General features: G+C 70.9%; 37 protein-coding genes and 3 pseudogenes (1 of these 40 only partly in view). 24 read left to right on the forward strand and 16 right to left on the reverse strand.

From position 1 onward, the window contains the following. Together RMT89_RS20570 and RMT89_RS20575 are read right to left on the reverse strand one after the other, a co-directional pair. Positions 1–24, reverse strand: partial view of a helix-turn-helix domain-containing protein gene (locus RMT89_RS20570; RefSeq protein WP_315885241.1) — the start only. The gene continues 288 nt to the left of window position 1, outside the view; 24 of the gene's 312 nt are visible here — the first part of the coding sequence; its start codon is at positions 22–24; its stop codon lies off the left edge, out of view. A 44-nt stretch (positions 25–68) separates the two neighbouring features. Next, positions 69–320 (reverse strand): hypothetical protein, encoded by a 252-nt coding sequence (locus RMT89_RS20575; protein WP_315885203.1) that lies wholly within the window; start codon positions 318–320, stop codon positions 69–71. Positions 321–445: 125 nt separating this feature from the next. Between RMT89_RS20575 and RMT89_RS20580 the strand changes: the two genes are divergently transcribed. The 17 genes from RMT89_RS20580 (at position 446) to RMT89_RS20660 (ending at position 17838) form a co-directional block, all read left to right on the forward strand. Next, on the forward strand, positions 446–1486 hold the full coding sequence (locus tag RMT89_RS20580; RefSeq protein WP_315885204.1) for a lytic transglycosylase domain-containing protein: 1041 nt from the start codon (positions 446–448) through the stop codon (positions 1484–1486). A 53-nt stretch (positions 1487–1539) separates the two neighbouring features. Further along, the gene (locus tag RMT89_RS20585) at positions 1540–2568 is read left to right on the forward strand and encodes a sigma-70 family RNA polymerase sigma factor (protein WP_315885205.1); all 1029 of its coding nucleotides are present in this window, start codon (positions 1540–1542) and stop codon (positions 2566–2568) included. A gap of 198 nt (positions 2569–2766) precedes the next feature. Continuing rightward, a complete protein-coding gene (locus RMT89_RS20590) occupies positions 2767–3681 on the forward strand; it encodes an ABC transporter ATP-binding protein (RefSeq protein ID WP_315885206.1) in 915 nt (304 codons plus the stop codon). Continuing rightward, on the forward strand, positions 3678–4448 hold the full coding sequence (locus RMT89_RS20595; RefSeq protein WP_315885207.1) for an ABC transporter permease: 771 nt from the start codon (positions 3678–3680) through the stop codon (positions 4446–4448). The genes RMT89_RS20590 and RMT89_RS20595 overlap by 4 nt, the downstream gene beginning before the upstream one ends. Positions 4449–4451: 3 nt before the next feature. Further along, positions 4452–5255 carry an ABC transporter permease gene (locus tag RMT89_RS20600; protein ID WP_315885208.1) on the forward strand — a complete coding sequence of 268 codons (804 nt, stop codon included), beginning with the start codon at positions 4452–4454 and terminating at the stop codon, positions 5253–5255. After that, entirely contained in the window at positions 5252–6472 is a 1221-nt protein-coding gene (locus tag RMT89_RS20605) for an MCE family protein (protein ID WP_399498443.1), read from the forward strand. The genes RMT89_RS20600 and RMT89_RS20605 overlap by 4 nt, the downstream gene beginning before the upstream one ends. Beyond that, complete coding sequence (locus RMT89_RS20610) at positions 6469–7506, forward strand: MlaD family protein (RefSeq protein ID WP_315885209.1); 1038 nt, start codon at positions 6469–6471, stop codon at positions 7504–7506. The genes RMT89_RS20605 and RMT89_RS20610 overlap by 4 nt, the downstream gene beginning before the upstream one ends. Then, positions 7503–8570: an MCE family protein gene (locus RMT89_RS20615; protein WP_399498444.1), complete on the forward strand. Its 1068-nt coding sequence runs from the start codon at positions 7503–7505 to the stop codon at positions 8568–8570. Before RMT89_RS20610 ends, RMT89_RS20615 begins: the two co-directional genes overlap by 4 nt. Beyond that, positions 8567–9670 (forward strand): MCE family protein, encoded by a 1104-nt coding sequence (locus RMT89_RS20620; protein WP_315885210.1) that lies wholly within the window; start codon positions 8567–8569, stop codon positions 9668–9670. Before RMT89_RS20615 ends, RMT89_RS20620 begins: the two co-directional genes overlap by 4 nt. Next, positions 9667–10923 carry an MCE family protein gene (locus RMT89_RS20625; protein ID WP_315885211.1) on the forward strand — a complete coding sequence of 419 codons (1257 nt, stop codon included), beginning with the start codon at positions 9667–9669 and terminating at the stop codon, positions 10921–10923. The genes RMT89_RS20620 and RMT89_RS20625 overlap by 4 nt, the downstream gene beginning before the upstream one ends. After that, positions 10920–12194 carry an MlaD family protein gene (locus tag RMT89_RS20630; protein ID WP_315885212.1) on the forward strand — a complete coding sequence of 425 codons (1275 nt, stop codon included), beginning with the start codon at positions 10920–10922 and terminating at the stop codon, positions 12192–12194. The genes RMT89_RS20625 and RMT89_RS20630 overlap by 4 nt, the downstream gene beginning before the upstream one ends. After that, on the forward strand, positions 12167–12718 hold the full coding sequence (locus tag RMT89_RS20635; protein ID WP_399498445.1) for a hypothetical protein: 552 nt from the start codon (positions 12167–12169) through the stop codon (positions 12716–12718). The genes RMT89_RS20630 and RMT89_RS20635 overlap by 28 nt, the downstream gene beginning before the upstream one ends. 34 nt (positions 12719–12752) lie before the next feature. After that, the gene (locus RMT89_RS20640; protein ID WP_315885214.1) at positions 12753–13502 is read left to right on the forward strand and encodes a hypothetical protein; all 750 of its coding nucleotides are present in this window, start codon (positions 12753–12755) and stop codon (positions 13500–13502) included. 163 nt (positions 13503–13665) lie between these two features. Then, the gene (locus RMT89_RS20645; RefSeq protein ID WP_315885215.1) at positions 13666–14505 is read left to right on the forward strand and encodes a TIM barrel protein; all 840 of its coding nucleotides are present in this window, start codon (positions 13666–13668) and stop codon (positions 14503–14505) included. Positions 14506–14531: 26 nt separating this feature from the next. Then, on the forward strand, positions 14532–15425 hold the full coding sequence (locus tag RMT89_RS20650; protein WP_315885216.1) for a 2-hydroxy-3-oxopropionate reductase: 894 nt from the start codon (positions 14532–14534) through the stop codon (positions 15423–15425). 191 nt (positions 15426–15616) lie between these two features. Then, positions 15617–17074, forward strand: coding sequence for a catalase (locus RMT89_RS20655; RefSeq protein ID WP_315885217.1), 1458 nt, complete (start codon positions 15617–15619; stop codon positions 17072–17074). Between the two features lie 518 nt (positions 17075–17592). Beyond that, positions 17593–17838 carry a hypothetical protein gene (locus RMT89_RS20660; protein ID WP_315885218.1) on the forward strand — a complete coding sequence of 82 codons (246 nt, stop codon included), beginning with the start codon at positions 17593–17595 and terminating at the stop codon, positions 17836–17838. 305 nt (positions 17839–18143) lie between these two features. On the opposite strand, the gene gcl is transcribed toward RMT89_RS20660, so the two are convergent. Continuing rightward, positions 18144–19928, reverse strand: a complete 1785-nt coding sequence (gcl, locus tag RMT89_RS20665) for a glyoxylate carboligase (RefSeq protein ID WP_315885219.1) — start codon at positions 19926–19928, stop codon at positions 18144–18146. A gap of 158 nt (positions 19929–20086) precedes the next feature. Here gcl and RMT89_RS20670 point away from each other — a divergent pair, with 158 nt between their 5' ends. Continuing rightward, on the forward strand, positions 20087–20785 hold the full coding sequence (locus tag RMT89_RS20670; RefSeq protein ID WP_315885220.1) for a hypothetical protein: 699 nt from the start codon (positions 20087–20089) through the stop codon (positions 20783–20785). Positions 20786–20843: 58 nt separating this feature from the next. Here the strand turns inward: RMT89_RS20670 and RMT89_RS20675 are convergent, their stop codons facing one another. The 5 genes and pseudogenes from RMT89_RS20675 to RMT89_RS20695 form a co-directional block, all read right to left on the reverse strand. Further along, positions 20844–21938, reverse strand: coding sequence for a lytic polysaccharide monooxygenase (locus RMT89_RS20675; protein ID WP_315885221.1), 1095 nt, complete (start codon positions 21936–21938; stop codon positions 20844–20846). A 103-nt stretch (positions 21939–22041) separates the two neighbouring features. Next, positions 22042–24699, reverse strand: a complete 2658-nt coding sequence (locus RMT89_RS20680; RefSeq protein ID WP_315885222.1) for a glycoside hydrolase family 3 N-terminal domain-containing protein — start codon at positions 24697–24699, stop codon at positions 22042–22044. Between the two features lie 115 nt (positions 24700–24814). After that, positions 24815–25945, reverse strand: coding sequence for a GH12 family glycosyl hydrolase domain-containing protein (locus RMT89_RS20685; RefSeq protein ID WP_315885223.1), 1131 nt, complete (start codon positions 25943–25945; stop codon positions 24815–24817). Positions 25946–26210: 265 nt separating this feature from the next. Continuing rightward, entirely contained in the window at positions 26211–27233 is a 1023-nt protein-coding gene (locus tag RMT89_RS20690) for a LacI family DNA-binding transcriptional regulator (protein ID WP_315885224.1), read from the reverse strand. A gap of 65 nt (positions 27234–27298) precedes the next feature. Then, positions 27299–28207 (reverse strand): annotated as a pseudogene (locus tag RMT89_RS20695) (AMP-binding protein); the annotation flags it as partial. Between RMT89_RS20695 and RMT89_RS20700 the strand changes: the two are divergent. Beyond that, positions 28194–28664 (forward strand): annotated as a pseudogene (locus RMT89_RS20700) (ribonucleoside-triphosphate reductase, adenosylcobalamin-dependent); the annotation flags it as partial. The pseudogenes RMT89_RS20695 and RMT89_RS20700 overlap by 14 nt on opposite strands. Before the next feature lie 616 nt (positions 28665–29280). Here RMT89_RS20700 and RMT89_RS20705 read toward each other — a convergent pair. From RMT89_RS20705 to RMT89_RS20735, 7 genes and pseudogenes are all read right to left on the reverse strand, one after another. Further along, entirely contained in the window at positions 29281–30447 is a 1167-nt protein-coding gene (locus RMT89_RS20705; RefSeq protein ID WP_315885225.1) for a methyltransferase domain-containing protein, read from the reverse strand. A gap of 11 nt (positions 30448–30458) precedes the next feature. Continuing rightward, positions 30459–30593 carry a hypothetical protein gene (locus RMT89_RS20710; RefSeq protein ID WP_315885226.1) on the reverse strand — a complete coding sequence of 45 codons (135 nt, stop codon included), beginning with the start codon at positions 30591–30593 and terminating at the stop codon, positions 30459–30461. A 240-nt stretch (positions 30594–30833) separates the two neighbouring features. Next, positions 30834–31073, reverse strand: a complete 240-nt coding sequence (locus tag RMT89_RS20715; RefSeq protein WP_315885227.1) for a hypothetical protein — start codon at positions 31071–31073, stop codon at positions 30834–30836. Then, entirely contained in the window at positions 31070–31303 is a 234-nt protein-coding gene (locus RMT89_RS20720) for a hypothetical protein (RefSeq protein WP_315885228.1), read from the reverse strand. The genes RMT89_RS20715 and RMT89_RS20720 overlap by 4 nt, the downstream gene beginning before the upstream one ends. 94 nt (positions 31304–31397) lie before the next feature. Continuing rightward, on the reverse strand, positions 31398–32633 hold the full coding sequence (locus tag RMT89_RS20725) for a helix-turn-helix transcriptional regulator (protein ID WP_315885229.1): 1236 nt from the start codon (positions 32631–32633) through the stop codon (positions 31398–31400). A gap of 79 nt (positions 32634–32712) precedes the next feature. Continuing rightward, positions 32713–33409, reverse strand: a pseudogene (locus RMT89_RS20730) (AMP-binding protein); the annotation flags it as partial. Next, positions 33406–35070: an AMP-binding protein gene (locus RMT89_RS20735; RefSeq protein WP_315885231.1), complete on the reverse strand. Its 1665-nt coding sequence runs from the start codon at positions 35068–35070 to the stop codon at positions 33406–33408. The pseudogene RMT89_RS20730 and the gene RMT89_RS20735, both read right to left, overlap by 4 nt. A 114-nt stretch (positions 35071–35184) precedes the next feature. Between RMT89_RS20735 and RMT89_RS20740 the strand changes: the two genes are divergently transcribed. The 3 genes from RMT89_RS20740 (at position 35185) to RMT89_RS20750 (ending at position 40713) form a co-directional block, all read left to right on the forward strand. Next, complete coding sequence (locus RMT89_RS20740) at positions 35185–36015, forward strand: helix-turn-helix transcriptional regulator (protein WP_315885232.1); 831 nt, start codon at positions 35185–35187, stop codon at positions 36013–36015. A gap of 395 nt (positions 36016–36410) precedes the next feature. Continuing rightward, on the forward strand, positions 36411–39701 hold the full coding sequence (locus RMT89_RS20745; protein WP_315885233.1) for an AAA family ATPase: 3291 nt from the start codon (positions 36411–36413) through the stop codon (positions 39699–39701). A 217-nt stretch (positions 39702–39918) separates the two neighbouring features. Continuing rightward, entirely contained in the window at positions 39919–40713 is a 795-nt protein-coding gene (locus RMT89_RS20750) for a serine protease (RefSeq protein ID WP_315885234.1), read from the forward strand. Positions 40714–40802: 89 nt separating this feature from the next. Here the strand turns inward: RMT89_RS20750 and RMT89_RS20755 are convergent, their stop codons facing one another. Next, positions 40803–41909 (reverse strand): winged helix DNA-binding domain-containing protein, encoded by a 1107-nt coding sequence (locus RMT89_RS20755; RefSeq protein WP_315885235.1) that lies wholly within the window; start codon positions 41907–41909, stop codon positions 40803–40805. Positions 41910–42101: 192 nt separating this feature from the next. Between RMT89_RS20755 and RMT89_RS20760 the strand changes: the two genes are divergently transcribed. Then, positions 42102–42608, forward strand: a complete 507-nt coding sequence (locus RMT89_RS20760; protein ID WP_315885236.1) for a hypothetical protein — start codon at positions 42102–42104, stop codon at positions 42606–42608. Next, entirely contained in the window at positions 42566–43696 is a 1131-nt protein-coding gene (locus RMT89_RS20765) for a magnesium and cobalt transport protein CorA (protein WP_315885237.1), read from the forward strand. Before RMT89_RS20760 ends, RMT89_RS20765 begins: the two co-directional genes overlap by 43 nt. The last annotated feature ends 91 nt before the right edge of the window (positions 43697–43787 follow it).

Raw genomic sequence — 43787 nt, forward strand, 5'->3', positions numbered from 1 at the left:
CGGCGGGACCATCTCGCCGCCCATGGCGTCGACCAGCGGCTTCACGGCCGCGATGAAGGGCTCCTCGTTCACCGCTCCCCCTCCCCGATCACATTGACCTGGAGCGAGACGCGGGTGGCGCCCGACTCCAAGGTCTTGCGCAGCAGCGCGTCCACGGCGGTGAGGACGGCGTCGGCGCTGCCCTCCGCGGTGTTCCCGAACGGGCCGACGTCCACCGCGTCCAGCTCGGCCGCCTCGATGACCTCGCGGGCCACCAGGGCGTGCGCGGGAGCCTCGTCGAGGTCGAAGGGTTCGGTCGTGAATTCCACTCTCAGTCGCACGCGCTCAACCTAACGCCCCGGGTGGATTTCCGGGCAGCCCGCGCGGTCACCGGATCTCCGCGACGGACCCGCCTCCCCACCACGTAGAGCAGACGACGAGAGCGCGACAGGGAGGGGATCACGACATGGCAGGGCACTGGGGCAGAGGGTTCAGGGGTACGGCGGTCGCGGCGGCGGCGATGGCGGCGCTGACCGCGTCCCAGGCGCCGGGGGCCGGTGAGGCGCGGGCCGCCGTACCCGCCGGGCGGGAGCCCGGCGTGTCCGGGGACGGCCCGTACCGGACCGGTCTGCCGCCGTTGCGAGCCGCCCGGGAGCGGCAGGCGGCGGAGTCACCGGGGGGCGGCGCTCTGCCGGCGAGCGTGTTCGCCGCCTACCGCCGGGCCGGGGCGCGCCTCCAAGGCTCCGCGCCCGGCTGCCGGCTGCGGTGGCAGCTGCTGGCCGCGATCGGCCAGGTGGAGTCCGGTCAGGCGGGCGGCGGACGGCTGACTTCGGACGGTACGACCCTGACCCCGATCCTCGGCCCACGTCTTGACGGCGTCCGCTTCGCGCTGATCCGGGACAGCGACGGCGGGGCGTACGACGGGGACACCGGGTACGACCGCGCGGTGGGCCCGATGCAGTTCATCCCCTCGACCTGGGCGGTCTGGGGCGCGGACGGCAACGGCGACGGGCGGGCCGACCCGCACAACGTCTTCGACGCCGCGCTCGCCGCCGGACGCTACCTGTGCGCGGGCGGACGGGATCTGTCCGTGCCGGGCGACCTGGACGCGGCGATCCTCGGCTACAACCGCTCGACGGCGTATCTGCGGACGGTCCGGGCCTGGTTCGCGTACTTCCTGGAAGGGCACCGGGTGGTGCCCGACATCTCGGCGGCGGGCGGTACGAGCCCGGAACCCGAGGGCTCCGAGCCGGCACGGCGCGATCCGTCCCCCACGCCGAGTGCCCGCCCGACGGACGCCGGATCCCGTACGCCGTCCCCGTCCCCGTCCGCGTCCCCGGCAGACCCGCGGCCGACGCGCAGCACACCGGCCGCCGAGCCGTCGCCGGGTCCCTCGCTCCCCCTGCCCGATCCCGGAGTCGTCCTGTCCGGCGACGACGTGCTGCCCGGCAACGATGACGAGTCGATGCTCGCCACCCCCTCCACAACCGGCGCTACCGGGCGGTAATGTCGCCCCCCGCCGGGCGCACGTGACCGGCGGGTGAGCGCGAAGGGGCCCTCATGGCGATGGACATGCCCGCGGAGATACAGGCGGCCCACGACCGGTGGGAGCGCATGTGGAGCCACCGTGAGCAGCTGCTCAAGGTGGCCCGCCGCAGGTCGATGTCCCTGGAGGACGCCGAGGACGCCGTGCACGAGGCGATGCTGCGCGCGGCGGAGCGCCCCGACCTGGACGACGAGCGGCTCGCCGCCTGGCTGACGACGGTGACGATACGGCTGTGCGTCGACCGGTACCGGCAGGTCAACCGCGAGGCCGAGGTGCGCACCAGCCCCACGCTGGTGGCACCGGGACCGGTGCCGGTCGAGGAGGCCGTGTGCGACCGGGCGGAGGCCCGCTGGCTGGCCGTACGCAGCGGGGAGCTGCCCGCGCGCCAGGCCGAGGCGCTGCGGCTGAAGTCGCAGGACCTGGATGTGGGCCAGGTCGCCGTGGAGATGGGCCTGAGCTACCGGACGGTCGAGTCGCTGCTGGCCCGGGCCCGCCGGACGCTGCGCAACTCGCTGGCCGGCACGCTCGGGCTCGCCCTGTTCCTGTGGGGCCGGGGCAGGCCGCGCGGGGCGTCGCAGGCGCAGGCCGTGGTGCTGGCGTCGACGGCGGCGACCCTGGCGGTGGCGGGGTTCGTCCTGCCGTACGCCGACGCCGGGGGCGGGCCCGGCACGGCGCCCCGGACCTCCGTCTCCCCGGTCCCGGAGGCGTGGCAGCGGCCGGACACCGAGGGCCGCGGGGCCTCCCCCGACGCGCGCCGGCGGCCGGCCACCTCGACGTCCGCCGCCCCGACGGCGCCCCGGAGACCGGCCGACCGTCCGCTGCTGCCGCTGTCGGTGCCGTCGTTGCCGGAGGTTCCCCTGTCCTCCGCCCCGGAGCTGCCTGCGCCCGAGGTGCCGACGGTGCCCGACGTCCCCGAGCTGCCCGGCATCCCCGCGGCCCCGGACACAAGCGACCTCCCGCGCACCGCGCCGGGCCTTGCGGAGCTCCCGGACACATCCACGACGCCGGATACCCCGGCAGCACCCGTGAGCTCCCTGCCGTAAGGCCCGGCCGGACGCCGATGGCCAGGGGACAGCCCCGCGGCGTGGGGCACCCGGATCGGAGTTGCCCACGCCGGCGCCCCTGCCGTAACGCTCTCGCCACCCGTCCGCAAAAAAAAGTCGCCTCCGCCGCGACGGACGCCCCGCCCCTCCCCGTAGAGCAGATGTCAGAGCTGCTCCAGGGGCTGAAGGGTGGACCGGATGGGTGTCGAGATCTGTGTGGAAGGGCTGACCAAGTCCTTCGGTCACCAGGTCATCTGGCAGGACGTCTCGCTGACGCTGCCCGCCGGGGAGGTCTCGGTGATGCTCGGCCCGTCGGGCACGGGCAAGTCGGTGTTCCTCAAGACGCTCGTCGGACTGCTCAAGCCAGAGCGCGGCTCGATCACGATCCAGGGCCGGGACATCACCGAGCTCCGCGAGCACGACCTGTACGAGGTGCGGAAGCTGTTCGGGGTGCTGTTCCAGGACGGCGCGCTGTTCGGCTCGATGAACCTGTACGACAACATCGCCTTCCCGCTGCGCGAGCACACCCGTAAGCCGGAGAGCGAGATCCGGCGGATCGTCCTCGAGAAGATGGACATGGTCGGTCTGATCGGGGCCGAGGAGAAGCTGCCCGGGGAGATCTCCGGCGGTATGCGCAAACGGGCCGGACTCGCGCGGGCGCTGGTGCTCGATCCGGAGATCATCCTGTTCGACGAGCCGGACTCGGGACTCGACCCGGTGCGCGTCGCGTATCTCAACCAGCTGATCGTCGACCTCAACGCCCAGATCGACGCGACCTTCCTCATCGTCACGCACGACATCGCCTCCGCCCGCCAGGTCCCGGACAACATCGGGCTGCTGTTCCGCCGTGAGCTGGTGATGTTCGGGCCCAGGGACCAGCTGCTGACCAGCGAGGAGCCGGTCGTACGGCAGTTCCTGAACGGCCGGGTGCAGGGGCCGATCGGCATGGCGGAGGAGAAGGACGCCGCCCAGGTCGAGCAGGAGCTGGCCGAGATCGGCGAGAGCACGGACCCCGAGCACCTCACACCCCGGCTGCTGCCCAGCCCCGGCATTCCCCGGCCGCCCCGCTGGCAGGCCATCGCGCGGCGGGAGGAGGAGGTGGCGCACGCATGAGCATCGATCCCGTCGGCGCGCTGCGCCACTCCGGCAGCCTCTTCGCGATGGCCCTGGACGTCGTACGGACCGTCCCCAAACGGCCCTTTCAGGTACGGGAGTTCATCCAGCAGGCCTGGTTCATCGCCAGCGTCACCATCCTGCCGACCGCCCTCGTCTCCATCCCCTTCGGCGCGGTCATCGCCCTCCAGATCGGCAGCCTCACCCGGCAGCTCGGCGCCCAGTCCTTCTCCGGCGCTGCCTCCGTGCTCGCGGTGCTGCGGGAGGCCTCGCCGATCGTGACCGCGCTGCTGATCGCGGGCGCCGGCGGTACGGCGATCTGCGCGGACCTCGGGGCGCGGAAGATCCGCGAGGAGATCGACGCGATGCAGGTGCTGGGCATCGACCCGATCCACCGTCTTGTCGTGCCGCGCGTGCTGGCCTCGATGCTGGTGGCGGTGCTGCTCAACGGCCTGGTGTCGGTGGTCGGGGTGGCGGGCGGCTACTTCTTCAACGTCGTCCTCCAGGACGGCACTCCGGGCGCGTATCTGGCCTCCTTCACCACCCTCGCCCAGCTCTCCGACCTGTGGGCGGCCGAGGTCAAGGCACTGGTCTTCGGCGCGATCGCCGCGATCGTCGCCTCGTACAAGGGACTTACGGCGAAGGGCGGCCCGAAGGGTGTGGGCGACGCGGTGAACCAGTCGGTGGTGATCACCTTCATGTTGCTGTTCGTGACGAACTTCGTGATGACCGCGGTGTACTTCCAGGTCGTCCCGCAGAGGGGCTGAAGCATGGCACTGCTGAGGAGTCTGGAAGCGCTGGGCGCTCAACTCGCCTTCTACGGCCGCTCGCTGGCCTGGACCGGCCGCACCGTGCGCCGCTACAAGAAGGAGAGCCTGCGGCTGCTCGCCGAGGTCAGCTTCGGCCGGGGCGCGCTCGCCGTCGTGGGCGGCACGGTCGGCGTCATCGCCTTCCTGTCGTTCTTCACCGGCACCGAGGTGGGTCTCCAGGGCTACGCCGCGCTCAACCAGCTCGGCACCTCCAACTTCGTGGCGTTCCTGTCGGCGTACTTCAACACCCGGGAGATCGCCCCGCTGGTGGCCGGGCTGGCGCTGTCCGCGACGGTCGGCGCCGGGTTCACCGCGCAGCTCGGCGCGATGCGCATCAGCGAGGAGACCGACGCCCTGGAGGTCATGGGCGTGCCCTCGCTGCCGTTCCTGGTGACGACCCGGATGATCGCCGGGTTCGTCGCCGTGATCCCGCTGTACGTGGTGGGGCTGCTGTCCTGGTACTTCGCCGCCCGCACCATCACCACCGGCTACTACGGGCAGTCGGCGGGCACCTACGACCACTACTTCCAGCAGTACCTGCCCCCGGTCGACGTGCTCTGGTCCTTCGGCAAGGTGCTGGTCTTCGCCGTCGTGATCATCCTGGTGCACTGCTTCCACGGCTACTACGCGAGCGGCGGTCCGGCGGGCGTCGGCGTCGCGGTGGGCCGGGCCGTGCGGACCTCGATCGTGGCGATCAACGTCCTCGACTTCTTCCTGTCGCTCGCGATCTGGGGCGCCAGCACGACCGTACGGATAGCGGGGTGAGCCGGGTGAGAGTGGTGAGGCTGCGGTTGTACGGTGTCGTCTTCATCGCCGTACTCGCCCTGCTGCTGTCGCTGTCCGTCGCCGTCTACCGGCAGGCGTTCACGCCGGTCGTGCGGATCACGCTGGAGGCCGACAGCCTGGGCAACCAGCTCGACCGGCGGGCCGACGTCAAGCTGCGCGGGCTGCTGGTCGGCGAGGTGCGCTCGGTGCGTGCGGACGGGACGAAGGCGACGCTCGACATCGCGCTCAAGCCGGAGCACGTGTCGTCCATCCCCGCCGATGTGCACGCGCGGCTGTTGCCCAAGACGCTGTTCGGCGAGAAGTACGTCGATCTGGTCGTGCCCGCGCGCTCTTCCGCCCGGCCGATCCGCGCCGGAGACGTCATCACCCAGGACCGCACCCGCGTCGGCATCGAACTCCAGCAGCTGATGAACGACCTGCTGCCGCTGCTGCGGACCGTCAGACCCGGCGAGCTCAACGCCACGCTGTCCGCCTTCGCCACGGCCCTGGAAGGGCGCGGCGACCGGATCGGCGCCAACCTCACGCGCGTGGAGGCCTACTTGCGCAAGCTCAACCCGCATCTGCCGGCCCTGAAGGAGGACATCGCGCGGTTCGCGGACGTCGCCGAGGTGTACGGCGACGCGGCGCCCGACCTGATGCGGATCCTGCGTAACACGCTGACCACCAGCCGCACGCTCGTGGAGAAGCGGGACCAGCTCGCCGCCGCGCTCGGCGCGACCTCGACCGCCGCGGACACGGCGGACGGCTTCCTCGACCGGACCGGTGACCGGCTGATCACCCTGGGCCGGGTCTCCCGTCCGACGCTCGATCTCTTCGCCCGCTACTCGCCGGAGTACCCCTGCCTCCTCGAAGGCCTGGTCCGGCAGGAGAAGGCCTCTCAGGAGGCGTTCCGGGGCGGGAGGATGCGGATCACCCTGGAGGTCGTACGGCAGCGGCCGGCGTACGAACCCGGTGAGGAGCCGTACTACGGCGAGCGGTCGGGGCCGGACTGCCGCGGCCTGCCGCACCCGAGCGTGCCCGCCCCGCACACCAAGCTCGATGACGGTACGTCGGAGATGTCCGGCACTCGCGCCGAACAACGTGCCGTCGGCTCCCTCGTGGCCCCCGTGCTGGGGGTGCCCGCCGACGAGGTGCCGCCGGTCGCCACGTTGCTGTTCGGGCCGATGGCCCGTGGGACGGCGGTGAGCGTCGCGTGAAGACAACAGCAGCCCGGCGGACCGCCGCCCCGCTCATCAAGTTCAGCCTCTTCGCGCTGGTGACGATCCTGGCGACGGCCCTGCTCGCGGCGACCATCGTCAATATCTCCTTCACCCCCACGCACACCTATCGCGCCGTGTTCAGCGATGTCACCGGCCTGGAGGAGGGCGACGACATCCGGGTCGCCGGGGTGCGGGTCGGCGAGGTCGAGGGCATCCGGATCAAGGACCGGACCCGCGCCGAGGTCACCTTCACGGTCACCGAGGACCGCCCGCTGCTCACCGGCACGGGCGCGGTCGTCCGCTACCGCAACCTCGTCGGACAGCGGTACGTCGCCCTGACCGAGGGCGCGGGCGACGGCACCCGGCTGCGGCCCGGCGCGACGATCCCGCTGTCGCGGACGCAGCCCGCGCTGGACCTGAACGCGCTGCTGAACGGCTTCAAGCCGCTGTTCGCCGCGCTCAGCCCCAAGGACGTCAACCAGCTCGCCACCGAGATCATCAAGACCCTTCAGGGCGAGGGCGGCACCGTCAACAGCCTGCTCGCGCACACGGCTTCGCTCACCACGACGCTGGCCGACCGGGACGAGCTGATCGGCTCCGTCATCGACAACCTCAACACCGTGCTGAAGACGCTCGACAAGCGCGGCGCCCGCTTCTCCGGGCTGCTCAAGCAGTTGCGGCGGGTGATCTCGGGGCTGTCCGCCGACCGCGAGCCGTTCGGCGAGTCGCTGGTGAGCATCGGGGACCTGACGGAGGCGACCTCGGGTCTGGTGCGGGACGCGCGTCCACCGCTGAAGGACGACATCGCCGAGCTGACCGATCTCACCGGAACCCTCAATGACAACGAGAAGACCGTGGAGGGCGTGCTGAAGCGGCTGCCGAACAAACTCAACGAGCTGACGGGGACGGCGTCCTACGGCTCGTGGTTCAACTTCTACCTCTGCGACTTCGACGGGCGGATCGTGCTGCCGAAGACGCGCGAGGTCATCACTCCCGAGATGCGGGTGGCGAGGGCGAGGTGCGCCGGATGATCCCGCGAAGGAAACCCAGGCCCCAGCCGCTGGTCAAGGTGCGCATCGACCCGCCGAGGCTGCCGCGCGTCCGGCTCCCGCACCTGCCTCCCTTCCGCGAGGGCAACCCCGTGGTGATCGGCGCGGCCGGCCTGACCACCCTCGCGCTGCTGGCCGTGGCCGCGTTCAACGCCGACTCCCTTCCGGTGATCGGCGACGGCGAGACCTACAGCGCGGCCTTCGCGGAGGCGGGCGGTCTCAAGCCCGGCGACGAGGTGCGGATCGCCGGGGTGAAGGTCGGCAAGGTCGAGGAGGTCGACCTTGACGGCGACCACGTCAAGGTCACCTTCAAGATCAAGGGCGAGCCGGAGTTCGGCACCGCCACCGGAGCCTCGATCCGGGTCAAGACGATCCTCGGCGCCAAGTACCTCGCGCTGCACCCCAAGGGCCCCGGGCAGTTGAAGGCCGGCAGCGAGATCCCGCTGACGCGGACCGTCCCCGCCTACGACGTCGTGCAGGCCTTCAGCGATCTGACGACCACCACGGAGGAGGTGGACACCGACCGGCTGGCGACGGCCCTGGACACCATCTCCACCACCTTCCAGGACTCCCCCGCCGAGGTACGGGCGTCCATCAAGGGCCTGTCGAAGATCTCCCGGACGGTGGCCACGCGGGACAAGGCGCTGGGCGAACTCCTCGACCACGCCAACGGCGTGAGCGGCGTCCTGGCCGAGCGCACCGAGGACTTCACCGCCCTGGTCAAGGACGGCGACGACCTGTTCAAGGAGATCACCAAGCGGCGCAAGGCCATCCACAAGCTGCTCAAGACCTCCGCCGCGCTCGGTATCGAGCTCTCCGGGCTGGTCGAGGACAACGCCAAGGAGCTGGGCCCCGCGCTCAAGGGCCTGAACCAGGTGGTCGAGATGCTCGAACGCAACCAGTCGAGCCTGGACCGCAGCGTCAAGCTGCTCGCCCCCTACGTCCGTGTCTTCTCCAACACCCTCGGCAACGGCCGCTGGTTCGACTCCTACGTCCAGAACCTGGTCGCCGCCCCGGTGGTGCCCAGGACGGGAGGCTCCCGATGAAGAGGCGGCTGGCCCTGCTCCTCACCCTGACCCTCGTCGCCGCGGCCGCCTTCGTGCTGTGGCCGCGGCCCGAGAAGGTGCGCGTCACCGCGTACTTCCCGCGCACCGTCGGCATCTACCCCGGCTCGGACGTGCGTGTCCTCGGCGTCCGCATCGGCGAGGTGAAGGCGATCACGCCGGAGGGCGGACGGGTGCGGGTGGAGCTGGAGTACGACGAGGGACGCAGAGTGCCGGCCGACGCACAGGCGGCGATCATCAACTCGTCGGTGGTCAGCGACCGTTACGTGCAGTTGCTGCCCGTGTACCGGAACGGTCCGGTGCTCCGGGACGGCGCCGTGATCCCGGAGTCGCGCACGGCCGTGCCGGTCGAGCTGGACCGGGTCTTCGACAGCCTGCGCACCACGGCCGAGGCGCTCGGCCCCGAGGGCGCCAACAAGGAGGGCTCGCTGTCCCGGCTGCTCGGGGTGAGCGCGGACAACCTGGAGGGGCAGGGCGGGAACATCCACCAGACCGTGAAGGACCTCTCGGAGGCGGTCACCACGCTGTCCGACGGCCGTGGGGACCTGTTCGGCACGGTGCGCAACCTCCAGGTGTTCACGGCGGCGCTGGCGGCGGACGACAAGAGCGTGCGGTCGTTCAACACCAGCCTTGCCGAGGTCGCCGAGCAGCTCGCCGGGGAGCGGGAGGATCTCGCGGCGGCGCTGCGCAACCTCGGCACCGCGCTCGGCGATGTGTCCGCGTTCGTGAAGAAGAACAAGAAGTCGCTGACCTCGAACGTGAAGGGCCTCAGCAAGGTGACCAAGGTGCTCGTCACCCAACGCGCCGCCCTGGAAGAGCTGCTGGAGGTCGCCCCCACGGGTCTGTCGAATCTCCAGAACGCCTACAACCCTTCCTCCGGCACCCTCGACACCCGCAACAACGCGCAGACACCGCAGGATCCGGCCGCGTTGCTGTGCTCCGTGCTGAAGACCACCGGCGAGAGGGCCGACTGCGCGGAGTTGGAGAGGCTCTTCGACTCGCTGCCCGAGGTACCGACCGCGCCCGCCGCGCCGGCCACCGTCGACCGGACCCTCGGCGGAATCCTGGAGGGCCGCGCATGATCCGCAAGGCAGGTGTGCTCGCCTGGGCGGCCGTCGGTTCGCTGCTGCTGTCCGGCTGCGAGTTCAACGGCTGGTACGACGTCGGGCTGCCGGGAGGAGCGGCCTCGGACGGCGACGCGTACCGCGTCACCGTCGAGTTCCGCGATGTCCTCGATCTGGTGCCGCAGTCGGCCGTGAAGGCCGACAACGTGACCGTGGGCGCGGTCGAGAAGGTCGAGCTGGACGGTTGGCACGCGCGCGTACGGCTGCGGGTCGCCGACTCGGTGAAGCTGCCCGCCAACGCGGTCGCCGAGCTGAGGCAGACCAGCATGCTCGGCGAGAAGTACGTGGCGCTGTCCGCCCCGCCCGGCACCGATCCCGTGGGCCGGCTCGGCGACGGCGACCGCATCCCGTTGAGCCGCAGCGGCCGTGACCCGGAGATCGAGGAGGTGTTCTCCGCCCTGTCCGCGCTGCTCAACGGCGGCGGGGTGGCCCAGCTCAAGACGATCACCGTGGAGCTCAACAAGGCCCTGGACGGCCGCGAGAGCCGGGTCAAGTCCCTGCTCAAGGAGCTGGACACCTTCCTCGGCGGCCTGGACGACCAGCGCGAGGACATCGTCCGCGCGATCAAGGCCGTCGACCGGTTCGCGGGGCGGCTCGGAAAGGAGAAGAAGACGATCGCCAAGGCCGTCGAGACGATGCCGCCCGCCCTCAAGGTCCTCGCGGACCAGCGGCGTGACCTGACGAGGATGCTCACCGCCCTGTCCAAGCTGGGCAGGACCGGCACGAAGGTCGTCAAGGCGTCCCGGGACGACACGGTCGCCAACCTGAAGCGACTGCGGCCGATCCTGCGGCAGCTGAACAAGGCGGGCGACGATCTGCCCAACTCCCTGGAACTGCTGACCACCTACCCCTTCCCGCGCAACGCGGTCGACGCCATCAAGGGCGACTACGTCAACCTCGCCGTCACCGCGGACCTCGATCTGTCGAGCCTCTACGGCAACCTGGCGGAGGAGCCGAAGGACGACGGCGGCACCCCGAAGTCACCCGGCCTTCCGGATCCTCCCGATGCCCCGGACGTCCCCGAGCTGCCGAGCGTGCCGACGCCCGGTCTGCCCGCCACGCCCGACACCCCCGCCACCCCCTCCGCACCGTCCGGCGGCGACCTGCTGTGCCCGCCGGTGTGCACCGCCGCCCACGGCATCCCCCAGGACCTCCCCGCGGGGATCGACCTCGCGCTCGCGGAGCTGATGCTGAAGGGGATACAGCCGTGATCACACGTACGGTCAAGGCCCAACTGCTCGCCTTCGCCACCGTCACCGCCGTCGGGGTGTCCTATGTCGGCGCCGAGTACACGGGCCTGGTGGACGCTGTCCTCGGCCGCGGCTACACCGTGCGCGCCGACTTCGCGGACTCCGGCGGCATCTTCGAGGGCGCCGAGGTCACCTACCGCGGGGTGCCCGTGGGACGGGTCGGCGCGCTGACGCTGACCGGCGCGGGCGGGGTCTCCGTCTCCCTCGACATCGAGGACGGGGCGCCGCGTATCCCGGCGGACACCCTCGCCGTGGTGGCCAACCGATCGGCGGTGGGCGAGCAGTACGTCGACCTCCAGCCGCGCGCCTCCCACGGCCCGTACCTGCTTCAGGGCAGCACGATCCCCCGGGACCGCACGCGCGTGCCGCTGCCCACGACCGACCTGGTCCTCAGCCTCGACCGGCTGGTGAACTCGGTCGGCAAGGACGACCTGCGCGTCACCGTCGACGAGCTCGGCAAGGCCTTCTCCGGCACCGGACCGCATCTGAGCAAGCTGATCGACTCGGGCAACGCGCTCGTCGAGTCGGCGTCCGAGTCGCTGCCCGAGACGATCTCGCTGATCGAGGACTCGCGAAGGGTGCTCAGGACGCAGGCCGACCAGGGGTCGTCCATCAAGGCGTTCTCACGCGATCTCGCCCTGCTCACCGCGGAGTTGAAGTCGAGCGACGGAGACCTGCGCAAGCTCATCGGCAACGCGCGACCGGCCGCCGTCGAGCTCAACTCGCTGCTGAAGTCGGTCGAGCCACGGCTCTCGGTGCTGCTCGCCAACCTGATCAGCGGCGGGCAGGTCACGCTCGCGCGGCTGCCCGGCGTGGAGCAGGCCCTGGTCACCTTCCCGGTGGTGGTCTCGGGCAGTTACACCGTGATCCCCGGCGACGGCACCACCCACTTCGGTCTGGTGCTGAACGCCGACGACCCGCCGCCCTGCACCCGGGGCTACGGCACGGCCCGCCGCGACCCGGCGGACACCAGCACCCGGGAGGCGAACACCGACGCGCGCTGCACCGCCCCCCGGGGCAGTGGCACCTCGGTGCGCGGCGCGCAGAACGCCCCCGGCGCCTCCTCCGGCGGCGGGGCCGACCAGGCGGCGTACGTCACGCCGTACGACCCGGAGACCGGCGCGCTCGCCGGCCCGGACGGAACGCCCGTCGAGATCGGCTCGACGGGCGGCCAGCAGACCGTCTTCGGAAAGGAGTCGTGGCAATGGCTGCTCGTCGGACCGATGGCATGAGCGGGCTCGTGGTCCGCGCGACCCGGGGCCTGATCGCCCGAGCCCGGAGCTCCCGGGCCCTGTCGGCGGGGCTCGTCGTGGCGACCGTCCTGTGCACCGCGTCGGCGCTCTGGCTGAGCAGCCGGCTGTACGACCAGCGTGAGGCGGAACAGCGCCGGCAGGACATCCTGGCGGCGGCCCGGCAGTCGGCGCTGAACTTCACCTCGCTCGACTACCGGCGCTACGACCGCGACAGCGCCAACGTGCTCAAGGGCGCCACCGGCGACTTCAAGAAGGAGTTCGCCGCGCAGACCGAGCAGCTGACCGATCTCGTCGGCCGGAACAGATCGGTCTCCGAGGGCCAGGTCCTCGAGGCGGGCATCGTCCGCTCCGACGAGCGCTCGGCCCGCGTGCTCGTGGTCGCCGACAGCAAGGTGACCAACACGGCCGTGCCCCAGGGGGAGGCACGCACCTACCGGCTGCAGCTCGACCTCGTCCACGAGGGCGGCCGCTGGCTGACCTCCGATGTCGAGTTCGTCGGCTGATCCCCTGCCGTATCGCCCAGTGAGGAGCAATACCGTGGCGAAGACCACCACCCGGGCCCTCGGCTCCGGTTCCCCGGCCCGGCGCACGATGACGGCGGCGGCCCGCGCCGCGGCCAAGCGCGCGGAACGCACGGAGCGGGACCCGGCGGCCGCCGTGGCCGAGACGAGGCCGCTCGCCGGACGCACCGTGGTCATCGAGCCCCCGGAGGGCTGGGACGATCCGCCGGAGCCGGCGCCGGAGGACTTCGAGGAGGACTCCCCGGCGGCGGCCGTACGGGGCTCCCGCAGGGGGCTGCTCACCGCGGTCCTGTGCGTGCTGGTGGTGGCGGGACTGGTCGCCGTCGCCGTGCTCGGCATGGACTACCGGGACGGTGTGCGGGCCGAGCGGGCACGCGCGCAGGCCCTCGCGGCCGCGCGGAAGGCGGCGCCCGTGGTGCTCTCGTACGACCACCGGCGCCTCGACCGGGACTTCGCCGCGGCGCGCGCCCACCTCACCGGGACGTTCCGCGACGAGTACGGCAGGACCACGCGGGCCGTGGTCGGGCCGACGGCGAGGAAGTACGAGGGGGTGGTGAAGGCGACGGTCGCGGAGCCGGCCGGAGGCGGCACGCCTGCCGCCTCGGTCGTGTCGGCCTCGGCGGACAAGGCCGTGGTCCTGCTCTTCGTCAACCAGGTGACCCGGAGCAGCCGGGTCACCGGCGCCCGGGTGGACCTGAACCGGGTGCGGATGACGATGACCCGCACGTCCGAGGGCTGGAAGGTGAGCGCCGTCGACGCCCTCTGAGCCGCCCCTCCCCCGAGCGCCCCCGCGTCCCCCGCGCGGGGGCGCTTTTTTGTCGGTCGGTCTTGACAGCCGCCGCAGCCCACAGGCAATCTTCCATTAAGCAGAAACGAACTTCCGTAATACGGAATCTCGATCGATCGAACGGAAGGGAGCGCCGGCCCCGATGCCAGGTTTTGGATTGAGCACAGCCGCAGAGCAGCGCTTCAACGTCAACCTGTCGATCCTCTTCACGGAACTCCCGCTCCTGGAGCGCCCCGCGGCAGCCGCCGCGGCCGGCTTCACCGCGGTCGAGCTGTGGTGGCCCTGGATCGACTCCCCGACCCCCGAGCAGTCCGAGCTCGACGCCCTGAAGAAGGCGATCGAGGACGCGGGCGTCCAGCTCACGGGCCTGAACTTCTACGCGGGACAGCTTCCGGGCCCGGACCGCGGCGCCCTGTCGGTGCCGGGCGAGGAGTCGGAGCGGTTCCGCGCCAACATCGACGTGGCCGCCGACTTCGCGCGGTCCCTCGGCTGCAAGGCGCTCAACGCGCTCTACGGCAACCGCGTCGAGGGCGTGGACCCGGCCGAGCAGGACGCGCTGGCGCTGGAGAACCTCGTCCTCGCGGCCCGGGCCGCCGACCGGATCGGCGCGATCCTGCTGATCGAGGCGCTGAACCGGCCCGAGTCGCCGCGGTACCCGCTGGTGTCGGCGCCGGCCGCGGTCGGCATCGTCGACAAGGTCAACGACGCGACGGGCCTGGGCAACGCGAAGTTCCTCATGGACCTCTACCACCTGTCGATGAACGGCGAGGACCTGCCGGCGGTGATCGAGCGGTACGCCGCGAAGACCGGCCATGTGCAGATCGCCGACAACCCCGGCCGCGGCGCCCCGGGCACGGGCTCGCTGCCCCTCGAAGACCTCCTCGACCAGCTGAAGAAGGCGGGTTACGACGGCTGGGTCGGCCTTGAGTACAAGCCGGGCGACCGCCCGAGCGCCGAGGCATTCGACTGGCTGTCCCGCTGACCCCCCTGACCGAAAGGCACCCCACCATGAGCAACACCCTCCCCAAGATCGCCTGGATCGGCCTCGGCATCATGGGCTCCCCCATGTCCGAGAACCTGATCAAGGCCGGTTACGAAGTCACCGGGTTCACGCTGGAGCAGGACAAGCTGGAGCGGCTGGCGAAGGCCGGGGGCACCGCCGCCGCCTCCATCGCCGAGGCCGTGAAGGACGCCGACATCGTCATCACGATGGTGCCCGCCTCCCCGCAGGTCGAGGCCATCGCCTACGGCCCGGACGGCATCCTGGAGAACGCGAAGTCCGGCGCCCTGCTGGTCGACATGTCCTCCATCACCCCGCAGACCTCCGTCGACCTGGCGAAGGCCGCCAAGGACAAGGGCATCCGCGTCCTGGACGCCCCGGTGTCCGGCGGTGAGGCCGGTGCCATCGAGGCCGTACTGTCGATCATGGTCGGTGGCGAGCAGGCCGACTTCGACGAGGCCAAGCCGGCGCTGGAGGCCCTCGGCAAGACCATCGTGCTGTGCGGTCCGCACGGCTCGGGCCAGACCGTGAAGGCCGCCAACCAGCTGATCGTCGCCGTGAACATCCAGGCGTGCGCCGAGGCCGTGGTCTTCCTGGAGAAGTCGGGAGTGGACCTGAAGGCCGCGCTGGACGTCCTCAACGGCGGCCTGGCCGGCTCCACCGTGCTGACGCGCAAGAAGGACAACTTCCTCCAGCGCGACTTCAAGCCGGGCTTCCGTATCGATCTGCACCACAAGGACATGGGCATCGTCACCGACGCCGCCCGCAATGTCGGCGCGGCCCTGCCCGTCGGTGCCGTGGTCGCCCAGCTCGTCGCGTCCCTGCGTGCGCAGGGCGACGGCGGCCTGGACCACTCGGCGCTGCTGCGCGCGGTCGAGCGCCTCTCCGGCGCGCAGGTCTGACGCCCCCCGAGACCTCCGGGCGGCGCCGCCGCTGACACCTGTCCTGTCGCGCCCAAGCGGCGGCGCCGCCCGGAATCCACTGCAACAAGACGTTGAGTATCTTCAACAAACTGTTGACGCCCAGTTCGCCCCCTCTTAGGCTCCACAAAGCGGAAACAGTTTTCCGCTGACACCCGCACGGAAGGTCCACGATGTCGAAGCGCGTGCTCACCACCGAGTCCGGCGCCCCGGTCGCCGACAACCAGAACTCCGCCTCCGCCGGCGTCGGCGGTCCGCTCCTCCTCCAGGACCAGCACCTCCTGGAGAAGCTCGCCCGGTTCAACCGTGAGCGCATCCCGGAGCGCGTGGTGCACGCCCGTGGCAGCGGCGCGTACGGCTACTTCGAGGTGACCGACGACGTCACCGGCTTCACCCACGCCGACTTCCTGAACACCGTCGGCAAGCGCACCGAGGTCTTCCTGCGCTTCTCGACCGTGGCCGACAGCCTCGGCGGCGCGGACGCGGTCCGTGACCCCCGGGGCTTCGCGGTCAAGTTCTATACGGAAGAGGGCAATTACGACCTCGTCGGGAACAACACCCCGGTGTTCTTCATCAAGGACCCGATCAAGTTCCCGGACTTCATCCACTCGCAGAAGCGCGACCCGTTCACCGGCAAGCAGGAGCCGGACAACGTCTGGGACTTCTGGGCGCACGCCCCCGAGGCCACCCACCAGGTGACCTGGTTGATGGGCGACCGCGGCATCCCGGCGTCGTACCGCCATATGAACGGCTACGGCTCGCACACCTACCAGTGGACGAACGCCGAGGGCGAGGCCTTCTTCGTCAAGTACCACTTCAAGACCAACCAGGGCATCCGCTGCCTGTCCTCCGAGCAGGCCGCGGAGCAGGCGGGCAAGGATCCCAACTCGCACCAGACGGATCTGCTCCAGGCCATCGAGCGGGGCGTCAACCCGTCCTGGACCCTCTACGTCCAGGTGATGCCGGCGGCCGAGGCGGCCGACTACCGCTTCAACCCGTTTGACCTGACCAAGGTGTGGCCGCACAAGGACTACCCGCTGCAGCGTGTGGGCCGCCTGGTCCTGGACCGCAACCCCGACAACGTCTTCGCCGAGGTCGAGCAGGCCGCGTTCTCCCCGAACAACTTCGTTCCGGGCATCGGCCCCTCCCCCGACAAGATGCTCCAGGGCCGTCTGTTCGCCTACGCGGACGCGCACCGCTACCGCCTGGGCGTCAACCACACCCAGCTCGCGGTGAACGCCCCGAAGGCGACGACCGCGCAGAACTACGGCCGCGACGGCCTCATGGCGTCCAACTCGCAGGGCCGGTACGCCAAGAACTACGAGCCGAACTCCTACGACGGCCCGGCCGAGACCGGCCGCCCGCTGTCCGCCCCACTGGCGGTGACCGGGTACACCGGCACCCACGAGGCGCCGCAGCACACCAAGGACGACGACTTCTTCCAGGCCGGCGAGCTGTACCGGCTGATGTCCGCCGAGGAGAAGTCCCGGCTGATCGCGAACATCGCCGGCGGTCTGTCCCAGGTCTCCCGCGACGACGTGATCGAGAAGAACCTGGCCCACTTCCACGCCGCCGACCCCGAGTACGGCAAGCGCGTGGAGGAGGCGGTCCGCGCCCTGCGCGAGGACTGAGAAGGCTCCCTGGCCGCGTCCGCCTTGCTGAGAGACCCGGATGAGGGGTGGTCGATCAGCGTCGGGCGCGGGCCGGGGTGAGGACCGCGGCGGTGTGCGAGCCAGTGCGGTGGTGAAGGACCCGAGCCCCCTTCTCGACCTGAGGGAAGGGCGCTTCAGGCTCCGTCGCGACCGCCGCGGTCCCGGTAGAGGCCCCGCGAAGCGCCGGATACGGACGGTCCCGTATCCGGCGCTTCGCGGCGTTCCCGGGGTGCGGAACCGCCCTGAGGGCCTGTCTGACAAATCCCCGCCTGCCCGGCGACGCCTGGCACGCACTCCCCCAGAGGGGGGGACCCCAGCCGCGTTGCCGAACCGCCCACGTCGCTCCGCCACGAGGGCCCTCCGGCGCCTTGCGATCGCACGCTCCCCCACGCTCGAACACGCTCGCGCGGGGGCACCCCCATCGCCGCCGCCCGGCCCGCCCTACGGGCGGATGACGGGGATTTGTCAGACAGGCCCTCACGCAGGAGCCTGAAGACATGGCACAACCGACGCAGCAACCGCACATCGTGGTCCACTCCCCGGCCCTGGACGGCTCCCGGCGGGTCACCGCGGGGGACGAGACGCTGGGCATCGCCTCGCATGTCGACGACGTCGCGGAGTTCCTGCGACTGGCCGACCTGTACGTCACCGATGTCGCGGAGAGCGACCTCATCGAATGGCAGGGCGGCGGCCCCGACGAGTGGCCGGGTCTCTCGGAGCACCACGAGACACACGGGACGTGAACCGCCTACGCCGCCGTCCGTAGTCCGGCTACGCAACCCTCAAATCAACCTCTGAACCCGCGCCCGGGGGCTTCAACTCCCCCCGGGCGCGGGCACATTCTCGGAACACGAGGCCCGCCGGCACGGGGGCAGCGGGCCTCGGCGGGTCGGGGACCGGTCAGGGGTGTCCGGGCGGCCCGGGCAACGGGGGCGGCTTGAGGCCCACCGATACGGGGGTGTGCGGCGGGCCTCAAGCCGGGCACGACGAAGAGGGGCAGCCCACCTCGCGGGTGGGCTGCCCCTGACTGTCCGGCGGATCCGGCGGATCAGACCTTCAGCGTCTTGATCGACGTCGGCGCATGGCCGGGCTCGGTCGCGATCTCCTCGAACTCCACGACATTGCTGATGTCGTTGGTGGTCGACATCGAGATGTTGGTGACGCGCTCCAGGATCGCCTCGACGACGACCGGCACCTGGAACTCGGCGGCGAGCTTCTTGGCCTGCTCGAAGGCGGCGCCGAGCTCGGCCGGGTCGGTGACCCGGATCGCCTTGCAGCCGAGGCCCTCGGCGACCTTGACGTGGTCGACGCCGTAGACGCCCAGCTCGGGCGAGTTGATGTTCTCGAACTCCAGCTTGACCTGGAAGTCGATGTCGAAGGCCCGCTGCGCCTGGCGGATCAGCCCCAGGTAGGAGTTGTTCACCAGGACATGGACGTACGGGATCCTGTGCTGCGCCCCGACCGCCAGCTCCTCGATCATGAACTGGAAGTCGTAGTCGCCGGAGAGCGCGACCACGGACGCCTCCGGGTCGGCCTTCGCCACGCCCAGCGCGGCCGGGATCGTCCAGCCGAGCGGGCCGGCCTGGCCGCAGTTGATCCAGTGCCGCGGCTTGAAGACATGCAGCATCTGGGCGCCGGCGATCTGCGAGAGGCCGATGGTGGAGACGTACCGGGTCTCCGGGCCGAAGGCCTTGTTCATCTCCTCGTAGACGCGCTGCGGCTTGATCGGGATGTCGTCGAAGTGCGTACGGCGCTGGAGGGTCGCCTTCTTCTCCTGCGCGGACGCGGCCCACGCCGAGCGGTCGGGCAGCTTGCCGGCCGCCTTCACCTCCCGTGCCACCTCGACGAAGAGCTCCAGGGCGGCCTTGGCGTCGGAGGCGATGCCGTAGTCCGGGGCGAAGATCTTGCCGATCTGGGTGGGCTCGACGTCGACGTGGACGAACGTCCGCCCGGCCGTGTAGACGTCCAGCTTGCCGGTGTGGCGGTTGGCCCAGCGGTTGCCGATGCCGAGGACGAAGTCGGACTCCAGGAAGGTCGCGTTGCCGTAGCGGTGCGAGGTCTGCAGGCCCACCATGCCGGCGTTCAGCTCGTGGTCGTCGGGCAGGACGCCCCAGCCCATCAGGGTCGGGACGACGGGGGTGCCGGTCAGCTCGGCGAACTCGACGAGCAGTTCGGCCGCGTCGGCGTTGATGACACCGCCGCCCGCGACGATCAGCGGCCGCTCGGAGGCGTTCAGCATCCCGATCGCCTTCTCGATCTGGGCGCGGGACGCGGCCGGCTTGTAGACCGGCAGCGGCTCGTACGTCTCCGGATCGAACTCGATCTCGGTGAGCTGGACGTCGATCGGCAGGTCGATCAGGACCGGCCCGGGACGGCCGGAGCGCATCAAGTGGAAGGCCTGCTGGAACACGCCGGGGACCTGCGCGGCCTCCAGGACGGTCACCGCCATTTTCGTGACCGGCTTGGCGATCGAGGCGATGTCGACGGCCTGGAAGTCCTCTTTGTGGATCACGGCGGTCGGAGCCTGTCCGGTGATGCACAGGATCGGGATCGAGTCACCGATGGCCGAGTACAGCCCGGTGATCATGTCGGTGCCGGCCGGGCCCGAGGTACCGATGCACACGCCGATGTTGCCCGGGTGGGTACGGGTGTAGCCCTCGGCCATGTGCGAGGCACCCTCGACATGCCGGGCGAGGATGTGCTGGATGCCACCGGACGCCTTGAGCGCCGCGTAGAACGGGTTGATCGCCGCGCCCGGCACACCGAACGCGTTGCTGACGCCCTCGCGCTTGAGGATCTCAACTGCCGCTCGGGCAGCGGTCATTCGAGCCATCGAGTACTCCTGCTTCGGCTGTCGGATTCGCATCCCCGTCGCGCCCCGCGGTTAAGCTCTTCCGTATTGCGGAAAGTATTTTCTACTATCTGGAAGCAATGTAAGTGGGGGGACGAAGCCCGTCAAGAGACGGACAAGCGGGGGCCCGCTGCAGCACCATGGGGGACATGCCCCAGAGCGTGGCGGTGTGCTGCCCGGCCTGCAGACGTGAGCACCAGTACGCGGCTCCGTCCTATCCGTGCGTCTGCGGTGCCCCCGTAGCACCGCGGCTGGACCTGCGCGGCACACCGTCGGCCGTCATACATCGCGTCTGGGCCGAGGAATGGGTCACCCTGCGGTGCGCCTCCTGCGGACGCAAGAGCCAGTGGCCGCAGCCGGAGCTCGGGTGCCCGTGCGGAACGGTGGTGCGGATCCCGGTGGCGGGCACGCTCTCCCAACCCGGCGCCGACGGGACCAGCGCGACCCGCTCCCGGCACCGGCCCGCCTTCCAGCCCGTCACGATCCGCACCGCGCGGGACGCGGTCACGGCCGCCGCGCTGTATCTGCGCCGGCTCGGCTACCGGGACATCCGCCGCGCCGACCAGCAGCCGCCGTCCGGCATCGGCCTCGCCGCCCACGGGCTGCTGGCCCAGGTCGACCCGACCGTGCGTCCGGCCTCCGTCCGGGACGTGGAGTGCCTGTGGCTCACCGCCATGACGGAGTCGTCCGGCTGCGCCTACTTCTCCCTCGCCGGGTACGCCCCGCAGGCCCGCACCCGGGCTGACGCCCTCGGCGTCCCCCTGTTCGTGCTGGACCTCACGGGCACCCCGCAGCCGGTCAACGGCCACGCCGACGCGCTCGACTCCCCCGCCGGCTGACACGACGACGCCGGCCCCCAGCGATACGGGAGCCGGCGCTGCCGGGACGCGAGGCCCGTTACGGGGTGACGCAGCCGATCGAGCCGACCGGGAGGTCGTTGCCCGTGGAGGTGGCGGTGAAGCCGAAGGTGACGCTGCCGTCCGGGGCGATGGTCCGGTTGTAGTCCATGTTCCTGACTGTGACCGTGCCGTCGGATCCGGTACTGAGCGCGCCGTTCCACACACTGCTGATCCTGGTGCCGGCGCCCGGCTGCCAGCGCACGGCCCAGCCGTTCTGCGCTGCCGTGTTGTGGTTCATGACCTCGACGGAACCCTGGAAGCCGCCGCTCCAGGAGTTCGTCACCGAGTACACGGCCATACAGCCGGTCTGCGGACCGGTCGGGGTCGGGGTGGGAGTCGGGGTGGGCGTGGGCGTCGGGGTGGGGGTGCCGCCCGAGTCACGGATGCCGGTCACCTCGCCGTTGCCGCCGTCGAAGACGATGTCGGAGCAGGAGAAGAAGTTCTCCTGGCTGTCCGACCGCACCCACTGGATGAACAGCACCGCGTCACCCGAGCGGCCCGAGGGCAGGTTCAGGTCCCAGAAGTAGTGGCCGGACTCGCTCCCCGGCGAGCCCGACTGGGCGGGGTTGGTGACCGTCTGGATGAGCTCCAGGTCGTCCCAGCCCAGCTCGGTGGTGGGCGAGTAACCGGGCTTGGACAGATACACCCGGAAGTCGCCCGGGTGCGCCGCCCAGTTGCTGTACCGCACGCGCATGCTCTTCCCGGAGGTCAGATGCGTCCGGGGCCAGTCGGCACGGGCGGCGTTGTAGCCGGTGAAGTTGTACGGGGAACGGTCACCGGCGCTGCACAGCTTGCCGTCCGGTACATAACCGGCGCCGCGTCCGCCCGCGTTGGAGTCGAGCACGGCGAACCAGTTGTAGAGCGCCGTCGCCCCGCTCTCGGCGAGCGCGGCCTTGCACGCCGGGTTCGTGGGGTCCAGTGCGCCGGTGCTGGTCTTGGCGTCCAGATAGCAGAGATAGGTCCGCGATCCGGGCATCATCGCCACGCCGTGCGCCTGCGCGCTGCCCTGGCCGAGCAAGGCCAGGCCGAGCCCGCTGAGCAGGGTGGCCAGCACCGCCGCCCAGGAGAGAAGCCGGTTTCTGCGTCGAACCATGGTGCCTCCTGTCGTTCGTCGTAGCCGTCCGCTGTGGAGCCCCCGCCCGCCCGGGGAAGGAGTCGCTCCGGGCGGGCGAGGGAGTGTGGGGGAGGTACGCGGATCAGGCGGGCGGCGCGCCCCAGGCCAGTACGGTGCCGAGGTAGCCGGGGATCGCCGGGGCGTCGGTGTACGACGTGGCGGTGGTGCGGCTGTGGTCGTCGGCCTCGTTGAAGGCGGACCAGTCGGACTTGGCCATCCGGAGCTGGATGTCACCGGTGTCCCGTCCGGCGGCGAGCGAGCCGGCCGAGAAGCCGACCTCCAGATAGGCGTCCGCGCCCGCGACCGGCGTGCTCAGCGGGACGGCCCTGAGCTTGACGTTGGAGCAGCCGACGGCGGCGTAGTCGCACCAGGCGCTGACGGTGGGCGAGCCGCCGTCCCGGGTGAAGTAGTAGCGGGCGGTCACCTCGGTCAGAGCGAGGGCGGCGCTGCCGGTGTTGGTGATCCGCAGACCGGGACGGATGGCGTTGTCGGTGGCCGAGGCGTCGTTGTTCTTGTAGGCGATCTTGAGACCGCCCGTCGGGTCGGGGCCGCCGCCTGTCTCGGTGGTGACGCCCAGGGCGGCGGAGGCCGCGGAGACGTTCCCGGCGGCGTCCCGGGCCCGGACGGTGTAGCGGTAGGCCGTCGCGGCGCTCAGCCCGGTGTCCGTGAAGGTGGTCCCGCTGACCGGCTGGGCGGTGACCCTGGCGCCGTCGCGGTACACGTCGTACCCGGTCACACCCACGTTGTCGGTGGCCGCGCTCCAGGCGAGGGAGACGCTGCTCGCGGTCTTCGCCGTGGCCCGCAGTCCGGTCGGCGCGGTCGGGGCCGTGGTGTCACCCGGGTCGGTGCCGCCCGTCGGCACCGCGGGGTAGGCGTTGCGCACCAGCATCGAGACCTGGTTGTGGAACCAGTGCCCGGCCAGCGGTGCGCCGGGCAGTGCCCCGGTCTTGTTGTTCCCGGCGTTGGGCGCGGTGTAGTCCGGGTCGCACATCGGGTCCGCGCGCTTGCCCTCCTGGTTGGGGATGTCCTTGCTGGCCCCGTCGGACTCCCCCGGCGGCTTGACCCAGTCGAGTGGCCGCCCGGAGACCAGGACCACCACGACGGGCACCCCGCTCGCCTTCAGCCGGGCGAGGGTCTGCAGGTCCTCCTGGTCCAGGCCCATGCCCCCGGGCCGGTCGCCGTGCATCTCGGCGTACGGCGTCTCCCCGACGACCGCCACCGCGGCCGTGTAGCTGCCGTCGATGCCGTTGCCGTAGCGGTCGTAGGTGATCCGGGACGGGTCGGTCGCGGCGGCTCGGATGCCCTGGAGGATCGTGGTGCCCTCGGTGACCGGGCCGCTGCGGCCCTGCCAGCCCAGGGTCCAGCCGCCGCTCTGGTTGCCGATGTCGTCGGCGGACTTGCCGGCCACGAACAGCTTGGCGTTCTTCGCCAGCGGCAGGACACCGCCGTCGTTCTTCAGCAGCACCTGTGACTGCCGTACGGCCTGCCGGGCGAGCGCCCGGTGCTCGGCGGAGCCGACGCCCGGTGTCAACGAGCGGTCGGTGAGCGGCCGTTCGAAGAGGCCGAGCTGGAACTTCTTCGTCAGGATGCGGCGGTTGGCGTCGTCGACGCGCGCCTGGGCGATCCGCCCGGCGGTCACCTCACCGCGCAGCAGGGTGAGGAACTTCTTGTAGTCGTGCGGGACCATCACCATGTCGACACCGGCGTTGACGACCGTGGTGATCTCGGCCCCGGTGAAGCCGCTCTGCCCGTCGAGCTGGTCGACCGCGGCCCAGTCGGAGACGACGAAGCCGGTGAAGCCCAGCTCGCCCTTGAGCACATCGGTGACCAGGTACTTGTGGGCGTGCGATTTCACGCCGTTCCAGCTGCTGTACGAGAGCATCACCGAGCCCACGCCCCGCCGTACCGCCTCCTGGAAGGGCGGCAGATGGATCGCGCGCAGCTCGGTCTCCGACAGTTCGGTGTTGCCCTGGTCGACGCCGCCGGTGGTGCCGCCGTCGCCGAGGTAGTGCTTGGCGGTGGCGAGCACCGAGGCCGGGTCGCCGCCCAGGGTCTGGCCCTGCATGCCGGTGACGAACGTGGCCATGGAGGCGGGCAGTTCGGGCTTTTCCCCGAACGACTCGTAGGTGCGGCCCCACCGGTCGTTGCGGGCCACGCACAGACAGGGCGCGAAGGACCAGTCGATGCCGGTGCCGGCCACCTCCTCGGCCACCGCGCGTCCGACGCGCTGCACCAGCGCCGGGTCACGGGTGGCGCCGAGGCCGATGTTGTGCGGGAAGAGCGTGGCACCGCGCACCGCGTTGTGGCCGTGCACCGCGTCGATGCCGTAGATCATCGGGATGCCGAGCGGTGTACCGAGGGCGGTGCGCTGGAGGGAGTCGTAGGTGTCGGCCCAGGTCCGGGCGTTGTTGGGGCTGACCGTCGAGTCGCCGCCGGAGAGCACCGAGCCGATGCGGTAGGCGGCGAGGTCGGACTGCGGGGCGAGCGCGTCCTTCTCGATCTGCGTCATCTGGCCGAGCTTGTCGTCGAGCGTCATCCGGGAGAGCAGGTCGTCGACCCGCTCGGGCACCGGCAAGGAGGGGTCCTGGTACGGGAGGGCCGCGACGGCCGTCGGGACGTCGGCGCGCGGGGCGGACGAGACGGGCGGGGCGGCGGCCAGTCCGGTCAGGGCGAGGGTCGCGGCGCACAGCGCGGCGACGATCGTGGGGCGGCGGGTGGACAGGGTGCGGCTCGGGCTCATGGGCGGTGTGCCTTTCCGGGTGCGGGCCGGAGGGGCGAAGGGGAGGGGGCCCGCCCCGTCGGTGCGGGAAGCGGGGCGGGCCCCGGAGGGAGCCGGTGCCGGGGCACCGGCCGGGTCACGCGCTGGCGCAGGCGGTTCCGTTCAGGCTGAACCCGGGCGGCTGCGCGAACGTGCCGCTGTAGGTGCCCTGGAAGCCGAAGGTCTGGCTGCCGCCGGGGGCGATCTGCGCGTTGTGTGCCACGGGGCTCGCCGTGACCGCGCCCGAGGAGCCGGACAGGGTGGTGTTCCAGGAGTTGGTGACGCGCTGCCCGGAGGGCAGGGTGAAGCCGAGCTTCCAGTTGTCGACGGCACGGGAACCGGCGTTCTTGACGGTGACGTTGGCGGTGAAGCCGCCCTGCCAGACGTTGGTCGCGTAGTTCACCTGGCAGACCGTCGCCGGGTCACCGGGGCCACCCGGGTCACCGCCGCCGGTGTTGACGGTGGAGGAGAAGGAGTTCACCGCGAGCCCGGCGCCGTTCTGCCACGGCTCGAACCCGGCCTGGACGCTCGTCAGATACCAGGTGCTCTGCGCCAGTCCCCGGGCGACGGCCTGGTCGACGAAGTCCATGACATCGAAGCTCCAGCTGCTGATCGCCGAGGGGGCGACGAAGGAGATCACGTCGTTGGAACCGTTGCTGCCGGTCCACACCTCCCAGGTGCGGCCGCCGACGGTGGCGGTGCCCACCGGCGAGCCGATCGGCTGGATCGGGCCCACCCGGTTGAACCAGATCATGATCTCGGTCCGGTTGACGCCGTCGGTGCGGGGCGTCGGGTCCAGCCAGATGTCGTACGAGGCGTTGTACACGGCGCCCGAGACATAGCCGTAGGAGATGCTGCTGGGCGCGCTGGAGATGGTGCTGACCTGCGCGGGGAGGTTGGTGCCCGGCGAGCAGTTCGTGTAGTGGCAGCCGTTGAAGACCGACGGGTACGACTTCGGGGCGCCGTTGGTGGGTACCGAGCCGTCGGCCTGGGTGACCCGGAAGCCGGTGTCGGTGGCGGTGACGCACTGGGGGGCGCTGGTGCCCCAGCGGTTGTTCTGGACGACGTAGCGCCCCTGGATGACGGTCGAGCCGTACTGCTCGCAGATCGTGGTGTCGGCCTGGGCCGGCGGTGTCGCGACGACCAGGGCCGCGACGGCGGCGAGAGCGGAGAGCAGCGCGGCGAACAGGCCGCGGGCGGTGCGGGGACGGTGCGGTAACGGTCGCATGCGGGTGCCTCTCTCGGAGGTGGCTCCGGATACATCGGGGGCCGGATCGGGAGCGCTCCCAACTCCCCACTGATGGGAGCGCTCCCACCCCACCGGTTCGGTCCGGACTGTAGAAGTCCGCCCATGTCCCTGACAACCCTGCGCGCGCGAATGCGTCGAAGCGATTTCGAAGCAGCAGGTCAACGAGGTGGCCCAGCAACGCCCTGGGCGGGCAACGTGATTTGGGAGCGCTCCCGAAAAGCGTCCGACGCGTGCGGAGGCGGGTTCAGGCCGAGTCGCGGACCACCAACCGGGTGCGCAGGATGACATGGCGCCAGGCCACTTCCGGCTGCTCCATCTCCTCCAGCAGCAGCCGCACCATGGTCCGGCCGATCTCCTCCAGCGGCTGACGGACCGTCGTCAGCGAGGGTTCGGTGTGCTGGGCGAGCAGGAAGTCGTCGAAGCCGATCACCGCGACATCCTCGGGCACCCGGCGGCCGGCGGCCCGCAGCACGCCCAGCGCTCCGGCGGCCATGGTGTCCGAGGCGGCGAAGACGGCGTCCATGTCCGGGTGCTTGTCGAGGAGTTCGGCCGTCGCCCGGCGCCCGCTGGCCTCGGTGAAGTCACCCTCGACGACCAGCGAGGGCAGAGGATCGAGGCCCGCGGCGGCCAGTGCTTCCCGGTAGCCGCGCAGCCGGCACTGGGTGACGTACATGTCGAGCGGCCCGGTGACGGTGGCGATCCTCCTGCGCCCACCGCGCAGCAGGTGCTCGACCGCGCCGCGGGCGCCGCCGACGTTGTCCGCGTCCACGTAGGTGACGTGCTCGTCGCCCGAGCGACGCCCGAGCAGCACGGTGGGCAGTCCGGCCTCGGCGAGCATGTCGGGCAGCCGGTCCTCGGCACGCACGGACATCAGCAGGACCCCGTCCACCCGCCCGCCGCGGGCGTACTCGACGAACCGCCGCCGCTCGGCGTCCGTGCGGACCAGGGTGAGCAGCAGCTGCACCGAGGTGTCGGCGAGGGCGTCGCCGACCGACTGGACGATCTCCGAGAAGAACGGCTCCCCGAACAGCCGCCAGTCCCGCTCCGTCATCGCCAGGGCCACGGCGTCCGCGCGCCGCCCGGCCAGGGAACGGGCCGCCAGATTGGGCACATAGCCCAGTTCGGCGATGGCCCGCTCGACGGCACGGCGCGTCGAATCCTTCACGCCCGCCGCGTTGTTGATGACCCGCGAGACGGTGCCGCGCCCGACACCGGCGAGGGCCGCGACCTCCTCCAGCGTCGGCGAGCCAGGGCGCTGCCTGCCCATAACCACCCCCAGGGCACCCGATCTTACGGGCCGCGGCCCGCTGTGATCGAATGTTTCGGCGGCGGTCAGGCCGAGTAGCGCTCCCTCAACTCGATCTTGCGTACCTTTCCGGACACCGTCATCGGGAAGGAGTCGAGGACCCGCACCACGGCCGGGATCTTGTAGTGCGCCAACTGCCCTTCGCAGAAGGCCCGTACGTCCTCCAGCGTCGGCGGGTCGGCCGGGTCGCGCGGGATGACGCAGGCCAGGACCTCCTCGCCGTAGCGCTCGTGCGGGACGCCGATGACCTGGACGTCGGCGATCTTCGGGTGGGCGTAGAGGAACTCCTCGATCTCGCGCGGGTAGATGTTCTCGCCGCCCCGGATGATCATGTCCTTGATACGGCCGACGATCTCGACGTACCCGTCCTCGCGCATCATCGCGAGGTCGCCGGTGTGCATCCAGCGGGCGGGGTCGACGGCCTCGGCGGTCTTCTCCGGCTCGTTCCAGTAGCCGAGCATCACGCTGTAGCCGCGGGTGCACAACTCGCCCGCCGAGCCTCGGGGTTGGGTCACTCCGGTCGCCGGGTCGACGATCTTCACCTCGATGTGCGGCAGGACGCGGCCGACCGTGCCGGTGCGGTGTTCGAGGTCGTCGTCGCGCCGGGTCTGCGTGGAGACGGGCGAGGTCTCCGTCATGCCGTAGCAGATCGACACCTCGGCCATGTGCATCTCGCCGACCACCCGCTTCATCACCTCCACCGGACAGGGCGAGCCCGCCATGATGCCGGTGCGCAGGGAGGAGAGGTCGTACGCCGCGAAGTCGGGATGGTTCAACTCCGCGATGAACATGGTCGGTACGCCGTACAGGGAGGTGCAGCGCTCCTGCTGGACGGCCTCCAGTGTGGCCTTCGGGTCGAAGGAGGGGGCCGGGATGACGATGCAGGCGCCGTGGGACGTGGCGGCCAGGTTCCCCATCACCATGCCGAAGCAGTGGACGACGAACATCTCCGTCGAGATCGACAACTCCTTCATCAACGCGCTCGGCAGCCCGGACACCGCCCTCTTCCTGGAGGCGCAGCACGTCCTCGGCCGCGTCGTAGAAGGGATACTGCACAACGGCGAGCCGGGCCTGTGGAACAGCTCGCTGTCCAACGAGGGCGAGGTCAACCCGGTCATCGCGACCAACTCGTGCGGAGAAATCACACTCCCCCAGACCGGCGCCTGCATGCTCGGCCACGTCAACCTCGACCACTTCGCCCCGAAGGAGAAGGGCGGCCTGCCCGACTTCAAGGGCATGTACCGGGCGCATGAGCTGATGACGCGGTTCCTGATACGGGCCACCTACGGCGACATGACCGACGACCAGCAGCGCGAGGTGATGCACAGCGAGCGGCGCATCGGCGTCGGTCACCTCGGAGTGCAGGGATACCTCGCCAAGATCGGCATCCGCTACTCCAACGCCCCGTACAACGAGCCGTTCCGCGCCCTGCTGCGGAACCTGTCCGACTCGGTCCGCGACGAGGCCCGCGCGTACGCCTTCCAGCTCCGCGTCCCCGAGCCTGTGAAGGTCACCACCGTGGCCCCGACCGGCTCGATCGCGAAGCTCCCCGGAGTCAGCGAGGGCATTCACCCCATCTACGCCCGGTACTTCCTGCGCCGTGTCCGGTTCTCGATGACCGACCCGGCCCAGGCCGCGACCGTGCAGGAGGCGGTGAACGCCGGCCACCTGGTGGAGAAGTGCGCGTACGACCAGAGCGGCAACACGATGGTCGTCGCGTACCCGACCAAGGAGAAGCTGGTCGCCGAGGTCGAGGCCCTGGGCTACGACCCGGACAGCGGAGCCTGGCGGTCTCGTCACTGTCCGAGCCTGAGGTACCGCTTCACAGATTCACAGACCCCCGATGGACCTCGTCGGGGGTCAGAGCCCCCGCACTGGCGGGGGCTTCCTTGTCGGCCATCAGGATACGCACAGCTCTTCCTTGATCACAAACAGCAAGCCCCCTGGTCAACTGACCAGAGGGCTTGCGTACTTGGAGCAGCGGCAGGGCGAACGGGTCCCGGGCCGATCAAACCACGGGGCGCAAGGGTGCGCTCGGAGAGTCCAGCCAGGGAGTGTGCTCTCCGGTCTCCCCGTCGACCGTCAGGCCGAACCTCTCCCACCCCGGCCTGCCCTGGGTGTCCCAGTACTCGTACGCGACGGCCACCTCGTCCCACAGGTCGCGAGGACCGGACTGGTAGACCTCGAACTCCTTCCGGCCGGGCTCGTAGTCGACCGTGGCCCACGACGTGACCGCAGTGTCCCGCAACCACAGCGTGTACGAGCCATCGTCATAAGTCTCAGCCCACGGGAAGATCCCCTGGGTCTGGAGACCGATGGCAAACATCGGCAGCCAATCCCCCAACTCCTCAGGAGAGATGGGTGTCATCGACTGGACACCATCGGCCGGCCACTCCTTGCCGCCCAGGTACTCCCGCGTGTGCTTGCGGAACTGGCGTTGCTGGCGCAGCCGCATGAACGCAGAAGAGCCAATGAACGAACCCACCGCAGAGCCGTCGCGCTGCACGACCAGCCGCACCACGCCTTCGCCGCCGTATGTGGTGGCGTACGGGGCGACGATGATCCCGCCCGTGCGGACCTGGCCGATCACTCGGTGCGGAACCTCGGTCAGGGAGGCCGTGACCAAGACCCGATCATACGGCGCACCCTTGTTGTACCCCTCGGCCCCGTCTCCGACGATCATCGTCGGCTGGTACCCAAGGGCCTTCATCCGCTCGCGCGCTGACGTGGCGTTGTCCTCGTCGACCTCGACGGTGACGACGTTGCCCGGCCCGACCCGCTCAGACAGGAGCGCAGCGTTCCAGCCGGTGCCCGTGCCGATCTCCAGGACTCGACTGCTCTGCCGGACATCGAGCGCGGTGAGCATCGAGAACACCATGGACGGCTGGGAGTTCGAGCACGTCGGCGACTTCCCCTTGCCGGTGCCTGAGTGCTTCCCGTCGTCCCACTGGGTGGTCAGCGACACGTCCGAGTAGACCGCTGTGAACCATGCTTCCGGATCCTCGTTGCGGTCGATTGCCTCGCCCTGCCCTGTGCCCTTGGTCTGGCCGGGCCACATGAGGTCCGGGACGAACAGCTCCCGCGGCACCGCCTTGAACATCGGCAGCCAGTCCGAGGTCAGCGTGCCCTTTTCCGTGAGCCGGGAGGCCAGCCCATCAAGGCCAGCCTCCCTCACGTCGTGCTCGGTCACCCGCCGAAGACCCCGTTCGAGTCGCTGTGGCCCGAGTCGTCACCCTCGCCCTGGCCACCACCACCGTGCTTGTTGCCCGAGTCGCTGTCGTCCTCGCCGCCTGCAACGATCCAGGGTCGCTCGTCACGCATGACGCATCTCCTCAATTGAAGGGGTGGTGCTCTGCACTTGCTGACCCCCCTCGACCGCCGACCGTCAGGCAATCGAGGCGGGGGTTGGGCGGCCCCGCCCAAGCACCACGGGGGTAGCGCTCGGACGGAGCCAGTCTCATGGATTGGCCAACACGTACGCAGCGGCGAAGACGAGCCCGACCGAAGCCGCGATCATGAAGGCCAGAAGGGGGCCGGCGTACCGGCCGAGTAATCGCCACATCAGGGCTGCATCCAGGTACGCCAGGGCCTGGTGATGATCTCCTCGTAGCTGTTGTGGCTCGGGTTCCGTCCCGAGTGGCCCAGCGCCCACGACTGCGGCGGCTCCCATGACCGATCAGGAGCGGACTGCTCGCCACACACAAGGCACTTCATCGCGTGTGTCAGGGGCGGTGCGTCCGGCTTCCTGTCGGGGACAAGGTGCCACTGCTTGTGGGTGATGACGGTGTGCGGCCCGCTCACAGCCCCAACCTCGTCATCCTGTTGCGGGCACTGTTGCGCGCCCGCATCTCCTCCAGCGCCGTGACCGCAACCACGTCGGCGGGATCGACTTCCCACTCCTGCCCGTGAGTAAGCGGTCTCATCACGAAGCGACCCGCGGCCATGTCCGTCAGGACGCCAACCTTGTCCTTGGTCGTGTCCTTGGCCAGGTCACCGATGCCCGGCTGTCTCTGCTCGTCGTGACCGTCCATGACCACGAAACTACGAGCCGCTACCAATGCGGGCCAGGCAAAGGCGTTGGTACTTTCCCGACACCCCGTCAAGAACTACCAGTCTGCTTGGTAGTTACCCCGCGATGCCCAGGTGGGACGCCATCTCGCGCATGTCCTGAGTCAACGTGCGTTTCCGGTTGCCCAGGATGTCCCGCATCACCCGCCGAGCCATCGTCTGATGCTTCAGCCACTCGGGGGACGTCGCCTTGATGCCCGTCAGCTCGTCCATCGCGTCCTGGTGTGACCCGAGCAGGACATGAGCCCGCGCCACGTCCAAGCGGTGCCGGTCCCAGTTGTTCGGGCTCGGCCGGCCGAGCTTCTTCAGCGCCTTGTTGCCCACGGGGCCATCGTCGGCCCGGCTGAGCACCCCCCGCGCGTCACCCATGAGCGACAGATCCTCGATCACCTTGGTCTCGGCCGTCACAGGCCCGAACGTACCCCAGTGCTCCCGGAAGTCCATGTGCTCCCGCCCCAGCGCACTCGCGGCCGTCGTCGCCATGCGCCGGGCCTCCCTGGCGATGTCCTGGCGGTTGTTCCGGATCGAAGCGGACGCCACACGCTGAAGCAGCTCGCCCCAGACCGCGAGCTGGGCGGGCGTGGCCTTGGACATGCGCGGCTCGACGTCATCGGCGGTACGGACGGCCAGTTGCTCGGCCTCGTCGAAGCGGTCCTGCCGCAGGAGCAGCCAGCCCATCCCCACAACGCCATTCGTGGCGAGCTGCACCAGACCAACCTCCCGCGCGTCCTGAATGCCGCGAGAGAGAGCGTGGTACGCCATGTCGTAGCGCCTGACCTGGGTCAGGTACTTACCGGCCAGCAGGAGCGCCCTGCCGCGCACGATTTTGGCGCGCTGCTCATCCTCCCCGCCATCGCTGGTTGCCACCGCTGTCTCGGCAGCGCGCAGGATGCCGGGCAGCTTCTTCGCGACGCTGTCGTAGCGGTCCGTGCGGTAAAGGGCGTGCTGATCGTCGATGTCCCGCTGGATCGCAGACAGGGCCATGGGCCGGTCCGGCTCCATGATCGTCTCGGACAGGCCGACAGGCGGCATGAGCGCCCGGCGCAACTCCATCAGGCGAGGGCCCTCGCTGGAGTCCACCTCAATGGGTGACGGCACCTCGGTGGCGAACAGGCTTGATGTCGTGGTGCCCAGGGCACGAGCCCACGAGTTCAGCATCTCGACCGAGGCGTTCCCGCCCTGCTCGACGATACGGACCATGCCGACTGAGGATCCGGAAGCCTCGGCAAGCTGCTCCTGCGACCAGCCCTTCAGGCGCCGGTAGTTCTTGACGTTCTCTCCGAGCGACGACATCGAATCACCTCCCAACCAGCGTACTGTGGATGGGGAATCCCATGCGGCGCTTGGCCTGAGGCGTGTACCGTCAAGCTGTAAAAGCCGAAGCAGTGGTAGAAGGGCACCGGCAGACACACCCGGTCCTGTTCGGTGTACGCGATCAACTCCCCGACGAAGTATCCGTTGTTGAGGATGTTGTGGTGGGAGAGCGTGGCGCCCTTGGGGAAGCCGGTGGTGCCCGAGGTGTACTGGATGTTGACCGGGTCGTCGCAGGACAGGTCCTCCGGGAGGTCGCGCGGGGTGGCGCGGGCGAGCAGCGCGTCCCAGCTCGGGTCACCGAAGTACACCGCCTCGCGCAGCCCGGGGCAGGTGCCCCGCACCTCGTCCACCATCGCCCGGTAGTCGCTGCTCTTGTGCCCGAGCGAGGCGAAGAGCAGGGAGATCCCGGCCTGGTTGAGCACGTACTCGACCTCGTGCACGCGGTAGGCCGGGTTGATGTTCACCATGATCGCGCCGATGCGGGCGGTGGCGTACTGGACGAGCACCCACTCGGGGCAGTTGATGGCCCAGATCCCGACCCGGTCGCCCTTGACGACCCCGCTCGCGAGCAGCGCGTACGCCAACTCGTCGACGTCCGCCATGAGTTGTGCGTACGTCCAGCGCCGCCCCGACGGGACGTCGACGAGCGCCTCCCGCTCGGGCCAAGTGGCGGCCGTGCGCGCCAGGTCGTCCCCGATCGTGGCGCCGAGGAGGGCGGTCGCGCCGGTTCCGTGCGTGTACGACAGTGCGGTCACCGGAAGTCCTCCTCGCGGTACTCGTTGTCCGAGCCGGCCGCCGTGGCCTCGCGCAGTTCGATCCGGCGGATCTTGCCGGAGACGGTCTTGGGCAGCGGCGCGAACTCCAGCCGGCGCACGCGCTTGTAGGGGGCGAGGACCTCGCGGGAGTGCTCGAAGAGGACCTTCGCGGTGTCGGGGCCCGGCTCCCAGCCGTCGGCGAGGACGACATAGGCCTTGGGGACGGCGAGGCGCAGCTCGTCGGGGGCGGGCACGACAGCGGCCTCGGCGACCGCCTCGTGCTCCAGCAGGGCGCTCTCCAGCTCGAAGGGACTGATCTTGTAGTCGGAGGCCTTGAAGACATCGTCACTGCGTCCGATATACGTCAGATATCCGTCTTCATCCCTGGATGCGACATCCCCGGTGCGGTAGTAGCCGCCCGCCATCGCCTCCGCCGTACGGTCGGCGTCGCCGTGGTAGCCGGTCATCAGGCCGACGGGGCGGGCCGACAGGTCGAGCGCGATCTCGCCCTCGTCCGCGCCGGGCGCGCCGGAGACCGGGTCCAGCAGTTCGACGCGGTAGCCGGGGCTGGGTCGGCCCATGGAGCCCGTCTTCAGGGGCTGGCCCGGGCTGTTGGAGACCTGGACGGCGGTCTCGGTCTGGCCGAAGCCGTCCCGGATGGTGACACCCCAGGCCCGTCGGACCTGCTCGATGACCTCGGGGTTCAGCGGCTCCCCCGCCGCCACGGCCTCGCGCGGGGGCGTGCGCAGGGCGGCCAGGTCGGCCTGGATGAGCATCCGCCACACCGTCGGCGGGGCGCAGAAGGTCGTGACGCCCGCCCGGTCCATCTCCGCCATCAGACGGGCCGCGTCGAAGCGCGTGTAGTTGTGCAGGAAGACGGTCGCCTCGGCGTTCCACGGCGCGAACAGGTTGGACCAGGCGTGCTTGGCCCAGCCCGGCGAGGAGATGTTGAGGTGCACGTCGCCGGGCCTGAGGCCGATCCAGTACATGGTGGCGAGGTGGCCGACCGGGTACGAGACGTGGGTGTGCTCGACGAGCTTGGGCCGGGCGGTGGTCCCGGAGGTGAAGTAGAGCATCAGCGGGTCGTCGGCGCGGGTCGGTCCGTCCGGGGTGAAGTCTGCGGCGGCCGCGTAGGCGTCCTCGTACGTCTGCCAGCCCTCGCGCGCGCCGCCGACGACGAGGCGGGTGTAGTCACCGGGCACCTCGTCGAACTTGCCGGTGTCCTCGGACCGCACGATCACATGCCGGACGTGCCCGCGCTCCACCCGGTCGCGCAGGTCGGCGGGGCCGAGCAGCGGGGTGGCCGGGATGACGACCGCGCGCAGCTTCATGGCCGCCAGCGCGGTCTCCCACAGCTCGGTCTGGTTGCCGAGCATGACCAGGACCCGGTCCCCGGCCCCGACGCCCCGCGCGCGCAGCCAGTTCGCGACCCGGTTCGAGCGGGCGGACATCTCGGCGAACGACAGCCGCGCCTCGGTGCCGTCCTCCTCGACGATGTGCAGGGCGGTTCGGTCGTTTCCGGCCGCGATGACGTCGAACCAGTCGAGGGCCCAGTTGAACCGCTCCGGCCGGGGCCACTCGAACCCTTCGTAGGCGGTGGCGTAGTCCTCGCGGTGCTCCAGCAGGAAGTCCCGTGCCCTGCGGAAGAGCTCTGTCGTCATCTGTCCTCCTCGTCACCGGACCATTGCCGGGCGGCTCCCTGCCATCGTGTAATCCGTGATGGAAGTCTCACTACCCCCGAACGGGGGTGTACGCCGCAGAGGAAGGGCGGGCAGTTGGCAGCGGATGTCACCGGAGCGGCGGAGATCAGCGGTGCGCTGGTCCGGCTGCGGCGCTCGACCGGGCTCCCGGTCGCGTTCGGCGGCCTGGTGGAGTCCACCCGCCCTCAGATGCTCATCAGCGAACTCAACGGCACCGCCACGCGCGCGCTGAGCCGGCTCGCCGTGACCTCCGGCACCGGACTCGGCGGCCGCGCGGTCGCCCTGGCCCGCCCGTGCGCGGTGACGGACTACTCCGCCTCGCGGCAGATCAGCCACGAGTACGACACCGCCGTCGCCGCCGAGGGCCTGCGCTCGGTCCTCGCGGTCCCGGTCGTCGTACGGCGCCGGGTGCGCGGTGTCCTGTACGGCGCCCTGCGCACGCCTCAGCCGCTCGGCGACCGCACGCTGACCGCGGCCGTGAACGCCGCCCGGGACGTGGAGCAGGCGCTGGTCGTGCAGGAGTCGGCGCGCGAGCTGCTGGAGGCGGCGCGGCCGGAGCCGGAGCGGCGCGGTGACGGGGCCGCGTGGGAGCAGGTGCGCGAGGCGCACACGGCGCTGCGGGCACTGGTGCCGCGGATCTCGGATCCGGGGTTGCGTGCGGAGTTGCTGGAGGTGTGTGGGCTGCTGACGTCCGAGGGGCCGATGGAGGGGGTTCGTCTGGCGCCCCGGGAGCTGGACGTGCTGGCCTGTGTGGCTGGGGGTGCGACCAATGCCGTCACCGGCCAGCGGCTCGGGCTGCGGGCCGAGACGGTGAAGGGGTATCTGCGTTCGGCCATGCGGAAGCTGGGGGCGCATACGCGGGGGGAGGCTGTGGCCGCTGCGCGGCGGGCGGGGTTACTGCCCTAGGAGACCACTGAGAATCTTGAAAACCCGCCCGACTTGCACCGGATTGCCCCGATCGACTTTTGCGGGCGAACCTGGGCGATTGGGGCGGCCCAAGCAAGATCTTCAGCACACTTCTAGGGCGCCTACGGGGGGCCGCGGTCTGTTCGGTTGCGGGTGCGGGCTCGTCGTGGCTGGTCGCGCCCGCGCGGCGGAGCCGCATATCGAGCACAGCCCCGCGCCCCTGGGTTCGCTGCCCTGCCCGGCGTTGCTACGTGACGTGCGCTCCTCCATTCATTCATCCGCGCCCTGAATTTCCCTATGCCCCCGCGCTGTTATTTCCCTCACCCGGCAGGAACTCCGAAATTCAAAGACACCTTGCCTAATATTGGCCAGGACACGACACACGGAGGGGAGCGGTGACCGTGCCACGCGACTTCACGGAGCCTGCCAGATCCCGCCCCGACCTGGTCATCGGCCGGGACGAGCCGTTCACGGCCGCGCGTGAGCAGCTCGCCCGGGGCGGCAGCGTCCTGCTCCACGGGCCCGCCGGAATAGGAAAGTCGACCGTCCTGCGGGCATTGGCCGCGGAATACGGCGAAGCGGCACGGACCGTGTTGCGCTGCTCGGCGACCGAGTCCGAATCCCATCTCCCCTTCCTCGCCCTCGCCGACCTCCTCGGCCTCGTCCTCGACGAGGTCTGCGACAAGCTGCCCGCCGCCCAGCGCACCGCCCTGGAGTCGGCGCTCACCGGCCGCGGTGAATCCACCCTCCAGCGCGACGGGCTCGCGCTGCGCCTGGCCGTCCTGTCCACCCTGCGTGCGCTCGCCGCCACGGGCCCCGTCCTGATCGTCGCCGACGACCTCCAGTGGCTGGACCCGGCCAGCGCCGAACTCCTCGGCTTCGCCGCCCGCCGCCTCGGCGACACCCCCGTCAGGATGCTGTGCGCCGCCCGGACCCAGGACGAGGAGTACGACCGTCATCTGCGCGCGTCCCCGCCGGACACCCTCGCCCTCAGGCTCGGCCCGCTCTCCCGCACCCAGGTCGCCGCCCTGCTCGACCACCGCGGCTACACCGGGCTGCCGCGCTCCACGGTGCGCGACATCCACCGCACCAGCGGCGGCAACCCCCTGTTCGCCCTGGAGCTGGGCCGCGCGCTCGCCGAGAACCCCACCCCGCCCCGGCCCGGCGAGCCGCTGCCCGTGCCGACCTCGCTGCGCGCCCTGGTGCTCAACCGGCTGGAGATGCTCTCGCCCGACGCCCGCCACACCCTCCTCGTGGCCAGCGCCGGCGCCCGCCCCACCCTGGCCACCCTGCATGCGGCCGGGCGCACCGACGCCGAGGCGGAGACCGCCCGGGCGGCCGAACTCGGACTGCTCGCGACGGAGTCGGAGGGCCCCGCCGTACGTTTCGCGCATCCACTGATCTCGGCGGCGCTGTACGCGGAGGCGCCCGCGCAGGAGCGGCGGGCCGCGCATGCCGCCCTGTCCACGGCGGCCTCGGACCCCATCGAGCGAGCCCGGCATCTGGCGCTGGCGACCACCGGCACCGATCCGGAAGTGGCCGCCTCGCTGGCAGAGGCCGCGGCGCTCGCCCGGGACCGCGGGGCGCCCTCGGTGGCCGCCTCGCTCGGCAGGCTCGCCGCCCGGCACACTCCCGCGGAGGGCATGACGACGCGGGTACGGCAATCCGGCGACGGCACCGCCGGGGGCGCGGCCTCGGGTGAGCCGCGATCCCGGGCCCACGGGACCGGGGCGCCCTGGGGCGAACCGGGCGCCATGGCCTACGACACCGGCGCGCCTTCGGGGGAACCCCAGGCCCAGGCCCACAACCCCGGCGCAGCCTCGGGAGAACCCCAGAGCGACGCCCCCAACACGGGAGCGGCCTCGGGAGAACCCCAGACCGACGCCCACGGGACCGGGGCGCCCTGGGGCGAACCGGGCGCCATGGCCTACGACACCGGCGCGCCTTCGGGGGAACTCCAGGCCCAGGCCCACAACCCCGGCGCGGCCTCGGGAGAACCCCAGACCGACGCCCACAACACGGGAGCGGCCTCGGGAGAACCCCAGACCGACGCCCACAACCCCGGCGCAGCCTCGGCCCAAGCGGGGGTCTTGGCCCATGACTCCGCCCCGGCCGAGCGGACACCCCTCAGGGCCCAGGACCTGCTCCTGCAGGCCGCCGAGGACGCGATCACCGCCGGTGAGCTGGACCTTGCCCGGGACATCGCGCGCGAGGTGCTCTCCCGGTCGACGGTGCCCGCGGAGCGGGTGCGGGCCTGGATCGTGGTGATCGAGACCGCGGGCCACGCCATGACCGAGGTCGACGCCGTCTTCCCGCAGGCACTGGCCGACGCGGGCGACGCCCCGAGGCTGCTCGCCCTGATCCACTACCAGCTGGCCTGGCGGGCACTGCTGGTGGACGGCGACTTCGACCCGGCCCGGGAGGAGGCCGCGTACTCCGCGGAGCTGGCCGCGCGGGGCGGCGACCGGTACACCGAGCTGATGTCGCTCGCCTTCCAGGCGCAGATCGAGACCCTGATGGGCCACCCGGACGCCCCCGCGACCATCAAACGCGCGCTGAGGGAACCTCAGGACCCGCGGGTGGCCTGCCATCACAACGGCGCCGGGTACGCCCGGTTCCGCTGGCTGGTGATGAGCGACCAGCTGCCCGAGGCGCGGGCCACCGTCACCGCGCTGCTGCGCGAGGTGCGGCGGCGCGGCTCGGTCGAGAGCGAGGTGCACTTCCTGCGCGGTCTCGCCGAGACCGAGCTGCGCACCGGGCACTGCGCCCGCGCCCTCGACCTCGCCCGGGAGAGCCTGCGGCTGGCCCGGGACACCGGCATCGGCGAGGTCGCCTCGGCCGTGCTCACCTCGCTCGCGGAGGCAGCGGGCGGCGAGGTGGACCGGGCGCTTGCGCTGGCCCGGGAGGCGCTCGACCACGCCGAGCAGGACGGCGACCAGATGTATGTCTCGCGCGCTTTGGCCGCCCTCGGCCATGCCCAGCTGGTGGCGGGGGACGCGCCCGCGGCGGTCGCCTCGCTGCGCCGGGTGCGCGAGCTGGAGCAGGGCCTGAACATCACCGACCCCGCGCGCGGACGCTGGCACGGCGATCTCGCCGAGGCGCTGGTGCGCATCGGCGAGACCGAGGAGGCGCAGGACGTCATCGACACGACCCGCGCCCGCGCGCTGCGCCTGGGCCGGGAGAGCGTGCTCGCCGTACTGGACCGCGCCGAGGCCCTGGTACGCGCGGCCCGCGGCGAAAGAGAGCCCGCCGCCGCCCAGTTGACGTCCGTACAGGACCGGCTGGCCAAGCTCGGCTACGGCCTGGAGGAGGCGAGGGCCGCCTTCGCCGTGGCGGCACTGCGCACCCACCGGCCCGGGCCGACCTCGTACGACGAGGCCGCCCGGCTGTTCCGGCGGTGCCGGGCGCTGCCGTGGCTGCGGCAGGTGGAGGCGGCCGCGGCGGCGCCCGTGCCCGAACCGGCTCCCGCGCCGACCACCGCCCTCGACGCGCTGGACTCGCTCGCCTCGATGGAGCGTCAGGTCGCGGCGCTGGTGATGGAGGGCGCGACGAACCGGGAGATAGCGGCCCGGCTGTTCATCAGCGTCAAGACGGTCGAGGCGACCCTGACCCGGGTCTACCGCAAGCTCGGGATCCGATCGCGCGTCGACATCGTCAGACTGGCGGCGGGCCGTTCCGGCAACTGAGATCCCCCGCGATTCACCTGCAGCGGGGGTTTGGCGGCGCCGACCGAGGGTTTTCCCTGCCCAACTCCCTTAGGGGGTTCCCTCATTGGGAAGGGGATCTCCGGGTTCTAGCGTAGGGGCGTGCCGCTCGCCGGGCACACGGGGGTCTGTCCCGAGACCCCCGTGCTTCACCCCCACACCCGCGCGACCCCCCACCGGCAACCCAATGAGGAGACTCATGTTCGGGCTCACCCGTGCCAAGAAGGCCGCCATCACGCTCGCGGCCACCGCCGTAGCGGCGGCCACCGCGCTGATCGGCGTCTCCCCCACCGCCGTCGCCGCTCCCCAGCCCATCGTGGGCGGTTCGACGACCACGACGACGTCGTACCCGTTCATGATGCAGATCACGGACTCCTCGCAGAACCAGTTCTGCGGCGGCACCCTCGTCTCGGCCACCAAGGTCGTCACCGCGGCCCACTGCATGGTCGGCCAGACCACCAGCAGCGTCAGAGTCGTCGGCGGCCGCACCTACCGCAACGGCACGAACGGCACCGTCAGCCGGGTCAGCAACATCTGGATCCACCCGAGCTACACCGATGCCACCAACGGCGACGACGTGGCGGTGCTGACGCTGTCGACGTCGATGCCGTACACCACGGCGCCCTACGTCTCCTCCTCGCAGACGGGCGTGTACGCGGCCGGCACCACCGCCCGCATCCTCGGCTGGGGCACCACCTCCTCGAACGGCAGCTCCTCCAACCAGCTGCGCACGGCGACCGTGCCGGTCGTGTCCAACTCCAGCTGTGCGAGCTCCTACGGTTCGGACTTCATCGCGTCCGACATGGTCTGCGCCGGATACACATCCGGCGGCGTCGACACCTGCCAGGGCGACAGCGGCGGTCCCCTGCTTGTCGGGGGCGTCCTGGCAGGGATCACTTCCTGGGGCGAGGGCTGCGCGGCGGCCGGCTACCCGGGCGTCTACACCCGGCTGACCACGTTCTCCAGCCTGGTGACCACGCAGGTCAACTCGTAACCCGGAAGGACTCCTGAGTACCCCTCAGGTGCAATACCAGGGGGCGTTGCGGGCCTCCACGAGCGGCCCGCAACGCCCCCGATCCATGCCTAGGGCAGGACTTTCCCGAAGCGGATGTCGTACGACGACTCCGGGTGCATGACCCGCAGCAGGTACGCGCCCTCCTCCAGGACCTCCGCGCGCTGCGCCCTGGTGAGGTCGCCGAAGGGCTCGATGACGAGGGCGTCGTCGATGATGCGCCAGACGCCCGCGAGGAAGCCGTCGACGAGGAACGGGCAGTAGACGGTGTTCACCTGCCAGGTGCGGCCCCGGTTCGCGGGCGGGATCACCCGGGTGCGGTCGGCGTGGGAGAGCAGGAGGTTGTCGAACTCGGGCAGGAAGCGGGGCGGGGCCGGGGTCTCGGGGTCGGGACGCGGGGCGTCGGGGAGGTCGAAGAGTTCGACGCCGTTCTCGTCGCGGAAGGTGGCCAGCTGCGGGCGGAGCCGTTCGAAGACGGGGCGCATCCGGGTCAGGCCGCACCAGGTCTGCATGTCCTTCACGGAGGCCGGCCCGAAGGCGGCCAGATAGCGCAGGACGGTGGCGTCGGGGGACGCGGCGGGCTCGGCAGGGCGGTCCAGCCAGTGCTCGACGGTGGTGAGACAGACCTGGGCGCTACGGCCCCACACACCACGCGGGGTGACCTGGACCAGCGGCAGCTTGCAGCGGGCGGCGACGGCCAGCGACTGCGGATCGGCGTCCGGCCACTCGACGCTCAGCGGCTCGCGCAGCTGCTTCATGGTGCGCGGCTCCTCCTCGACGAGGTCACGGGCGAGGGCGGCGAGCCGGTCCAGGTCGACGCCGACGAGGCCCTTGCGGAAGTAGTTGATCTCACGGTCCCGTGCGGGCTGCACCAGCGGACGCAGGGTGAGGCTGTCCTCGGCGGTGTGCAGATGGATGGTCGAGCGCATGGTGACGATCCGTACGACCTCGCGCCGCTCCAGCAGCCCGGCCGGCTCCTGCGTAGTGAACCCGTCGAGGCGGGCGGCGAGCGCGTAGTACGGCGGCTTGACCTCCTGGGCCTGGAGCCCGACCAGATGCTCCACGGCCGCCTTCGCGGACATCGGGGCGCGACGCAGCAGCAACTGCCGGTCGAGAGTCGCGCGGTTGAGGGCGCGGGTGCCGAGAACGGGGCCCTGGGCGGTCGTCGTCTTCGTCATGCTGTGCACGCTAGCGGCGCTTGCGGACATTCTCTGTCCTCAACTGCGCAACTGGCTACCGCGTGCAGATGGACACCGCCATCGGGGGTGCGGCCGACGTCCCGTACGGCAGCGTGTTCCGGGAGCTGCGGCCGCACGGCACCCGCTGCGTGACCCGTCGGTCGTCCTGCTGCGCATCGAGACCATGAACCGGTGGGAATCCAGGTCCGGTTCCCCGGCCGTGAGGTCGTCGGCATGGTGGTGACCGAGCTCAGCCACCGCCCGCTGCGCCCGTTCTTCCAGTCGCCGGACACCCGCCTCGACACGAAGGACGGGCTCATCAGGCTGCCCGAGGTGGCGCTTCCTCGCGGCGCCCACTACAAGGTGCTGGCGGTCCTGGAACGCGAGGCGGGCCACATCGCCGAGGACTCCCCCGCCCGGCGGGTGATCGCGGGCGTCGTGGGCGGGGTACGCGGCAGGGCCGTCCGCGCGACCCGCGGCAGGATCGCGAGGGCACGGCAGGGCGTGGTGGAACGCGCCCGCTCCGGGCAACCACCCCAGTCACCACCGCAACCGGATCCGGCCTCCGGGGAGGACAGGCGTGAGCGCGACGACGATTTCGGTGCCCGGTATAGCCTGCTCGGCGATCACCTGGCGTCGGCCGAGAGGCAGCCACGATGTCGAAGAACAACCGTAAGTCCGTCTGGCGTCGCGCCCTGACGCCCCCGGCCCCTCCCCCGGGGCCCACGCAGCAACCGGCCGGGCCACCGTCCCCCGAGACGGAACCGGCGAGCATCGTCCAGGCCGTCCTGTACCGGGACGGAGTGCGCGTCTCCTCCCCCGCCACCCTCGCCGAGACCTACCGCGAGCTGCGCGACCAGCCCTGCGGCATGGCGTGGATCGGCCTCGCCCGTCCGACGGAGTCCGAACTCCTCTCCCTGGCCGCCGAGTTCGATCTGCACCCGTTGGCGGTCGAGGACGCGATGGAGGCCCATCAGCGCCCGAAGCTGGAGCGTTACGGCGAGACCCTCTTCGTCGTCCTGCGCGCGGCCCGCTATCTCGACGCGCCGGAGGAGGTCGACTTCGGCGAACTGCATGTCTTCGTCGGCCCCGACTTCGTGATCACGGTCCGCCACGGCGCGGCCCCCGACCTGTCGGCGGTCCGCCGCCGTATGGAGGAGACGCCCGAGCTGCTGAAGCTGGGCCCTGAGGCGGTCCTGTACGCGATCCTCGACGCGGTGGTCGACGGCTACGCCCCGGTCGTCGCGGGCGTCCAGAACGACATCGACGAGATCGAGACGGAGGTCTTCCGGGGCGACCCGGAGGTCTCCCGCCGTATCTACGAACTCTCCCGGGAAATGGTCGAGTTCCAGCGCGCCACCCGCCCCCTGGTCGGCATGCTGCACGGTCTGATGGCGGGCTTCGCCAAGTACGGCACGGACGAGGAGCTCCAGCGCTACCTCCGGGACGTCGCCGACCACGTCACCCACACCAGCGAACGCGTCGACGGCTTCCGCCAGGCCCTGACCGACATCCTCACGGTGAACGCGACCCTGGTCACCCAGCAACAGAACGCGGAGATGCGGGCGTTGGCGGAGGCGGGCTTCGAACAGAACGAGGAGATCAAGAAGATCTCGGCGTGGGCGGCGATCCTGTTCGCTCCGACGCTGGTCGGGACGGTCTACGGCATGAACTTCGAGAACATGCCGGAGCTGGACTGGAGCTTCGGATACCCCTTCGCCGTCGGCCTGATGGGGCTGGTGTGCGTGAGCCTGTACGTGATCTTCAAGCGGCGGGACTGGCTCTGAGACCGTCGTTCAGTGTGAGGTGGGCCGCCGGGCGAGGTGTCAGCCTTTGGGGCTGGTCCTTTTCCCAGCGGCCTCCTCCCGAACCCGTCGT

This window comes from Streptomyces sp. P17 (assembly GCF_032436805.1).
Lineage (GTDB): Bacteria > Actinomycetota > Actinomycetes > Streptomycetales > Streptomycetaceae > Streptomyces.

Bases quoted from the DNA above. Each gene is read 5' to 3' on its own strand.
- RMT89_RS20670 (WP_315885220.1), top strand. From the start codon at position 20,087: ATGGGGGACATGCCCCAGAGCGTGGCGGTGTGCTGCCCGGCCTGCAGA.
- RMT89_RS20655 (WP_315885217.1), top strand. From the start codon at position 15,617: ATGTCGAAGCGCGTGCTCACCACCGAGTCCGGCGCCCCGGTCGCCGAC.
- RMT89_RS20720 (WP_315885228.1), bottom strand. From the start codon at position 31,303: ATGGACGGTCACGACGAGCAGAGACAGCCGGGCATCGGTGACCTGGCC.
- RMT89_RS20710 (WP_315885226.1), bottom strand. From the start codon at position 30,593: ATGCGTGACGAGCGACCCTGGATCGTTGCAGGCGGCGAGGACGACAGC.
- RMT89_RS20620 (WP_315885210.1), top strand. From the start codon at position 8,567: ATGAAGAGGCGGCTGGCCCTGCTCCTCACCCTGACCCTCGTCGCCGCG.
- RMT89_RS20685 (WP_315885223.1), bottom strand. From the start codon at position 25,945: ATGCGACCGTTACCGCACCGTCCCCGCACCGCCCGCGGCCTGTTCGCC.
- RMT89_RS20660 (WP_315885218.1), top strand. From the start codon at position 17,593: ATGGCACAACCGACGCAGCAACCGCACATCGTGGTCCACTCCCCGGCC.
- RMT89_RS20585 (WP_315885205.1), top strand. From the start codon at position 1,540: ATGGCGATGGACATGCCCGCGGAGATACAGGCGGCCCACGACCGGTGG.
- RMT89_RS20765 (WP_315885237.1), top strand. From the start codon at position 42,566: ATGTCGAAGAACAACCGTAAGTCCGTCTGGCGTCGCGCCCTGACGCCC.
- RMT89_RS20590 (WP_315885206.1), top strand. From the start codon at position 2,767: ATGGGTGTCGAGATCTGTGTGGAAGGGCTGACCAAGTCCTTCGGTCAC.
- RMT89_RS20675 (WP_315885221.1), bottom strand. From the start codon at position 21,938: ATGGTTCGACGCAGAAACCGGCTTCTCTCCTGGGCGGCGGTGCTGGCC.
- gcl (WP_315885219.1), bottom strand. From the start codon at position 19,928: ATGGCTCGAATGACCGCTGCCCGAGCGGCAGTTGAGATCCTCAAGCGC.
- RMT89_RS20650 (WP_315885216.1), top strand. From the start codon at position 14,532: ATGAGCAACACCCTCCCCAAGATCGCCTGGATCGGCCTCGGCATCATG.
- RMT89_RS20755 (WP_315885235.1), bottom strand. From the start codon at position 41,909: ATGACGAAGACGACGACCGCCCAGGGCCCCGTTCTCGGCACCCGCGCC.
- RMT89_RS20645 (WP_315885215.1), top strand. From the start codon at position 13,666: ATGCCAGGTTTTGGATTGAGCACAGCCGCAGAGCAGCGCTTCAACGTC.
- RMT89_RS20680 (WP_315885222.1), bottom strand. From the start codon at position 24,699: ATGAGCCCGAGCCGCACCCTGTCCACCCGCCGCCCCACGATCGTCGCC.
- RMT89_RS20580 (WP_315885204.1), top strand. From the start codon at position 446: ATGGCAGGGCACTGGGGCAGAGGGTTCAGGGGTACGGCGGTCGCGGCG.
- RMT89_RS20625 (WP_315885211.1), top strand. From the start codon at position 9,667: ATGATCCGCAAGGCAGGTGTGCTCGCCTGGGCGGCCGTCGGTTCGCTG.
- RMT89_RS20600 (WP_315885208.1), top strand. From the start codon at position 4,452: ATGGCACTGCTGAGGAGTCTGGAAGCGCTGGGCGCTCAACTCGCCTTC.
- RMT89_RS20595 (WP_315885207.1), top strand. From the start codon at position 3,678: ATGAGCATCGATCCCGTCGGCGCGCTGCGCCACTCCGGCAGCCTCTTC.
- RMT89_RS20735 (WP_315885231.1), bottom strand. From the start codon at position 35,070: ATGACGACAGAGCTCTTCCGCAGGGCACGGGACTTCCTGCTGGAGCAC.
- RMT89_RS20690 (WP_315885224.1), bottom strand. From the start codon at position 27,233: ATGGGCAGGCAGCGCCCTGGCTCGCCGACGCTGGAGGAGGTCGCGGCC.
- RMT89_RS20725 (WP_315885229.1), bottom strand. From the start codon at position 32,633: ATGTCGTCGCTCGGAGAGAACGTCAAGAACTACCGGCGCCTGAAGGGC.
- RMT89_RS20635 (WP_399498445.1), top strand. From the start codon at position 12,167: ATGGCTGCTCGTCGGACCGATGGCATGAGCGGGCTCGTGGTCCGCGCG.
- RMT89_RS20615 (WP_399498444.1), top strand. From the start codon at position 7,503: ATGATCCCGCGAAGGAAACCCAGGCCCCAGCCGCTGGTCAAGGTGCGC.
- RMT89_RS20750 (WP_315885234.1), top strand. From the start codon at position 39,919: ATGTTCGGGCTCACCCGTGCCAAGAAGGCCGCCATCACGCTCGCGGCC.